The organism is Ideonella sp. A 288 (genome assembly GCF_002198735.1).
In the GTDB taxonomy this organism is placed as follows: domain Bacteria; phylum Pseudomonadota; class Gammaproteobacteria; order Burkholderiales; family Burkholderiaceae_C; genus Pseudaquabacterium.
On the sequence record NZ_MWLO01000094.1, the window covers coordinates 1 to 40,381 of the forward strand.

At 70.9% G+C, this 40,381-nt stretch carries 31 protein-coding genes and 1 riboswitch; of the genes, 22 read left to right on the forward strand and 9 right to left on the reverse strand.

What is annotated here, in order from left to right; genetic code table 11:
* The 5 genes from EOINJALH_RS08640 to EOINJALH_RS08660 form a co-directional block, all read left to right on the forward strand.
* The coding region (locus EOINJALH_RS08640; RefSeq protein ID WP_144289933.1) for a DUF3108 domain-containing protein at positions 1-668 on the forward strand (668 nt) is incomplete at its 5' end.
* A gap of 82 nt (positions 669-750) precedes the next feature.
* A complete protein-coding gene (locus EOINJALH_RS08645; RefSeq protein ID WP_088279951.1) occupies positions 751-1,014 on the forward strand; it encodes a DUF3567 domain-containing protein in 264 nt (87 codons plus the stop codon).
* 94 nt (positions 1,015-1,108) lie between these two features.
* Positions 1,109-3,412, forward strand: a complete 2,304-nt coding sequence (locus EOINJALH_RS08650) for an ATP-binding protein (RefSeq protein ID WP_088279952.1) — start codon at positions 1,109-1,111, stop codon at positions 3,410-3,412.
* Between the two features lie 145 nt (positions 3,413-3,557).
* Positions 3,558-5,060, forward strand: a complete 1,503-nt coding sequence (locus EOINJALH_RS08655; RefSeq protein ID WP_088279953.1) for a bifunctional diguanylate cyclase/phosphodiesterase — start codon at positions 3,558-3,560, stop codon at positions 5,058-5,060.
* A gap of 54 nt (positions 5,061-5,114) precedes the next feature.
* Entirely contained in the window at positions 5,115-6,170 is a 1,056-nt protein-coding gene (locus EOINJALH_RS08660) for a homocysteine S-methyltransferase family protein (protein WP_088279977.1), read from the forward strand.
* Here the strand turns inward: EOINJALH_RS08660 and EOINJALH_RS08665 are convergent.
* The gene (locus EOINJALH_RS08665) at positions 6,148-6,810 is read right to left on the reverse strand and encodes a hypothetical protein (protein ID WP_144289934.1); all 663 of its coding nucleotides are present in this window, start codon (positions 6,808-6,810) and stop codon (positions 6,148-6,150) included. The genes EOINJALH_RS08660 and EOINJALH_RS08665 overlap by 23 nt on opposite strands.
* Positions 6,811-6,914: 104 nt before the next feature.
* A riboswitch (S-adenosyl-L-homocysteine riboswitch) is annotated at positions 6,915-7,012 on the forward strand.
* Positions 7,013-7,127: 115 nt separating this feature from the next.
* Between EOINJALH_RS08665 and metH the strand changes: the two genes are divergently transcribed.
* Both metH and EOINJALH_RS08675 read left to right on the forward strand, forming a co-directional pair.
* Positions 7,128-9,830: a methionine synthase gene (gene metH, locus EOINJALH_RS08670; RefSeq protein ID WP_234413731.1), complete on the forward strand. Its 2,703-nt coding sequence runs from the start codon at positions 7,128-7,130 to the stop codon at positions 9,828-9,830.
* A gap of 79 nt (positions 9,831-9,909) precedes the next feature.
* Positions 9,910-11,112: an MFS transporter gene (locus EOINJALH_RS08675; protein ID WP_088279956.1), complete on the forward strand. Its 1,203-nt coding sequence runs from the start codon at positions 9,910-9,912 to the stop codon at positions 11,110-11,112.
* Positions 11,113-11,170: 58 nt separating this feature from the next.
* Here the strand turns inward: EOINJALH_RS08675 and EOINJALH_RS08680 are convergent, their stop codons facing one another.
* The 5 genes from EOINJALH_RS08680 to EOINJALH_RS08700 all read right to left on the reverse strand — a co-directional run bounded on the left by EOINJALH_RS08680 (position 11,171) and on the right by EOINJALH_RS08700 (position 18,237).
* Positions 11,171-13,468 (reverse strand): S8 family serine peptidase, encoded by a 2,298-nt coding sequence (locus tag EOINJALH_RS08680; protein ID WP_158219697.1) that lies wholly within the window; start codon positions 13,466-13,468, stop codon positions 11,171-11,173.
* A 429-nt stretch (positions 13,469-13,897) separates the two neighbouring features.
* Entirely contained in the window at positions 13,898-15,574 is a 1,677-nt protein-coding gene (locus EOINJALH_RS08685) for a formate--tetrahydrofolate ligase (RefSeq protein WP_088279958.1), read from the reverse strand.
* Between the two features lie 72 nt (positions 15,575-15,646).
* Positions 15,647-16,156, reverse strand: coding sequence for a hypothetical protein (locus EOINJALH_RS08690; RefSeq protein WP_144289935.1), 510 nt, complete (start codon positions 16,154-16,156; stop codon positions 15,647-15,649).
* A gap of 13 nt (positions 16,157-16,169) precedes the next feature.
* Positions 16,170-16,685, reverse strand: coding sequence for a hypothetical protein (locus tag EOINJALH_RS08695; RefSeq protein WP_144289936.1), 516 nt, complete (start codon positions 16,683-16,685; stop codon positions 16,170-16,172).
* 28 nt (positions 16,686-16,713) lie between these two features.
* Positions 16,714-18,237 (reverse strand): YifB family Mg chelatase-like AAA ATPase, encoded by a 1,524-nt coding sequence (locus EOINJALH_RS08700; protein ID WP_088279961.1) that lies wholly within the window; start codon positions 18,235-18,237, stop codon positions 16,714-16,716.
* Positions 18,238-18,499: 262 nt separating this feature from the next.
* Between EOINJALH_RS08700 and EOINJALH_RS08705 the strand changes: the two genes are divergently transcribed.
* The 3 genes from EOINJALH_RS08705 to EOINJALH_RS08715 are packed head-to-tail and all read left to right on the forward strand — an operon-like array spanning position 18,500 to position 21,150.
* Positions 18,500-19,240, forward strand: a complete 741-nt coding sequence (locus EOINJALH_RS08705) for a TorF family putative porin (protein WP_088279962.1) — start codon at positions 18,500-18,502, stop codon at positions 19,238-19,240.
* Positions 19,241-19,253: 13 nt separating this feature from the next.
* Positions 19,254-19,592, forward strand: coding sequence for a P-II family nitrogen regulator (locus EOINJALH_RS08710; RefSeq protein ID WP_088279963.1), 339 nt, complete (start codon positions 19,254-19,256; stop codon positions 19,590-19,592).
* A 34-nt stretch (positions 19,593-19,626) separates the two neighbouring features.
* On the forward strand, positions 19,627-21,150 hold the full coding sequence (locus EOINJALH_RS08715; RefSeq protein WP_088279964.1) for an ammonium transporter: 1,524 nt from the start codon (positions 19,627-19,629) through the stop codon (positions 21,148-21,150).
* A 123-nt stretch (positions 21,151-21,273) separates the two neighbouring features.
* On the opposite strand, the gene EOINJALH_RS08720 is transcribed toward EOINJALH_RS08715, so the two are convergent.
* A complete protein-coding gene (locus EOINJALH_RS08720; RefSeq protein ID WP_088279965.1) occupies positions 21,274-22,179 on the reverse strand; it encodes a LysR family transcriptional regulator in 906 nt (301 codons plus the stop codon).
* Between the two features lie 111 nt (positions 22,180-22,290).
* Here EOINJALH_RS08720 and EOINJALH_RS08725 point away from each other — a divergent pair, with 111 nt between their 5' ends.
* The 8 genes from EOINJALH_RS08725 to EOINJALH_RS08760 all read left to right on the forward strand — a co-directional run bounded on the left by EOINJALH_RS08725 (position 22,291) and on the right by EOINJALH_RS08760 (position 32,896).
* Positions 22,291-23,253, forward strand: coding sequence for a tripartite tricarboxylate transporter substrate binding protein (locus tag EOINJALH_RS08725; protein ID WP_088279966.1), 963 nt, complete (start codon positions 22,291-22,293; stop codon positions 23,251-23,253).
* Positions 23,254-23,321: 68 nt separating this feature from the next.
* Entirely contained in the window at positions 23,322-24,530 is a 1,209-nt protein-coding gene (locus EOINJALH_RS08730) for a thiolase family protein (RefSeq protein WP_088279967.1), read from the forward strand.
* A 2-nt stretch (positions 24,531-24,532) separates the two neighbouring features.
* Positions 24,533-24,985 carry a Zn-ribbon domain-containing OB-fold protein gene (locus EOINJALH_RS08735; RefSeq protein ID WP_088279968.1) on the forward strand — a complete coding sequence of 151 codons (453 nt, stop codon included), beginning with the start codon at positions 24,533-24,535 and terminating at the stop codon, positions 24,983-24,985.
* A 9-nt stretch (positions 24,986-24,994) separates the two neighbouring features.
* Positions 24,995-26,212, forward strand: coding sequence for an acyl-CoA dehydrogenase (locus EOINJALH_RS08740; protein WP_404872746.1), 1,218 nt, complete (start codon positions 24,995-24,997; stop codon positions 26,210-26,212).
* A 9-nt stretch (positions 26,213-26,221) separates the two neighbouring features.
* A complete protein-coding gene (locus tag EOINJALH_RS08745) occupies positions 26,222-28,381 on the forward strand; it encodes an acetate--CoA ligase family protein (RefSeq protein ID WP_088279969.1) in 2,160 nt (719 codons plus the stop codon).
* 50 nt (positions 28,382-28,431) lie between these two features.
* Entirely contained in the window at positions 28,432-29,448 is a 1,017-nt protein-coding gene (locus tag EOINJALH_RS08750; protein WP_088279970.1) for a tripartite tricarboxylate transporter substrate binding protein, read from the forward strand.
* A gap of 156 nt (positions 29,449-29,604) precedes the next feature.
* Positions 29,605-30,882, forward strand: coding sequence for a glutamate--cysteine ligase (gshA, locus tag EOINJALH_RS08755; protein WP_088279971.1), 1,278 nt, complete (start codon positions 29,605-29,607; stop codon positions 30,880-30,882).
* Positions 30,883-31,012: 130 nt separating this feature from the next.
* Positions 31,013-32,896, forward strand: a complete 1,884-nt coding sequence (locus tag EOINJALH_RS08760) for a potassium transporter Kup (RefSeq protein ID WP_088279972.1) — start codon at positions 31,013-31,015, stop codon at positions 32,894-32,896.
* Between the two features lie 30 nt (positions 32,897-32,926).
* Here the strand turns inward: EOINJALH_RS08760 and EOINJALH_RS08765 are convergent, their stop codons facing one another.
* A complete protein-coding gene (locus EOINJALH_RS08765) occupies positions 32,927-33,700 on the reverse strand; it encodes a glycine zipper 2TM domain-containing protein (protein ID WP_234413730.1) in 774 nt (257 codons plus the stop codon).
* Positions 33,701-33,865: 165 nt separating this feature from the next.
* Entirely contained in the window at positions 33,866-35,320 is a 1,455-nt protein-coding gene (locus EOINJALH_RS08770) for a hypothetical protein (protein WP_144289937.1), read from the reverse strand.
* Between the two features lie 181 nt (positions 35,321-35,501).
* Between EOINJALH_RS08770 and EOINJALH_RS08775 the strand changes: the two genes are divergently transcribed.
* From EOINJALH_RS08775 to EOINJALH_RS08790, 4 genes are all read left to right on the forward strand, one after another.
* Positions 35,502-36,674, forward strand: coding sequence for a benzoate/H(+) symporter BenE family transporter (locus EOINJALH_RS08775; RefSeq protein WP_199873229.1), 1,173 nt, complete (start codon positions 35,502-35,504; stop codon positions 36,672-36,674).
* A gap of 102 nt (positions 36,675-36,776) precedes the next feature.
* On the forward strand, positions 36,777-37,724 hold the full coding sequence (gene gshB / locus EOINJALH_RS08780; RefSeq protein ID WP_088279975.1) for a glutathione synthase: 948 nt from the start codon (positions 36,777-36,779) through the stop codon (positions 37,722-37,724).
* Complete coding sequence (locus EOINJALH_RS08785) at positions 37,721-38,677, forward strand: questin oxidase family protein (RefSeq protein ID WP_088279976.1); 957 nt, start codon at positions 37,721-37,723, stop codon at positions 38,675-38,677. The genes gshB and EOINJALH_RS08785 overlap by 4 nt, the downstream gene beginning before the upstream one ends.
* Before the next feature lie 79 nt (positions 38,678-38,756).
* Positions 38,757-40,381, forward strand: a 1,625-nt coding sequence (locus EOINJALH_RS08790; RefSeq protein ID WP_088279980.1) for an ABC-F family ATP-binding cassette domain-containing protein, incomplete at its 3' end; no start/stop codon positions are given.

Sequence of the window (40,381 nt, forward strand, 5' to 3'; positions counted from 1 at the left end):
CCTCGCCCCAGGCCGAGCCGCCGCCGCTGTACGCCACCCGGCCGCCCGCGCCGGCGCGGCTGCGTTACGCCGCCCGCCTGGGTGACCGCAATGGCGAGGCCACGCTCGACTGGCAGCACGACGGCTCGGGCTACCGCCTGGCGCTGGCGGTGCAGGGCGCCGACGGCCCACTGCTGGCGCAGACCAGCCACGGCGGCTTCGACGCCGCCGGACTGGCCCCCGAGCGCTTCGTCGACCAGCGACGGGGCCGTGGCGGGCGCGCCGCCAACTTCGAGCGCGAGACCGGCCGCATCCGTTTCTCGGGCCCGCGCCACGACCACCCGGCCTGGCCCGGCGCGCAGGATCGCCTGGCCTGGGTGGCCCAACTGGCCGCCATCGCTTCCGCGGCCGGTGGCCTGCCGGCCACCGTGTCGATCTTCGTCGTCGACGCGCGGGGCGCCGGCGACCTGTGGACCTTCATCGCCCAGGGCGCCGAGCGCGTCGACACGCCGGCCGGCCCGGTGACCGCCACCCGCGTGCTGCGCGAACCCCGGCACCTGCACGACTGGCGCGTGGAGGCCTGGCTGGACCCGCAGCGCGGCCACTGGCCGGTGCGGCTGCGCATGACGGTGCCACGCGGCAACGCGCTGCTGGACCTGGCGCTGACCGACGGGCCGTCGCCGCCCTGACCGGCGCCAGGGGCCGCTGTTCCCAGGGGGAGCGCTTGAAAGCCGGGCCGATGGCCCCAGTTGCAGGGCAGGAGAAACCCACATGCAGATGCTCTACAACTCGGACCATTTCGTCGTCGTGGCTTTCGAAGTGCCCGCGCCCGAAGGCCAGGCCACGCCGGCCCGCGGCGGGTACGAGATCGTCGACAAGTTCGCGCGCAAGGAGATCTACCTCCAGGGCGCGCTGGCGCAGCGCTTCCAGCAGGGCGTGCAGGCGCTGGTCGAGCAGGGGCCCAACCCCGAGGCCATCGACGAGTTCATCGGCGGTTTCACCGAACTGGCGCAGCAGCCCGTCGTGCTGCACTGACCCACCCCACCCCGGGCATGGGTTGCCCGGGGCGCCGCGCTGCGACAAGATCGGCCCCTGGCGCCTGCGGGCGCGCTGTTGAACAAGGGGCGTGATGCGCAAGTCGCTGGGTTCGGGCTCATGGATCGTGTCGCCGGGGTTGGCCGAGGCGCCGGTGCTCGACCGGCTGTGCTCGCACTTCGTGCTCACGCTCGCGCTGCGGCAGGGCGCGCAGTTCAACCTGCGCCGCGACTGGGGCAGCCTCTTCGCGCTGGTCGGCCGGCACCTGGTGTGGCCGGCGTCGGTGCTGGGCCGCGTGCGCGGCTACCTGGCCAGGCGTTGCGAGGGGCAGGCCGCCTGGCGCGGCCACGAGGCGCTGGCCGACCGCGATTTCATCGAGCGCCACGGCACCTGGCGCGGCCCCTACGACGAGACCAGCCTGTTCTTCTACATCGACGAGTACGTGAAAGACTCGCCGAAGGACCTGTTGGCCGTGCTGTCGTCCACCTGCGACTGGCTGGCGCGCGACCTGAAGCGCCAGTCGACCCTGGTGCAGAAGAACATCGACTCGCTCGCCAACCTGCTGCAGCTCAACCCCGCCGAGCGGGCGCTGCTGCTGTACGGCACCCTGGCGCGTTATCAGCGCGAACTGCGCGGCCTGCTGGTCGAGTTCAAGGTGAGCAATGCCCAGCAGGCCCATGCCGCGCTGGCGGCGGTGGCCGGGGTGGACGAGCGCGAGGTGGCCGACGCGCTGCGCGCCGGCAGCCGGCTCGAGCGCATCGGCATGGTCGAGAACCTGATCTCCGAACACAACATCACCGACCTGGCCGACCTGATGAAGGTCAGCGACCAGATGCCGCCGGTGCTGATGCGCGAGTACCGGGGCCCGGACGAGCTGATGGCGGTGTTCACCCGCCCGGCGTCGCGCTCGGCGCTCGATGCCACCGACTTCGCCTTCGTCGCCGACGACGTGCGGGTGCTCACCCGGCTGTTGCGCGCCGCGGTCGAGGGCCAGGCCGCCGGCGTCAACGTGCTGCTGTACGGCCCGCCGGGCACCGGCAAGACCGAGCTGGCCAAGGTCTGCGCGCAGGACGCCGGGCTGTCGCTGTTCGAAGTGGAGTACGCCGATCGCGACGGCAACTCGCTGTCCGGCCGCGACCGCTACCGCTCGCTGCAGATCAGCCAGGTGTTCCTCAAGGGCAATGCCGGCGTGGCGCTGCTGTTCGACGAGGTGGAGGATGTGTTCCCGCCCCTGTCGCCCGACGCGGCGCAATGGCTGTCGCGCCAGGACTCATCGGGCGAGAGCTCGGCCAGCGTCAGTGGCAAGGCCTGGGTCAACCAGATCCTCGAGACCAACCCGGTGCCGGTGGTGTGGATCACCAACCGCATCGAGCAGATCGACCCGGCCTTCCGCCGCCGCTTCCAGTACCACCTCGAGCTGAAGTCGCCGCCGCCCGGCGCGCGCCAGGCGCTGGTCGAGCGGGCGCTGGATGGCCAGAAAGTGAGCGACGGCTTCGCCGCCAAGCTGGCCGAGCGCAAGGGGCTGACGCCGGCGCAGATCCGCACCGCGCTGCGTTTCGCGCGGCTGGTGGGTGAGGCGCCGGACGAGGTCGAGGCCCTCATCGAGCGCCAGCTCGGCCATGCCGACAAGGCGCTGGGCCAGGCCGGCGCCTCGCACGCCGCGCGGCCGGTGGTCACGCAGTACCAGCTGGGCTTGTTGAACCTCGACAGCCGGTTCGAGATCGAGCGCATCGTCGAATCGCTGCAGCGCCGCGGCCATGGCACGCTGTGCCTGCACGGCGCCCCGGGCACCGGCAAGACGGCGCTGGCCGAGCACATCGCCCAGCGGCTGGGCAGGCCGCTGATGATCCGCCTGGCCAGCGACCTGATGAGCAAGTTCGTCGGCGACACCGAGCAGGCCATGGCCCGCATGTTCGCCGAGGCCGAGGCCGAGCAGGCGGTGCTGCTGCTGGACGAGGCCGACAGCTTCCTGCGCAGCCGCCAGCGCGCCGAGCGCAGCTACGAGGTCACCGAGGTGAACCAGATGCTGGCCGGCATGGAGCGCTTTGCCGGCATCTTCATCTGCACCACCAACCTGTTCGATGCGCTCGACGAGGCGGCGCTGCGCCGCTTCACCTTCAAGATCCGCTTCAAGCCGCTGCGGCCCGAGCAGCGAGAGCAGATGTTCGTTGCCGAGGCGCTGGGCGGCAGTGCCGAAGCGCTGACCGACGAACAGCGCCGCCGCCTGGCCGAGCTCGACGCGCTGACGCCGGGCGACTTTGCCGCGGTGCGCCGGCAGGTCGACGTGCTGGGCGCCGAGTTCGAGCCGGACGAGTTCCTGTCGCAGCTGGAGGGCGAGCACCGCGTCAAGCCCGAGGTGCGCGAGCGCCGGTCGATCGGCTTCGGCCCCGCCGGCTGAGCCGGCGCACCCGCCGCGGCGCGGGCCGGCCGCGGTGCCTTTCCCACGCCCACCTGAACAATGCCGCGTGCCGATTTGGCAGCTCGGCCGGCTTCGTGCGGCGCGGCGCTCAACCGACCCGGCCGGCGGCCGATACTTTTGGGGTATGGATGCCGCCAGTCTCTCTGCGAGCCCGGGCGCTGGTGCGTTTCCCCTGTGGGCCGCAGCGGCGCTGGGCGCCGCCCTGCTCGTCGCCTTCGCCCTGTGGTGGCGGCAGCGGGCCATCGGCCGGCGCCTGCAGGCCTCGGTGGAGTCGCTGACCACGCGCCTGGACGAGGCCGAGGACCACAGCCTGCCCGGCGTGCTGCCGCGCCCGCGCTTCGATGCCCTGCTCGACGAGGCCGTTGCGGCCTGCGACCGCGGCGAGCGGCGGCTGACCCTGGTCTTCGTCAACCTGGACAACCTGCAGTCCGTCAACGAGGCCTTCGGCCACGGCTGCGGCGACGTCGCGCTGCAGCGCGCCGCCGAGGCCATGACCACTTGCGTCGACGACACGGCCGTGGTCACCCGCACCGGCGGAGATGCCTTCGTGATGATGGTCGATGCCGACCTGGCCAAGGCCCGCACCCTGGCCGACGCGCTGATCGCCCGGCTGGGCGGCGCCCACGGCGAGAGCAGCGACCCCGACCTGGTCTGCTCCATCGGCCTGGCCAGCTACCCCCAGCACGGTTCGCGCGCGCGCATCATCGGCCACGCCAGCACGGCGATGCGCCAGGTGCGCCTGGCCGGCGGCGGCGACTACGCGGTGTTCGACCCGGCGATGTCGGTCGACATGAAGGACCAGGCCGAACTGCTGCGCGACCTGCGCCAGGCCGTCTCGCTGAAGCAGCTCGAGCTGGTCTACCAGCCCAAGATCGACGCCAGGAGCCTGCAGATCACCTCCGCCGAGGCGCTGCTGCGCTGGCACCACCCGCAGCGCGGGCTGATCAGCCCGGCCATCTTCATCCCGCTGGCCGAGCGATTCGGGCTGATCGGGCCGATCGGCAACTGGGTCATCGAGGACGCCTGCCGACAGGCCGGACTCTGGCGCCAGAGCGGCCTGCGCATGCGCGTGGCCATCAACATCTCGGCCTACCAGATGCGGCAGGACGACCTGGTCGACCGCCTCACCGCGGCGCTGGCCGCCAACGGCCTGAGCGCGAACCGCTTCACCTGCGAGATCACCGAATCGGTGGCGATGGAGGACACGCGGGTCACCCACCGCACCTTCGACCGCATGCGCAAGGCTGGCCTGCACGTCTCGATCGACGACTTCGGCGTCGGCCAGGCCAGCCTGTCCTACCTGCGTCGGCTGCCGGCGGCCGAGCTGAAGATCGACGCCTCCTTCGTGCAGGACCTGGCCACCAGCGCCGATGCCCGCGCCATCGTCGACGCGGTGGTCAAGGTGGCCCATGCGCTGCACCTGCGCGTGGTGGCCGAAGGCGTCGAGACCGAGCGCCAGCGCGACCTGCTGGTGCAACTGGACTGCGACGAGCTGCAGGGCTACCTGTTCGCGCGGCCGATGTCGGCCAAGGCGCTGTCGCTGTGGGCCGCCGAGGACGACCGGCCCGACCAGCCGACGGGCTTCCGCCCGTCGCTGTTCCGTGACACGCTGCCCGTGGACCTCTGACGGCGCATGGCCCTGCCGCCGGGCACATGCCGGGGCGGCTCCTACAATTTGGCCATGCCTGCCCAACCCATCGCCTACACCCGTGGCCAAGCCCTGCCCGCACTGCTGCGCGAGCGCATCGTCGTCATCGACGGTGCCATGGGCACGATGATCCAGCGCCACCGCCTCGGCGAGGCGGATTTCCGCGGCCCGCGCTTCGCCGCGCACCCGAAGGACCTGAAGGGCAATAACGACCTGCTGCCACTGACGCGTCCCGACGTCATCCGCCAGATCCACGAGCAGTACCTGCGCGCCGGTGCCGACATCATCGAGACCAACACCTTCGGCGCCACCTCGATCGCGCAGGAAGACTACGGCCTGGCCGACATCGCACGCGAGCTCAACGTCGCCGCTGCCCGCATCGCCCGCGAGGCCGCCGATGCGGTGGCCACGCCCGATCACCCGCGCTTCGTCGCCGGCGCGCTGGGCCCCACGCCGCGCACCGCCAGCATCAGCCCCGACGTCAACGACGCCGGCGCCCGCAACGTCAGCTTCGACCAGCTGCGCGCCGCGTACCTTGAACAGGCCGAGGGCCTGCTCGACGGCGGGGTCGACCTGTTCCTGGTCGAGACCATCTTCGACACGCTCAATGCCAAGGCCGCGATCTTCGCGCTCGACGAGTTGATGGAGCGCACCGGCGAGCGCCTGCCGGTGATCATCTCCGGCACGGTCACCGACGCCTCGGGCCGCATCCTGTCGGGGCAGACGGTGTCGGCCTTCTGGCACTCGGTGCGCCACGCCCGGCCGATCGCGGTGGGGCTGAACTGTGCCCTCGGCGCGGCGCTGATGCGGCCCTACATCGATGAGCTGGCCAAGGTGGCCGGCGACACCTTCATCAGCTGCTACCCCAACGCCGGCCTGCCCAACCCGATGAGCGACACCGGCTTCGACGAGACGCCCGAGGTCACCGGCGGCATGCTGGCCGAGTTCGCCGCCAGAGGCTTCGTCAACATCGTCGGCGGCTGCTGCGGCACCACGCCCGAGCACATCGCCGAGATCGCCCGGCGCACCCGCACGTACCGGCCGCGATCGCTGCGCGACCCGCTGTTCAGCGCCTTGCTGGCGGCGTGAGCGTGGCCGCCGGCGCCGCCGGCAGGTCGCTGTCGCGCAGGCGCACGATGGCGCCGGGCGCCGAGGCCATGCGCAGCTTCACCGCGTCGCCGGGTGCCGTGCCCGGCGTGGCCGACACCCGGTGCGGCGCCAGCCCCTGGGCCAGCATCTGCTCGCGCATCGCCCGCTCGCGGTCGGCACCGCCCGGCTCGGGCGCGCTCAGCGTCAGCCGCGCAGTGGGGTGGCGCGACAGGCTCAGCCCCAGCCGCTGCAGCACGGCCTGAAGCGCCGGCCGAGGTTGGCTCCCGCCCGCGTCGAAGGCATGGCGCACCGGCACGTCGACCCGCACCGCGCCGTCGACCTCGCCCACCACCAGCACCGGCGTGCCGGCGAACAGGTCCCACAGCCAGCGGTGCTCGGCCGCCAGCGGGCCGCGCACCGGGGCGAATGCCGGGGCCGGTGCGGACGCCGCCGCAGCCGGCGGCGGCGCGGACGCAGCGTGGGGCGCCGCGCGCGGCCGGGTGGGCGCCGACGCGGCCGCGCCCTCGGCCGGCGAGCGGCCGGTGGGCTTCGATGGTCGGGCCGGGGTCGGCTGTGGCGCGGGCGGTGTCGAACCACAGCCCGCCAGGACCAGCGCCAGAAGGATCATCCAGAGTTGCATGGCCCGCATTGCAATCCGGCCGGGCGTTGAAGCCGTCACGCAAGGTGTAAGCACGGTGAACGGACGTGACCGACCCCTGGGTTGGGGGTCGATAGAATCCGCGTTTTCCCGAGGAGCGTTGCGACGGCGGTGGTACCGCCGCCAGGCTCGGGAAGCCGTGCCCGGCCTGCGGAGCACGGTGTGGCAACGGCGCTCACCCTCGCACAACGCCCCGGGTGACACGCGCCATGACCGACCCCCAACGCCCGACCGCCGCCGTCGCCCAGACGACCGCCGTGCCCGCCGAGTCCCCCACCGCCCCGACGGCTGTGCCGCCCATGCGCCTGGCCGGCCTCGAGCCGGTGACCATCGGCGAAGGCCACCTGTTCGTCAACATCGGCGAGCGCACCAACGTCACCGGCTCCAAGGCTTTCGCCCGCATGGTGCTCGAGGGCCGCTTCGAAGATGCGCTGTCGGTGGCCCGCCAGCAGGTGGAAAACGGCGCGCAGGTCATCGACATCAACATGGACGAGGCCATGCTCGACAGCCAGGCGGCGATGGTGCGCTTCCTGAACCTGATCGCCGGCGAGCCCGAGATCGCCCGCGTGCCGATCATGATCGACTCGTCCAAGTGGAGCGTCATCGAAGCCGGGCTGAAGTGCCTGCAGGGCAAGGGCATCGTCAACTCGATCTCGCTGAAGGAGGGCGAGGCCGAGTTCAGGCGCCAGGCTGCGTTGGTCCGGCGTTATGGCGCCGCGGCCGTGGTGATGGCCTTCGACGAGCAGGGCCAGGCCGACACCTTTGCGCGCAAGACGCAGATCTGCGAGCGCGCCTACCGGCTGCTGGTCGACGAGGTCGGCTTCCCGCCCGAGGACATCGTCTTCGACCCCAACATCTTCGCCATCGCCACCGGCATCGACGAGCACGCCAACTACGCGGTGGACTTCATCGAGGCCACGCGCTGGATCAAGCAACACCTGCCCGGCGCCAAGGTGTCGGGCGGCGTGAGCAACGTGAGCTTCAGCTTCCGCGGCAACGACCCGGTGCGCGAGGCCATCCACACCGTGTTCCTGTACCACGCCATCCGCGCCGGGCTGGACATGGGCATCGTCAACGCCGGCATGGTGGGCGTGTACGACGACATCCCGGCCGAGTTGCGCGAGCGGGTGGAAGACGTGGTGCTGAACCGCCGCCCCGACGCCACCGAGCGGCTGCTCGAAGTGGCCGAGAACGTCAAGGGCGCGGCCAAGGACGACAGCGCCCGCCTGGCCTGGCGCGCGGGCGACGTGAACGAGCGGCTGTCGCACGCGCTGGTGCACGGCATCACCGACTTCATCGTCGCCGACACCGAAGAGTGCTGGCAGCAGATCCAGGCCCGGGGGGGCCGACCGCTGCACGTCATCGAAGGCCCGCTGATGAGCGGCATGAACACCGTGGGCGACCTGTTCGGCGCCGGCAAGATGTTCCTGCCGCAGGTGGTGAAGAGCGCGCGCGTGATGAAGAGCGCCGTGGCCCACCTGCTGCCTTACATCGAGGCCGAGAAGAAGGCCCTGGTCGACGCCGGCGGCGAGGCCAAGCCCAAGGGCAAGATCGTCATCGCCACGGTGAAGGGCGACGTGCACGACATCGGCAAGAACATCGTCACCGTCGTGCTCCAGTGCAACAACTTCGAGGTGGTGAACATGGGCGTGATGGTGCCCTGCCAGGACATCCTGGCCAAGGCACGCATCGAGGGCGCCGACATCGTCGGCCTGTCGGGCCTGATCACGCCCAGCCTCGAGGAGATGCAGCATGTGGCGGCCGAGATGCAGCGCGACGAGTGGTTCCGCTCGCGCCGGATCCCGCTGCTCATCGGCGGCGCCACCTGCAGCCGGGTGCACACCGCGGTGAAGATCGCGCCGCACTATGAGGGCCCGGTGGTCTACGTGCCCGATGCCTCGCGCAGCGTGGGCGTGTGCGCCGACCTGCTGTCCGACGAGCGCGCCACCGCCTTCGTCGCCGAACTGAACGCCGACTACGACCGCGTGCGCACGCTGCACGCCGGCAAGAAGGCCGCGCCGCTGGTGCCGCTGGCCGCCGCGCGGGCCAACAAGACGCCGATCGACTGGTCGGCCGGCGTGGCGCCGGCGCCCAAGTTCATCGGCCGCCGCGTCTTCCGCAACTACGACCTGGCCGAGCTGGCCGCCAGCATCGACTGGGGCCCGTTCTTCCAGACCTGGGACCTGGCCGGCCGCTACCCCGACATCCTGCGCGACGAGGTGGTGGGCGCCGAGGCCACCAAGGTGTTCGACGACGCGAAGCGCCTGCTGCAGCGGGTGATCGAGGGCCGCTGGCTGCAGGCCAATGGCGTCATCGCGCTGCTGCCGGCCAACACGGTGGACGACGACACCATCGAGATCTACGCCGACGAATCGCGCACCGAGGTGCTGATGCACTGGCGCCCGCTGCGCCTGCAGACCGAGCGGCCGGTGATCGACGGGGTGCGCCGCGCCAACCGCAGCCTGGCCGACTTCATCGCGCCGCGCGGCGTGGCGGCCGACCACATCGGCCTGTTCGCGGTGACCGCCGGCCTGGGCATCGACAAGCGGGTGCAGCAGTTCGAGGCCGCGCACGACGACTACTCGGCCATCATGCTCAAGGCCCTGGCCGACCGGCTGGCCGAGGCCTTTGCCGAGCGGCTGCACCAGCGCGTGCGCACCGACCTGTGGGGCTACGCCGCCGGCGAGTCGCTGACGCACGAGCAGCTGATCGCCGAGCAGTACCGCGGCATCCGCCCCGCGCCGGGCTACCCGGCCTGCCCCGACCACAGCGTCAAGCGGGCGATGTTCCGCGTGCTCGACGCCGGCGACATCGGCATGGGCCTGACCGAGAGCCTGGCCATGACGCCCGCGGCCAGCGTCAGCGGCTTCTACCTGGCGCACCCCGAGGCGCGCTACTTCAACGTGGGCCACATCGGCGACGACCAGCTGATCGACTGGGCGGCGCGCGAAGGCCTCGACGCCCCGATGGCCCGGCGGCTGCTGGCGCCCGTGCTGGGCTGAGCCAGAGACGCGACCCGTCGCCGCGGCCCGCCATGGGCCCGCGCTGGCAGCCCCCCCGGCGCGCGCCGACAATCGCGCGATGCACCCCCCGTCGCGCGCCGTCGCCCTGCTGTTGAACCTGGCCCATGCAGTCGACCACCTGTTCTTGTTGATCTTCGCCACCGCCGTGGTGGCCATCGCGGCGGACTTCGGCTTCTCGCGCTGGGAAGACCTGATGCCTTACGGCGCCGGCGCCTTCCTGATGTTCGGCCTGGGCTCGCTGCCCGCCGGCCGCCTGGGCGACCTGTGGGGTCGTCGGCAGATGATGCTGGTGTTCTTCGTCGGCATGGGCCTGTCGGCCCTGTTGGCCGCCGCCACGCAGAGCGCCTGGCAACTGGCCGCGGCGCTGACGTTGCTGGGCTGCTTCTCGGCCATCTACCACCCGGTGGGCATCCCGATGCTGGTGCAGGGGGCCAGCCGGCCGGGGGCCACCATCGGCGTCAACGGCCTCAGCGGCAACCTGGGCATCGCCACGGCGGCGCTGGTCACCGGCGTGCTGGTGAAGGCCTTCGGCTGGCGCATGGCCTTTGCGATTCCCGGCATCGCCTGCCTGGCGATGGGCTGGCTGTTCGCGCGCGTGGTGCCGCACGAGGCCGAGCCACCGTCGAAGCGCGTGCGCAAGGCCGCGGTGGTGCTGGCGCCGGCGCAGCTGGCGCGGGTGCTGGTGGTGATGACGGTGGCCTCGGCCTGCGGCGGCCTGCTGTTCAACCTGACCACCAACGGCAACGGCCGCCTGCTCGACGAGCGCCTGCGCGGCGTCATCGAAGACCCGGCCACGCTGGGCCTGCTGCTGGCCGCCGTGTACGCGGTGGCCTCGCTGGCGCAGGTGGTGGTGGGGCGCCTGATCGACCGCTTTCCGCTCAAGCCGCTGCAACTGGGCATCGTGCTGGCGCAGGTGCCGCTGCTGCTGCTGGCCTCGCAGGCCCAGGGCTGGGCGCTGTATGCGGCGCTGATGGCGTCGATGGTGCTGATCTTCGGCGGCATCCCGTTCACGGACGCCACCATCGTGCGTTATGTCGACGACCGCATGCGCTCGCGCGTGGCCGGCGTGCGGCTGGCGCTGTCGGCCGGTGTCAGCTCGCTGGCGGTGTGGGGGTTGGGCCCGGCGGTCAAGTCGGCCGGCTTCGACACGCTGCTGATGGCCATGGCCGGCATCGCGCTGTTCACCGCCGCGGTGGTGCTGTGGCTGCCCGGCGAGCCGGGGGCGGTGGCGCAGCCCGCGGCCGACCCGGCGCGGCCGTAGCGGCCGGCACCCGGGCGCCCCGGCCAGCGCCGCGGGTGCCGGGGCCGACCGCCTGGGCTCACCTCACGGCGATGGTGTTGCCGGCCCGGGCGTTGTTGGCCTCGTTGGTCTCGGCCACCACATTGCCCACGTCGGCGATGGCGCCGAGGGTGTAGGTGCGGGCCACCAGCCCAGCGGGGATGACGGCGGTGGCCGTGAAGGCCTGCGAGGCGCCGGCCGCCAGCGCACCGATCGGCACGTTCACCAGGGTGGTGTCGGCGGTGGTGATGCTGGCGTCGGTCGACAGGACGAGCCGCAGCGTGGAGGCGCCCGCGGCGGCAGTGCCCAGGTTCTTCACCGTGCCCTTGAGCGTGATGGCTTGGCCGCGCGTGCCGCGCAGCGGGCCCGAGACCGCGGACACCGTCAGGTCGACCGGCGCCGCCGTCACGGCGATCGCGCGCGCCGGGCCGACGTTGTTGTCCTCGTTGGACTCGGCCACCACATTGCCCGCGTCGGCCACCGCGAACAGGCGGTAGGTGGCCGCCGGCATGCTGGCCGGGATCGTCAGGCCGATGCTCACCGGCTGCTGCGTGCCGGCGGCAATCGCCGGCACTGCCACGCTGCCGATCAGCGTGTCGGTGGTGCTGAACACGGCGTCGGTGGACAGGTAGACCGACAGCGACGAGGCCGCTGCCGCGGCCGCACCCAGGTTGGCCACGGTGGCCACCACCGTGAACGGCTGGCCGCGTGGCACGCTGGCCGGGCCGGTGAAGGTGGGCACGGCCAGGTCCGGGAAGGCGACGCGCTCGGTGCCGGCGGCGGAGGTGTAGTCGATGAAGGTCACCCCCGCGGTGGGCGTCCAGGTGCCCGCGAAGACGCCGTCGCCGGCCGCCTGGTCGGGCGCGATGCCGTCGTCGCGCAGCGCGACCGTGACGCCGTTGGACGTGGCCACCGTGACCGGGCCCACGCTGGCGCCGCAGTTGATGCTCAAGGCCGACAGCGTGACCGGCGTGCCGGCCGCGAAGTTGCTGGGCACCTTGACGGCCGACAGCAGCGGCCGGTTGCTGCAGTTGACCGCGTTGGCGGCGTCGAGGCGACGGCCGGAGATCGTCTTGCCGGTCAGGCTGGTGACCGGGCTGGCGCCCGACAGGATCAGGTTCTTGATGGCCCGCCAATCGCGCGTGGGGTCTTGCGCCTTGAGCAGCGCGGCCACGCCGGTGACATAGGCCGCCGACGACGAGGTGCCCGTGGCGCTGATGTACTGCGCGCCTGGGAACGTGCTGAGCACGTCCACGCCGGGGGCGCCGAGGTGCACCGAGCGGCGGCCATAGCTGCTGAAGGCCGGCAGGGCATCGTTGCGGTCGGTGGCCGCCACGGCGATGACATTGGGCAGGTCGTAGCTGGCGGGGTAGAAGGCGTTGGTGTCGTTGTTCAGCGCCAGGTTGCCGGCCGAGGCGATGAACAGGATGTCCTGCTGAGCGGAGATGGCGTCGCGCAGGCCTTGCGAGAAGCCCCCTGGCCCCCCCCAGCTCATGTTGGCGGCGACCACGTTGACGCCGGCGTTCTTCAGGGCGCGGGTGTACTCGAGGCAGGCGATGGCGCCGGCGACCGAGCTTTCGCCCAGCGCGTTCAGCGTCTTGCATGCGGCCAGGCGCACGGTCCAGTTCACACCCACGACCCCGAGGTTGTTGTTGCCGACGGCGCCGATGACGCCGGCGACGTGGGTGCCGTGGCCGTTGTCGTCCATCGGGTCGCCATCGCCATTGCTCACGTCGATGCCATGCACGTCGTCGACGAAGCCATTGCCGTCGTCGTCGATGCCTGCCACACCGTTGGCTTCGGCGGCGTTGACCCAGGCGTTGGCGGCCAGGTCGGGGTGCGTGTGGTCGAAGCCGCTGTCGATCATCATGACGACCACGCCGGCGCTGCCGGTGGTGGTGTTCCAGGCCAGCGGAGCCTTGATGTCGGCACCCGGCGTGCCGAAGGCCTGGCCGGTGTTGTTCAGGCCCCAGAGCTGCGGAAACCCGGGATCGAGCGGCGTGGCCTGCGCGCGCAGCACGAAGTTGGGCTCGGCGAACTCGACGTCCGGGTTCGCCCGGTATCGCTGCAAGGCCGCGTCCATGCTCTCGCCCGCGGCCAGCGCCACGTGGTCGATGCCGACGTTCCTGAACTCGCGCAGTCGGCGGTGGCCGTCGCGCGCATGCCGTGACGCGCGCTCGGCCGCCGGCACCCTGGACTTGAACTTGACCAGCAACTCGCCCTGGACGAACTCGCGCGCCTGCACCGGGCGGGCCTCGGCGGCAGACAGCGTGCCCAACGGCAGCAGCGCCAGCGTGGCGGCCGCTGCGACGAGGCTGAGGTGGTGGATCGTTTTCATGGCGGTTGTCCTTCGTAGTGGGTTGGGTGCGGTCGCGCCCATGGCGGATGGCTCCGCACTGCGGGTCGGCGAGGGGGTCGACGGGAAGCCACCATTCGATCTGTCCCGACCACGAGGACCCTCTCACGAGGGACTGCCCTGTGTGGCCGCTGTCGAATCCGGCACGGCGGCGTGGTGCTGTCCACGCACTGCGTTGGTGCTAGCGGCCGAAGTGTAGGAACGGGATCCCGCGAACACGATGCGACGCGTTGTCGCAGGCGGGCGCCGCGTTCAGCTTGGGTTCAGCGCGTCGATCGGACGCTGTGATCACGCGCCATGCACGCGGCCACCACGGCGTCCTGTCGCGGGTCGCGCGAAGACGCTCGGCGCGGCCACGTGCCTCGATTCACCAGGGGGACGGGCGCCGCGAGGGCGCGTCCGCCGGGGGCCTCAGAACAGGCCCGTCACCCGCCCGTCGTCGGTCAGGTCGATCGATTCGGCGGCGGGCCGCGTGGGCAGGCCCGGCATCGTCATGATGTCGCCGCACACCATCACCACGAAGCCGGCGCCGGCGGCCAGGCGCACCTCGCGCACGTGCACCACGTGGCCGGTGGCGGCGCCGCGCGCGGCCGGGTCGGTGCTGAAGCTGTAGGGCGTCTTGGCGATGCACACCGGCAGGTGGCCGAAGCCTTCGCGCTGCAGCCGGTCGATCTGCGCGCGCACCGCGGGCGAGGCGCTCACGTCGGCCGCGCGGTACACCCGTGTGGCCACCTGGCGCAGTTTCTCCCACAGCGGGTCGGCGTCGTCGTAGGCAAAGCGCAGCGGCGCGGGCGCCTCGCACAGCCTCAACACTTCGTGCGCCAGGTCTTCCGCGCCCGCGCCGCCCTCGGCCCAGTGGCGCGCCGACACCAGCGGCACCTGCCGCTCGGTGGCCCAGTCGCGCAGCACGGCGAACTCGTCGGCACGGTCGTCCGCGCGGTGGTTCACCGCCACCACGCAGCGCAGGCCGAAGACGCGCTGCAGGTTGTCGACGTGCCGGTCCAGGTTGGCCAGGCCCTGGCGCAGCGCGGGCAGGTTCGGTTCGTTGAGGTGCTGCAGTTCCACGCCGCCATGGAACTTGAGTGCGCGCACGGTGGCCACCACCACCGCGGCGGCGGGTGCCAGGCCGGTGGCGCGGCACTTGATGTCGATGAACTTCTCGGCGCCCAGGTCGGCCCCGAAGCCGGCCTCGGTGACCACGCAGTCGGCCAGCTTCAGCGCCGTGCGCGTGGCCAGCACCGAGTTGCAGCCGTGCGCGATGTTGGCGAAGGGCCCACCGTGCAGGATGGCCGGGGTGCCTTCGAGCGTCTGCACGAGGTTGGGCGCCAGCGCATCCTTCAGCAGCACCGCCATCGCGCCGTGCACCTTCAGGTCGCTGGCGCGCACCAGGCGGTGGTCGCGCGTGCTGGCGACCACGATCTGGCCGAGCCGGGCCTTCAGGTCACGCAATGACGTGGCCAGGCACAGGATGGCCATCACCTCGGACGCCACGACGATGTCGAAGCCGTCCTGCCGCGGGTAGCCGTTGGCCGGCCCGCCCAGGCCCACTGTGATGTCGCGCAGCGCGCGGTCGTTCATGTCCATCACGCGCTTCCACGTGATGCGGCGCACGTCGATGCCCAGCGCGTTGCCGTGGTGCACGTGGTTGTCGATGGTCGCGGCCAGCAGGTTGTTGGCCAGCGCCACCGCGTTGAAGTCGCCGGTGAAGTGCAGGTTGATGTCTTCCATAGGCACCACCTGCGCATGGCCGCCGCCTGCCGCACCGCCCTTCATGCCGAACACCGGCCCCAGCGAGGGCTCGCGCAGCGCGATGATGGTCTTCTGGCCGATGCGGTTGAGCGCGTCGCCCAGGCCGACCACGGTGGTGGTCTTGCCCTCGCCGGCCGGCGTGGGGCTGATGGCGGTGACGAGGATCAGCTTGCCGTCGGGCCGACCGGCCAGCGAGTCGATGAAGGGCAGCGAGATCTTGGCCTTGTAGTGGCCGTAGGGCACCAGGTGCTCGTCGGCGATGCCCAGCCGCTCGCGCGCCAGGTCGGCGATGCGCCGCGGCCGCGCGCGCTGCGCGATCTCGATGTCGGTCTCGGTCAAGTCCGGTCTCCTGGGGTCTTGGGGTGGACGGGATGGTGGCACGGCGAGGTGGCGCCCGCGCCGGCGCACTGTTCAACGGTGTGGAGCCGTTGGCGGAGTGGCTGGGTGGATCTGGGTGACCTTCTCGTACTGGTACTTTCGCGGACCAATGGCCCGCCAGTCGGCTGGGCGAGGCACGGGGTCGATCAGGTACACGAAGAGCGTTCTGTCCTGGGCCACGAAATGAATGCGCTGGCGCTCCATCTCGCGCGGCAGGACGGCCTTCAGATCGACGGTCTCCTCGAACTGCTGGCCGGTGGCCTTGAGGCGCCACTTGACATAGAGCGTGTCGCCGAGCCGCATGGGGCCGTTGATGCCGGTGTACTGCGGTGGCAGCCCGTACTGCGCCGTGACCTCCCCGTGCGTGGCCAGGTAGTCGCCGGCGCCGTATCGAAAGGCGAGGATCTCGACACCCGGGCTGTCGTTCCTCGCGTCGAACTCGAACGCGTGGTCCACCATGCGTGGGCCCAGCGCGCACCCTGACATTGCCAGCGCGCCTGCAAGCCACAGAACCATCCAGGGTCTTCGGACGAGTGACTTCACGTTGTTGCTCTGTTCAGCGGTGTGGAGTGGTTGGCGGGGTGGCAGGGTGGATCTGACGGGTGACGTAAGACTGAACCCTGAACGGACCCACGATGGGCGCTGAATCAGGTCTCGGCTTGGTCAGATCCGTCAGGTACACGAAGAGGTGGTCTGCCTGCACCACGAAGTACACCCGTTGGCGCTCCATCTCGCGCGGCAGGACGGACTTCAGATCGACGGTCTCCTCGAAGGTCTGGCCGGTGGCCTTGAGGCGCCACTTGACGTAGAGCGTGTCGCCGAGCGGGATTGGGCCATTGATGTTGGTGGCCTGCATGCTCTTTCCGAACTGACGAATGGCGGTGTCGGCAGAGACGAAAGCGGCATTGGTGCTGCCATAGCGGTAGTGCAAGATTTCGACTTGCGGGCTGTCAGCGAGCGCATCGAACCCGAACGCGTGGTCCACCATGCGGGGGCCCAGCGCGCAGCCCGGCATCGCCAGCGCGGCTGCGATCCACAGGACCAGCCAGGGTCTCGGGGTGAATGAGGTCACGCCGCTGCTCCGCTGAACGCCCTGCCGCTCACTGCTGCGGCAAGGCCCGCCGGTACTGCATCGCCTCGGCCAGGTGCACCACGCCGATGGATTCGGCGCCGGCCAGGTCGGCGATGGTGCGGGCCACCTTCATCACCCGGTGCACTGAGCGGCCCGACCAGCCCAGCCGGCCGGCGGCCTGTTGCACGAAGCGCGAGGCGGCGTCGTCCAAGGCGCAGACGGTGTCCAGCGCAGCGCTGTCGAGCGCGCCGTTGGCGCAGCCCTGTCGGGCGATCTGGCGTGCGCGGGCCGTGGCCACGCGCGCCGCCACCACGGCCGTCGGCTCGCCTTCGGGCTGGGCCAGCAACTCGGCCGGGGCGACGGCGGCCACCTCCACCTGCAGGTCGACGCGGTCGATCAGCGGCCCCGACAGCTTGCCCTGGTAGCGCGCCACCTGGTCGGGCGTGCAGCGGCACTGCCGGCTGGCCACCTGGGCGCCGAGCCAGCCGCAGGGGCAGGGGTTCATCGCCGCCACCAGCTGGAAGTCGGCCGGGAAGGTGGCCTGCCGCGCTGCGCGCGAGATGGTGATGCGGCCGGTTTCCAGCGGCTCGCGCAGGGCTTCGAGCGCGGCGCGGGGAAACTCAGGCAACTCGTCCAGGAACAGCACGCCGCCGTGGGCCAGCGAGATCTCGCCCGGCCGCGGCGGCGAGCCGCCGCCCACCAGTGCCACTGCGCTGGCCGAGTGGTGCGGGCTGCGCACCGGCCGGCAGCGCCAGCGCGTGGTGTCGAAGCCGCCCGGCGACAGGCCGGCCAGCGCGGCGCTGGACAGCGCCTCGTCGTCGGTCATCGGCGGCAGCAGGCCGGGCAGGCGCTGCGCCAGCATCGACTTGCCGCTGCCGGGCGGGCCCACCATCAACAGGCTGTGGCCGCCGGCCGCGGCCACTTCCATGGCCCGCTTGGCCGCCGCTTGGCCTCGCACGTCGCGCAAGTCTGCGCTCACGTTGGTGGTGCAGGCGTCGTCGGGCCGGGCGGGCGACAAGGGCTCCATGGCCTCGCCGGGCAGCAGCGCGCGCACCACGTCCAGCAGGTGCGCGGCGGCCAGCACGGTGACGCCGCTGGCGCGCGCCGCCTCGCGCGCGCTGGCGCTGGGCAGCACCAGTGCGCGCGGAGCGGCCGCTTGCGACAGCGCCAGGGCCAGTGCCAGCGCGCCGCGCACCGGCCGCAGCTCGCCGGCCAGCGACAGCTCGCCCGCGAACTCGCAGGCGGCCAGCCGCGCCGCATCAAGTTGCCCGTCGGACGCCAGGATGCCCAGCGCGATCGGCAGGTCGAAGCGGCCCGACTCCTTGGGCAGGTCGGCCGGCGCCAGGTTGACGGTGATGCGCTTGTTGTGCGGGAAGGCGAAGCCCGAATTGGTCAGCGCGGCGCGCACGCGCTCGCGCGACTCGCGCACTTCGGTGTCGGCCAGGCCCACCAGGGTGAAGCTGGGCAGGCCGTTGGCCAGGTGCACCTCCACCTGCACTTCGGGTGCGTCCAGCCCATCCAGCGCGCGGCTGGCGACGACGGCCAATGACATGCGTTCCTCCCCTGCGGGGCATTCTGCGGCCCCGCGCGGGGCCGATTGTGCGCGAGCGCGTGGCCCCTGGCGGGCACGGCGAACCATCACCGCACGCGCATGGTGCACCCTACCAGTGCGCCCCGAATCGGTGCGCTATTGCGGTGCCGGCTGGCCCGATCACACCGACCTGGGGCGTTTGTGACAGCACACACATGGCATGGAAGCTGCAAAAAGGTTCCCCGACAACCACTTCCATTCATCCACACCCGGAGCCTCGCCCATGAAGAACTCGCTGATCGCCCTCTCGTTCGTCGCCGCCGCCGCGGCCCTGCCCACCGCGTCGTACGCCGACCTCGCCTTCAACGTTGGCGCCGTGTCCGACTACCGCTACCGCGGCATCTCGCAGACGCGCCTGAAGCCTGCGCTGCAGGGCGGCATCGACTTCACCAGCGGCGGCCTGTACATCGGCGCCTGGGCCTCGACGATCAAGTGGATCGACGACGCCCGCGGCGACGCCAAGATCGAGGTCGACCTCTATGCCGGCTACAAGGGCGAGATCGTCAAGGACGTCGGCTACGACGTCGGCATCCTGAACTACTGGTACCCCAGCGCCGTGACCAGCGGCTGGTCGGCCACGCCCTACACCAACCCCAACACCACCGAGCTCTACGGCGCCGTCACCTACGGCCCGGTCACCGCCAAGTACTCGCATGGCCTGACCTCGCTGTTCGGCAACCCCGACAGCAAGAACAGCTACTACCTCGACCTGTCGGCCACCTTCGACGTGGCCGGCTTCTCGGTGGTGCCGCACGTCGGCTACCAGAAGGTCAAGAACACGGCGAACGCGTCCTATACGGACTATTCCATCACCGTGTCGAAGGACTTCAACGGCATCGTCCCCAGCCTGGCCATCGTCGGCACCGACGCCGACAAGGGCTTCTACGTCCCGGGCGTCAACGCCAACAGCACCAAGTTCCTCGGCAAGGCTGCCCTGGTCCTCGGCGTCAAGTACAACTTCTGATCAGGAGATCGTCATGAAGATGGTCACCGCCATCGTCAAGCCTTTCAAGCTCGACGAAGTGCGTGAAGCCCTCAGCGCCATCGGCGTGCAGGGCATCACGGTCACCGAAGTGAAGGGTTTCGGCCGCCAGAAGGGCCACACCGAGCTGTACCGCGGTGCGGAGTACGTCGTCGACTTCCTGCCCAAGGTGAAGATCGAAGCGGCCGTCGACGACGCGATCGTCGACCGCGTCATCGAGGCCATCGAGTCCTCGGCCCGCACCGGCAAGATCGGCGACGGGAAGATCTTCGTCTCCACGCTCGAGCAGGTCGTGCGCATCCGCACCGGCGAGACCGGCAAGGACGCGCTGTAAAGCGCCGTCCACCATCGTTGGAAAGAACAATCCCATGAGAAAACTCATCGCTTCACTCGCCCTGGGCCTGGCGGTCCTCGGCTTTGCCGGCATCGCGTCGGCGCAGGACGCAGCGGCGTCGGCCCCGATGGCCGCCTCTGCGGCCTCCGCCGCAGAGGCGCCGGCCGCGGCCCCAGCGCCTGCCGCGGCGGCTTCGGCTGCTGCGGCGCCTGCCTCGGCCGCCCCGGCGCCCGTGGCCAACAAGGGCGACAACGCCTGGATGCTGGTGGCCACCCTGCTCGTCATCATGATGACGGTGCCCGGCCTGGCCCTGTTCTACGGCGGCCTGGTGCGCAGCAAGAACATGCTGTCGGTGCTGATGCAGGTGATGGTCACCTTCTCGCTGATCGTCGTGCTGTGGGCCCTGTACGGCTACAGCCTGGCCTTCACCGAAGGCAATGCCTACATCGGCGGCTTCGACCGGCTGTTCCTGAAGGGCATCTTCGATCCCGCCACCGGCACCTTCGCCATGGCCGCCACCTTCAGCAAGGGGGTCTACATCCCCGAGCTGCTGTTCGCCGCCTTCCAGGCCACCTTCGCCGGCATCACCTGCTGCCTGATCGTCGGTGCGTTCGCCGAGCGCATCAAGTTCTCGGCCGTGCTGCTGTTCTCGGTGCTGTGGTTCACCTTCAGCTACACGCCGATCGCTCACATGGTGTGGTACTGGATGGGCCCGGACGCCTACACCGGCAAGGAAGTCGTCGACGCGATGAACGCCAAGGCCGGCATGCTGTGGCAGTGGGGCGCGCTGGACTTCGCCGGCGGCACCGTGGTGCACATCAATGCCGCCGTGGCGGGCCTGGTGGGTGCCTTCATGATCGGCAAGCGCGTGGGTTACGGCAAGGAAGCCATGGCCCCGCACAGCCTGCCGCTGACGATGGTCGGTGCCTCGATGCTGTGGGTGGGCTGGTTCGGCTTCAACGCCGGCTCGGCGCTCGAAGCGGGCAACTCGGCCGTGCTGGCCTTCATGAACACCTTCACCGCCACCGCCGCTGCGGTGCTGGCCTGGTGTCTGGGTGAAGCGCTGATGCGCGGCAAGGCCTCGATGCTGGGTGCGGCGTCGGGTGCGGTGGCGGGCCTGGTGGCCATTACCCCGGCGGCCGGCAACGTCGGCCTCATGGGGGCGATCGTCATCGGCTTCGTCGCCGGCTTCGCCTGCCTGTGGGGTGTCAACGGCCTGAAGCGCATGCTCGGCGCCGACGACTCGCTGGACGTGTTCGGCGTGCACGGTGTCGGCGGCATCGTCGGCGCGTTGCTGACGGGCGTGTTCAACACGCAGGACCTCGGCGGCCCGGGCCTGGTGACCGATTGGGTCACCGCCACCGTCGGCTCCAACCCCATCGGCACGCAGGTCTGGATCCAGTTGAAGGCCGTGCTGCTGACCGTCGTCTGGTCGGGCGTGGTGGCCGCGGTGTCGTTCAAGATCGTCGACCTCGTCGTCGGTCTGCGCGTGACCGAAGAGGAAGAGCGCGAAGGCCTCGACATCTCGTCGCACGGCGAGACGGCCTACAGCAAGTGATCCCTGTGTTCTGAGCGGTTCATTTCGAGCGAGCTTGGGGCGGCCTTCGGGCCGCCCCTTTTTTTTGGCCGCCAGATCGAGAGGACACAGCCGCCATGCATCGGCAAGGCAGCAGGTGTCCGCTCAAAGCCGCTGGCAGAACTCCATCAAATGGTTGCGGAACCACTGGTGGCCGGCGTCCGATTCCACCGCCTCGTGCCAGATCAGGTACACCGGGAACTGCGGCAGGTGCAGCGGCACCGCGTGTGAGCGCAGGCGGAAGTTGTCGGCGTACAGCTGCGCCATGCGGCGCGGCAGCGTGCAGATCATGTCGGTGTGCTGCACCATCACCGGCATCGCGATGAAGTGCGGCACCATCACCGCGATGCGGCGCTGCAGGCCGCGCTTGGCCAGGGCCAGGTCGATCATCGGCCGGGCGTTCGACGGCCCGCCCAGCACCACGTGGCGCAGCGCCAGGTACAACTCCAGCGTCATGCGCTCGCCCAGCAGCGGGTGGTCGCGCCGCGACAGGCTCATCAGCGTCTCGGTCAACACGCACTTGTTGCGGTAGCCGGCGTCCGCAAGCGCGAAGTAGTCCAGCGCCAGATCCACCGTGCCCTCGCGCAGTTCGGCCTTCAACTGCGCGGCCGAGGCGGCACGGATGCGGATGCGCACCTGCGGCGCGGCCTCGGCCAGCCAGCGGATGAAGCCCGGCAGGATCACCGCCTCGCCGTAGTCCTCGACGCCGATCACGAACTCGCGGTCGGTGTGCGCGTAGTCGAAGGTGTCGTCGCTGCGCAGGCCGCGCTCCAGCGTGGTCAGCGCCTGGCGGATCGGCTCGGCCAGCCGCTTGGCCTTGGGCGTGGGCAGCATGCCCTGGGCGTTGCGCTCGAACAGCGGGTCCTGCAGCCGGTCGCGCAGCCGGGCCAGCGCGTTGCTCACCGTCGGCTGCGACAGGTGCAGCTTGGCGGCTGCCTTGGAAATGCTGCGCTCGCCGTAGATGGCGTCGAAGACCAGCAGCAGGTTCAGGTCCAGCGAACGCAGGTTCACGGGGGGTGCCGATATTCGGAATATGAATTCTGCATATTTGACATCAGAAGTTGATGCATGTTGGCGCCGCTTCGATACTGCGCCGGCACCGCCCCCCCACCGGAGATCCACATGCGATCCATTTCCAGATTCGCCGCCGTCGCGTTGCTGGCCGTGGGGGCGGCGGCCTTTGCCCAGGGCTATCCCAACAAGCCGATCAAGGTGGTCGTGCCCTATGCCCCTGGCGGCAACATGGAGCACTGGCGGCCCACGCTGGCCAAGGTGAGCCAGATCCTGGGCCAGCCGCTGCTGATGGAGAACCGGCCCGGCGCCGGCGGCAACATCGGCAGCGACACGGTGGCCAAGTCGCCGGGCGACGGCTACACCCTGCTGATCGGCACCATCGGCACCCACGCCATCAACCCCAGCGCCTACGCGCGCATGCCCTACGACGCGATCAAGGACTTCACCCCGATCGTGTCGCTGGCCACGATGACCAACGTGGCCATCGTGCACCCGGCGATGCCGGTGAAGACCATCCAGGAGTTCATCGCCCACGCCAAGGCCAGCCCCGGCAAGCTCAACTTCGGCTCGCCGGGCAATGGCTCGTCGGCGCACCTGACCGGCGAGCTGTTCAACCAGGTGGCCGGCGTCAGCATGCAGCACGTGCCCTACAAGGGCAGCGCGCCGGCCATGCTCGACCTGATGGCTGGACGCCTGGACATCATGTTCGACAACATCCCGCTGCCGCTGCAGCACATCAAGGCCGGCAAGCTGCGCGGCCTGGCGGTGACGGCGGCGCAGCGCTCGGCGGTGCTGCCCGAGTTGCCGACGCTGGGCGAAGCGGGCGTGCAGGGCTTCGATGTCAGCTCCTGGTACGGCATCTACGCCCCGGCCGGGCTGCCGAAGGAGCTGGTGGCCCGCGTCAACGCGGCCTTCAACGAGGCCCTGCGCGTGCCCGAGATCCGCGAGCAGCTCACCGCCCAGGGCTGGACGGTCACCGGCGGCACGCCCGAGCAGTTCGGCGCCTTCACCCAGGCCGAGCTCGACCGCTGGGCCAAGGTGGTGAAGGCCGCCAACGTCCGCGTCGAATGACCAGCCCGGCCCACTGATCGGGCCCGGGCCGGGCCCGCCCCGTGACCGACCCCCAAGGAAAGCACCTGATGCGATCAGAAGTTGCCATCGTCGGCTGCGGCCGCACCCCCTACAGCCGGGCCAAGGCCGGCGAGCCCGTGCGCACCGTCGACGACTACATCGCCTGGGCCGCCGACCTGGCGCTGCAGCAGGCCGGCATGTCGAAGACCGATTTCGACGGCCAGGGCCTGGGCGTGGCCCATGCCGAGGTGGCGCACACCGTCAACTGGTCGGCCGCGGTGGCCGAGAACCTGGGCATCAGCCCGCAGGTGCTGATCCGCGCCGACCAGGGCGGCGCCTCGGCCTCGGCGATGCTGATCCGCGCCGCGGCGATGATCCACGCCGGCATCGTCGACCGCGTGCTGGTGGTGGGCGCCGACACGCCGCTGAACATGCCGTCGATCGCGCCCGGCCTGCCGCTGTCGCCCGAGCGCACGCGCGGCGTGTACTGGGACTTCCAGGGCCCGTTCGGCGTGATGGGCGCCAGCGCCCAGTTCGCGCTGGTGCTGCAGCGCTACCAGCACGAACACAAGCTCACCTCCGAGCAGATGGGCAAGGTCGCCGTCAATGCGCGTTATCACGCCTCGATGCACGAGGGCGCCATCTACCGCAAGCCGTTCACGCTGCAGGAGTACCTCGACTCGCGCCTGCTCACCGACCCGATCCGCCTGCTCGACTGCGTGCCCATCGTCAACGGCGGCCTGGCCTACATCGTCACCTCGGCCAAGACCGCGCGCACGCTGACCGACAAGCCGGTGTACCTGCGCGGCTTCGGCGAGGTCAACAACTACTACCGCGGCCCGCGCGCGCTGCCCGACATCACCTACACCGGCTTCACGCAGGCCGCGCCCCAGGCCATGGCCATGGCCGGCGTGAAGCACAGGGACATCCAGTTCCTGCAGCCCTACGACGACTATCCCTTCATCGCCATCATGACGATCGAGGACCACGGCTTCTGCCAGAAGGGCGAGGGCGGCCGCTTCGTCGACGAGCACGACCTGCACTTCGACGGTGACTTTCCGATGTCCACCGACGGCGGCCAGCTCTCGGGCGGCCAGCCCGGCGGGGCCATCGGCGGCTTCATGCCGCTGGTCGAATCGGTGTCGCAGCTGCGCGGCGAGGCCGGCGCGCGCCAGGTGCGCGATGCCGGGCTGGGCATCTCCTGCGGCTTCGGCGGCATCCCCTACGGCCGCCCGGGCCGCAGCTGCATTTCACTGGTCCTCGGAAGGGAGCCCTGAGCATGGCCGACACCACACCGAACGAGCCGTCGAACACGCCATCGAACAAGCCGCTGCCCGTCATCACCGACCTGACGCGCCCCTTCTGGACGGCCGCCAAGGAAGGGCTGCTGGTGCTGCAGAAATGCCAGCGCTGCGGCACCTTCAACTTCCACCCCAAGGCCTGGTGCATCGACTGCGGCAGCCGCGAGCTGGTGTGGACCCCGGCCCAGCCCTTCGGCACGGTGTACTCCTTCACCATCTCGCGCTCGGTGGCGATGAACTACCCGGGCTGGCAGGCCGAGCTGCCGGTGCTGATGTGCCTGATCGACCTCGACGACGGCGCCCGCATGTACGCGCAGGTGACGCACTGCGCGCCCGAGGCGCTGCACATCGGCATGCGCGTGCAGGTGCATTTCGAATCGATCAGCGACGAGGCCGGCATCCCCAAGTTCCGGCCGTTGCTGGCCGCCTGAGCACGGGCGATGGAGCCGACGCCCGACGATCTCGAACTGCGCAGGGCCGGCATGCACGACGTGCCCTTCGACTGGCAGGATGCGCTGCGCCTGGACGACCTGTTGACGCCCGAAGAGGTGATGATCCGCGACAGCGCGCGCAAGTACGCGCAAGAGCGGCTGATGCCGCGCATCCTGCAGGCGCACCGCCACGAGACCTTCGACGTGGAGGTGATGCGCGAGATGGGCGAGCTGGGCTTCCTGGGCGCCACGATCCAGGGCTTCGGCTGCGCCGGCATCAGCTATGTCGGCTACGGCCTGATCGCCCGCGAGTTCGAGCGCGTCGACACCGCCTTCCGCTCGGCGCTGGGCGTGCAGAGCACGCTGTCGATGATGCCGATCTACCTGTTCGGCAGCCAGGAGCAGCGCGAGCGCTACCTGCCGGCCATGGCCCGCGGCCGCACGCTCGGCTGCTTCGGCCTGACCGAGCCCGACCACGGCTCCGACCCCGGCTCGATGGCCAGCCGCGCGCGCGCGGTCGACGGCGGCTGGCGCCTCAGTGGCACCAAGACCTGGATCACCCACGCCCCCATCGCCGACCTGATGGTGGTGTGGGCCAAGGACGAGGGCGGCCGCGTCAACGGCTTCGTGCTCGAGCGCGGCATGCCGGGCCTGTCCACCGCCAAGATCGAGGGCAAGTTCTCGGTGCGGGCCTCGCCCACCGGCGAGATCCACATGGACGACGTGTTCGTGCCCGAGTCGCAGCGCCTGCCCGGTGCCAAGGGCCTGGCCGCTCCGTTTGCGTGCTTGAACAACGCGCGCTTCGGCATCTGCTGGGGCGCGATGGGCGCGGCCGAGTTCTGCTGGCATGCCGCGCGGCAGTATGTGCTCGACCGCAAGCAGTTCGGCCGGCCGCTGGCCGCCAACCAGCTGGTGCAGAAGAAGCTGGCCGACATGCAGACCGAGGTCACCCTCGGCACGCTGGCCTGCCTGCACCTGAGCCGCCTGCGCGATCAGGGCCGGGCCAGCCCCGAGATGGTGTCGCTGCTCAAGCGCAACTGCGCCGGCAAGGCGCTGGACATCGCCCGGACGGCCCGCGACATGCACGGCGGCAACGGCATCTCCGACACCTACCACGTCATTCGCCACCTGATGAACCTCGAGACGGTGAACACGCTCGAAGGCACGCACGACATCCACGCGCTGGTGCTGGGCCGTGCGCAGACCGGCATTTCCGCCTTCAACTAGAGGCTGCCGATGGCCCATGCCCCCACCGCCCGCGCCGAAGCCATCGAGCGGCTGATCCACCCGCGCTCGATCGCCATCGTCGGCGCGTCGGCCGACCTATCGAAGATCAACGGCCGGCCGCTGAAGCACCTGCTCGACAAGGGCTACGCCGGCCGCATCCTGCCGGTGAACCCGAAGTACCCGCAGATCGCCGGGCTGGCCTGCGTGCCCGACATCGCCAGCCTGCCCGAGGCGGCCGACCTGGCCATCGTGGCGGTGCCGGCCAGCGAGGTGCTGGCCAGCCTCGACGCGCTGGGCCGGCGCGGTGTGCGCGCAGCCGTGGTCTTCAGCTCGGGCTTCGGCGAGACCGGCGCCGACGGCCTGGCGCTGGAGCAGGCGCTGGCCGCCTGCGCCGCGCGCCACGGCATGGTGCTGTGCGGCCCCAACTGCCTGGGCTTCGTCAACGCCTTCGACAAGGTCTACGCCACCTTCAGCCAGTACGCCGATGGCCCCACCGGGCCCGGGCCGATCGCCTTCGTCACCCAGTCGGGCGCCTTCGGCACCGCCATCGCCGCGCTGGCGCGGCAGCGCGGGCTGGGCCTGGGCTACTTCATCAACACCGGCAACCAGGCCGACCTGGATTTCAGCGAACTGATGGGCAGCGTGGTCGGCGATCCGCGCATCCGCGTCGCCGCCGGCTACCTCGAAGGGCTGGAGGACGGCCCGGCGCTGATCCGCCTGGCGCGGCGCTGCCACCAGCTGGGCAAGCCGCTGGTGCTGACCAAGGTGGGCCGCATGGCGTCGGGCCAGCGCGCGGCGGCTTCGCACACCGGTGCGCTGGCGGTGGCCGATGCGGTGTTCGACGCAGTGATCCGCCAGCACGGCGTGCTGCGCGCACGCAACGAAGAGCAGATGCTCGACATGCTGCAGGCCCTGTCGCAGGAGCGCCGCCCCGCGGGCTTTGGCCTGGGCATCGCCACGCAGTCGGGCGGTGCCGGCGTGATGATGGCCGACCGCGCCGAGGAGGTGGGCCTGGACGTGCCCGAGCTGGCGCCCGCCACCCAGGCCCGCCTGGCCGGGGTGATGCCCGCCTTCGGCTCGGCCGGCAATCCGGTCGACGTGACCGGTCAGTTCGTGGCGCGGCCCGAACTGCTGCGCGAATCGGTGGTGGCGCTGCTGGACGACCCGGGCATCCACCTGGGCATCGTCTGGCTGCAGCTGATGACCGCGCACGTGGACACGCTGGTGCGCATCTTCTGCGAGATCCGCGACCGCACCACCAAGCCCTTCTTCGTCTGCTGGGTGGCCGCACCGGCGGCGGCCCTGGCCCAGCTGCAGGCCGAGGGCATCGTCGTCTTCAGCGCCGGCGAGCGGGCGGTGGAGGCAGCGGCGGCGCTGGCGCGCCATGCCGCCTTCGCGCGGGCCCAGGCCCGGCGCGGGCCTCTGGTGCCGCGGCAGCTGGCGCTGCCGGCGCTGCGGGGCCGCGTGCACGACGGCGTGCAGCCCAGCGTGCCGGCCACCGAGTGGCTGCGCGCCGCGGGCGTGCCGGTGGCCTCGGTGGCGCTGGCCCGCGACGCCGACCAGGCGGTGGCGCTGTGGCGCGCCGCCGGGGCGCCGGTGGCGTTGAAGATCGAATCGGCCGACATCACCCACAAGACCGAGGTCGGCGGCGTGATCCTGAACCTCGACGACGAAGCGGCCGTGCGCGCTGCCTACGACCTGCTGTGGCAGCGGGCCCGCCAGGCCCGACCCCAGGCGGTGCTGGACGGCGTGCTGGTGCAGGCCATGGCCTCGGGCGACGTCGAACTCGTGGTCGGCGCGCAGCGCGACCCGGTGTTCGGCATGGTCGTGATGGTCGGCCTGGGCGGCGTGCTGGTCGAGGTGCTGAAGGACGTGGCCTTCCGCCATGCGCCCTTCGACGTCGACGAGGCCCACGCCATGCTGCGCGAGCTGCGCCTGGGCGCGCTGCTCGACGGCGTGCGCGGCCGGCCCGGCGTGGACCGGGGCGCCCTCGCCCGCCTGCTGTCCGACCTGTCGCATTGGGTGGCCGCGATGCAGCCCTGGCTGGCCGAGCTCGACCTCAACCCGGTGCTGGTCGGCGCCAACGGGCCGCTGGCCGTTGACTGCGTGATGGTGTTCCGGCACCAGCCCGCGGGTCTGCCCGCGCCGGACCGACCCCGCCCGACCTGATTTCTCGCCCCGCGCCACCCCAAAACGACCACCCCAGGAGACACAGACCCATGGCACACCCTTCGCGCACCATCCTGTCGCGACTGCTCGCCGCGTCGGCGCTTGCGGCCGCCGTCCTGGCCGGGCCCGCGGCACTGGCCCAGGGGGCCTATCCCAACCGCGCCATCACCGTCGTGGCGCCCTACAGCGCCGGTGGCGATGCCGACCTGGCCGCGCGCAACTTCGCCGCCGCCGCGCAGCGCGTGCTGGGCCAGACGGTGCTGGTGGTCAACAAGACCGGCGCCAGCGGGGTGATCGGTTCGGCGCAGGTGGTGGCCGCGCCGCCCGACGGCTACACCCTGCTGCTGGCGCGCACCGGCTCGCAGGCCATCCTGCCGGCGATCCAGCCCACGTCCACCAAGTACAAGTGGGACGACTACACCTTCATCGGCATGCTCGAGCTCAACCCGTACGGCTGCGCGGTGAACGCCAAGTCGACGTACCGCACGCTCGACGACCTGGTCAAGGCCATCCGCAGCAAGGGCAAGTCGATGAACTTCGGCACCGCCGGGCAGCTGACCACCAACGACATGGGCCCGCGCGAGCTGTTCCGCCTGCTCAAGCTGACCCCTGACCAGGCGCCGACGATGATCCCGTACAAGGGCACGGGCGATGCGGTGCAGTCGCTGCTGGCCGGCGAGACCGACTTCTCCTGCGGCAGCATGGGCCCCTTCCTGGCCCACATCAAGGCGGGCACGCTGCGCACGGTGATGGTCACCACGGCCGAGCGCCTGGCCTCGCTGCCCGACGTGCCCACCGCGCGCGAGCTGGGCTATGCCGAGATGGAGCGCATCGTCGGCTGGAGCGCGGTGTTCGGCCCGGCCAAGCTGCCGGCCGACGTGCGCGACAAGCTGACCGCCACGCTTAAGGCCCTGGCCACCGATCCGGCCTGGCTGGCCGGCACCGCCCAGACCGGCTCGGTGCCCTACGTCAAGTCGCCCGACGAGACCCGCGATTTCGTGCAGGGCCAGTACCAGCTGTACCGCACCCTGGGCGAGCAACTGGGCATCATCGACGGCAAGCCGTAAGGGGCGCCCAGGCGCGAGGTTCCCGACGGCACCGGCGGCCACGGCGGTCGCCGGCGTGCCGGGTTGCGCACCCGGCGCAACCTTGCGCACTTGCAAGCGGGCGCGGCAGCCCCATCTGCCAGAATCGTCCACCGCCCGCCGCCGCTCCCTGCCGCCATGGTTCCCCACCTCATCACCGCGCTCACCGGCCCCATCAACGAGTTGGAGGCGCGCATCCTCGACTCGATGCCCGCCATCGAGCGCTGGTTCCGGCTCGAGTGGATGGAGCACACGCCGCCGTTCTACTGCTCGGTGGACGTGCGCAATGCCGGCTTCAAGCTGGCCCCGGTGGACACAGACCTGTTCCCCGGCGGCTTCAACAACCTCACGCCCGAGATGCTGCCGCTGGCGGTGCAGGCGGCGATGGCGGCCATCGAGAAGATCTGCCCCGAGGCCAAGAACCTGCTGCTGATCCCCGAAAAGCACAGCCGCGACAGCTTCTACCTGATGAACGTGCAGCGGCTGATGCGCATCTTCACGCAGGCCGGGCTGAACGTGCGCCTGGGCTCGCTGGACAGCGAGATCACGGCGCCCACCCCCGTGGCCCTGCCCGACGGCACCGAGCTCGTGCTCGAGCCGCTGAAGCGCACGCGCGGCCGGCTGGGCCTGAAGGACTTCGACCCCTGCACCATCCTGCTCAACAACGACCTGTCGGAAGGCGTGCCCAAGTCGCTGCAGCACCTGCACGAGCAGTACCTGCTGCCGCCGCTGCACGCCGGCTGGGGCGTGCGCCGCAAGTCGAACCACTTCAAAAGCTATGAAGAGGTGGCCAAGAAGTTCGCCAAGCTGCTGGGCATGGACCCCTGGCTCATCCACCCGATGTTCGCCGCCGGCGGCACCCTCGACCCGGCCACCGGCGCGGGCCTCGAGGCGCTGCGCGACCATGTCGATGCGCTGCTCACCAAGGTGCGCCGCAAGTACAAGGAATACGGCATCGGCGAAAAGCCCTTCGTCGTCGTCAAGGCCGACAACGGCACCGACGGCCGCGGCCTGATGACGGTGCGCGATGCCCGCGAGGTGGCCGACCTGGCCGCCCGCCTGCGCGAGCAGGGCGAGGGCGTCACCGAGCTCATCGTGCAGGAAGGCGTGCCGACCAACGAGCGCGTCAATGCCGCCGTGGCCGAGCCGGTGGTCTACATGATCGACCGCTACGTGGTGGGCGGCTTCTACCGCGTGCACGCCGAGCGCGGCGCCGATGAGACCCTCAATGCCCCGGGCGCCAGCTACGTGCCGCTGGCCTTCGCCGAGAGCCACCAGCTGCCGCGCCGCGGCGAGAAGCCCGGCGCCAGTGCGCCGAACCGCTTCTACATGTACGGCGTGATCGGCCGGCTGGCCATGCTGGCCGCCAGCTACGAGCTGGAAGCCTCCGACCCCGACGCCGAGGTCTACGACTGAGCTTGCCCCAGGGCTGTCAAGCCCCGGTGTGGTGGGCGCGCCAACGCCGGTGCTTGACGCACTGCACAACCCGAGGCGCACAATCCCTGCTTTGGCCAGAGGCACCGGCTCGTCCCGGCGCCCCGATGTCTTGAGCTCGGCTTCCGCCTCGAAGAACCCCGCCGCCCTCGCGGCGTTGACGCTCGGCGCCCTGGGTGTCGTCTATGGCGACATCGGCACCAGCCCGCTGTATGCGCTGAAGGAAGTCTTCCACGGCGGCCACGTCGTGCCCTCGGCCGACAACATCCTGGGTGTGCTGTCGCTGATCTTCTGGACGATGACCATCATCGTCTCGGTCAAGTACGTGCTGCTCATCCTGCGCGCCGACAACAACGGCGAGGGCGGCCTGATCGCGATGCTGGCGCTGGCCACCATGGCGGTGAAGGACCGGCCGGCGCTGCGCAGCACGCTGATGACGGTGGGCCTGTTCGGCACGGCGGTGTTCTATGGCGACGGTGTCATCACGCCCGCGATTTCCGTGCTGTCGGCGGTCGAGGGGCTGGAGGTGGCCGCGCCGCAGCTGCACGCCTGGGTGATCCCGCTGACGCTGGTGGTGCTGACCGGCCTGTTTTCGGTGCAGCGCTTCGGCACCGGCGGCATCGGCAAGGCCTTCGGGCCGATCACGCTGGTGTGGTTCGCCACGCTGGTGGCGCTGGGGCTGCCGCACGTGCTGGCCAACCCGGCGGTGCTGGTGGCGCTGAACCCGGCCTATGCCATCGGCTTCTTCATCCACAACCCGCTGGTGGCCTTCATCGGCCTGGGGGCGGTGGTGCTGTGCGTCACCGGGGGCGAGGCGCTGTATGCCGACATGGGCCACTTCGGCAAGCGGCCGATCCGCATCGCCTGGTACGGCGTGGTGATGCCGGCGCTGGTGGTCAACTACTTCGGCCAGGGCGCGATGCTGCTGGCGCACCCCGAGAACATCGACAACCCGTTCTTCATGATGGCGCCGGCCTGGGCCCGGCTGCCGCTGGTGTTCCTGGCCACGGCGGCCACGGTGATCGCCTCGCAGGCGCTGATCTCGGCGGCGTTCTCCGTCACCAAGCAGGCCATCCAGCTGGGCATCCTGCCGCGCATGGCCATCAAGCACACCTCGGTGCGCGACACCGGCCAGATCTACGTGCCGCTGGTCAACTGGGGCCTGTTCGTGTTCATCGTGCTGGCGGTGGCGCTGTTCAAGACCTCGTCCAGCCTGGCCTCGGCCTACGGCATCGCGGTGACGCTGGACATGACCATCACCACCGTGATGACCTTCTTCGTCATCCGCTACGGATGGAAGTACCCGCTGTGGATCTGCCTGGGCGCCACCGGCTTCTTCTTCGTCATCGACGTCACCTTCTTCCTGTCGAACATGCTCAAGCTGGTGGCCGGTGGCTGGTTTCCGCTGGTGCTGGGTGTCGGCATGTTCCTGTTGATGATCACCTGGGTGCAGGGCCGCAAGCTGATGCACGACCGCCTGCATGCCGAGGCCATCGACCTGCGCGGCTTCCTCGAGGCGGTGTTCTACAGCCCGCCCACCCGGGTGCCCGGCACGGCGGTGTTCCTGTCGGCCGACACCGGGCTGACGCCCAATGCGCTGATGCACAACCTCAAGCACAACAAGGTGCTGCACGAGTACAACCTGTTCGTGGCGGTGCGCCACCACGAGGTGCCGTGGATCGGCTTCGACAAGCGCGTCGAGATGGAGGCGCTGGGCCACGACTGCTGGCAGGTGCAACTGCACTTCGGCTTCAAGAACGACCCCGACGTGCCCGAGGCGCTGCGGCTGCTCGAGGGCCGCGGCATCCCGCTGCCCGAGATGGACACCAGCTACTTCCTCAGCCGCGACATCGTCATCCCCACCTTCGGCGAGGGCATGCCGCTGTGGCGCGAGAAGCTGTTCGCCAGCATGCACCGCAACGCAGCGGCGGCGGCCGATTTCCTGTACCTGCCGTCCAACCGCATCGTCGAACTGGGCGCCAAGGTCGAGATCTGACCCCGGCGCCGGTGTCGGGCGCGCCGCCGGTCAGCTCTGCTGGCCGCCGGTCTGCATCGTGCGCGGCGCGTCGGCCGCGCTGTCCCTGCGCACGTGCAGCCCGTTGCCGTCCACCGTGACGCGCGTGCCCGAGGCGATGGGCTCGCTGCGGTTGACCGTGCGCATCGAGCCGTCGTCCATGCGCACCTTGACGCGGTAGCTGGTGGTGCTGCGCTGGCGCTTCTCGATCTCGTGGCCGGCCAGGCCGCCGCCCACCGCGCCGATCACCGTCATCGCCTTGCGGCCGTTGCCGCCGCCGATCTGGTGGCCCAGCACGCCGCCGAGCACGCCGCCGGCCACGGCACCGACGCCCGAGCCTTCGCCCTTCTGCACCACCGCGGCCACCGATTCGACGACGCCGCATTCTGCGCAGGCCACCGGGCCCATCGCCGCCGGCTGGGTGTCCAGCGGCGTGGCGGGGCTGCGTGCCGTGCCGGCCGGGCGCGCGGCGGGGTTTGTGGTGGGGTTTGTGGTGTTGTAGCCGGCGCGGTGCGCGGACGACTGCACCGGCCCCGGCTTGTCCGAGCGCGGCGGGCCGGTCGGCGCCGCCGTGGCGGTCGACGGGGGCATGGCCGCCAGCGACTGCGGCGCCGCCGCGGCCTGGGCGACGGACGGGCCGGCGGGCTCGGGCGCCAAGGTCGGCTTCATCATCAGTGCGCCGGCCAGGGCGCCGACGGCCACCAGCGCCGCGGCCCCGCCGCCGAGGACGGCGGCGCGGGGCAGGGTGATGGTGGCGCCAGGGGCGGGGGCGGTGGGAGAGGTCATGGGATTCATCGTCTGGAAAGGTCACCCGTGGCGCCGCAGGCTGCGGCACGTCGCGGGGTGGGTGCCTTTCTAACGCGCCACCGGCGGCCCCGTCGACGACGGCGTGCATCCAAGTGCGTCCATTGGTGTCGGGCGGCGGGGCCCTGCCGGGGCCACGCCGGTCTGTCAGCCGGGTGCAGGCAGTGCGAATTCGAGGCCTGTGGTGGCCAGCCCGAGCAGGTCGGGGCTGTTGACGTTCAGCGGCAACTGGCAGGCCAGCAGCCCAAGCGAGGCCTGCGTGAAGCTGCCCGCGTCGAGCAGGCCGGTGTAGTCGGCCAGTTCCTTGGCGGACGGTGCGGTGCCCACCACGTTGCGGTAGACGAACTTGACGAAGTCGAGGTTGGAGTGCGAACCGGCGAGGCTGGCGAACGCGGGCGTGCCCACCGCCAGCGCCACGGCATCAGCGTAGCTGCTGCCCGCATCCAGCAGATCCAGTCCGATGGCGACGAAGGCCTCGTTGGCCAGCGACGAGGGGCCGAACAGCGCCCGCAGGATCTGCGCGACCTGACCCGCCCGGCCGCCGCCGACGTCCAGCGCCACACCGATGTCGCCAAACTCGATCCGCTCGACCCGGTCCAGCGTGTCGACGCCATCGAGCAGCAGTCGGTCCGTAACCCGCCAGGTGATGAAAAGGTCGCGCGTGACGCTCAGGTCATAGTCGGACCGCGGGCCGCCATAGCGCGCCACATCCAGGTCTGGGCCACCCAGCAACCGGTCGTCACCGGCACCGCCGACGAACGTGTCGTCCCCGTAGGCGCCATCGATCTGGTCCGCGCCACTGCCGCCGTAGATCCGGTTGTCCTGGTAGTTGCCCGTCAATTCGTCGTCGTACGCCGAAGCCGTGATGTGCTCGATCTCTTTGATCGCGTCGGTGCCCGAGGCCCCGTAGGCCCAGCCGAAGTCGAGCTGCCTGAACTCAGGCTTGACCGAAGGGCCCAGAACCACGACGACCGGCCCGGGAGAATCGGCGTAGTCGACCCAGTCGTCGCCACCGGTGCCGTTCAGGTCGTCGTTGCCCAGGCCACCGTGCAGCCAGTCGTCGCCGGTGTTCCCGATCATGTCGTCGTCCCCAGGGCTGCCGTTGAACAGGTCGTCGCCGGGCGTGCCGAAATAGTTGAACCCTGATGGGGGCGTCGACAGCCGGCTCAGGCTGACGGCATAGCTGCCGCCGCCGGAAATCGCCAGGAAATACTCGTTTGTCGTGGCACGGCCCTTGTAGCTGAACGAGAGCGTCCCGTCGGCGCCGCCCCACGCGGCGGTCCAGTTGATCCCGGCATCGAAGATCCCGGTGCTGTTGGTGACGTCCACGCGCGCATACCGGTCCGACAGCAACCAGGGAACGCCCGGGTCCGGCTGGTTCGCGACATCCTGGGACACGGTGATCTGGTAGTCGCCCGGGCCCGGCAGCCGCAGTTGGTACATGTCCTTGTGGTCGGAGAGATTGCCGTCGATGCCCTGGAAGCTTCCGTACGCCACCTCGCCGACGTTCACCTGGAAGGCGTCGGTGCGGTTGGTTGAACTGCTGTCGCGTCCCGCGGTTCGTTCATCGAACGCCGCTGCGCGACCGGCAAGTCGGGCCATGGTGCATCCCCCTAGAAAGCCGTGTCTCGCTGCACGGCCTGCGTGGATGTTAGCGCGGGCCGATGCTCGCTCAGGCCGCGAACGGCGGCCATGCCGATGCCGGTTGCCCGGCCAAGTGTGGCGCCGCGCCGGTATCCTCGCCGGCTGACCAGAACACGGGGAACGGTGGATGCGTGGAGCGATGAGCAGGGCCTGGGCCGACCTGTCGGTGTCGGCCGTGGTGGCCGGTTTCGTCGCTGTGCTGGTGGGCTACACCAGCTCGGTGGCCATCGTCTTCCAGGCTGCGCAGGCGCTGGGCGCCACGCCGGCGCAGACAGCCTCGTGGATGTGGGCACTGGGCCTGGCCATGGGCGTCACCTGCATTGGCCTGTCGCTGCGCTGGCGCCTGCCGGTGCTCACCGCCTGGAGCACGCCCGGCGCGGCGCTGCTGGCGGCCACGCAGGGCGTGTCGCTGGCCGAGGCCACCGGCGCCTTCGTCGTGTGCGCCGTGCTGATCACGCTGGCCGGCGCCACCCGCGCCTTCGAGCGGCTGATGGACCGCGTGCCGGTGGCCGTGGCCGCGGCGCTGCTGGCCGGCGTGCTCACGCGCTTCGGACTCGATGCCGTGGGCTCGGTGCGCACCGCGCCGGGCCTGGTGCTGGCGATGGCCGCGGCCTTCCTGGCCGGCCGGCGCTGGTGGCCGCGTTATGCGGTGCCGGGCGTGCTGGCCGCCGGCGTTGCAGTGGCCGCGCTGCAGGGCCGGCTGGCGCTGCAGTCGGTGACCTGGGACTGGGCGGTGCCGGTGTGGACGACGCCGGCCTTCAGCCTGACCTCGATCGTCGGCGTGGCGCTGCCGCTGTTCATCGTCACCATGGCCTCGCAGAACCTGCCGGGCGTGGCCGCACAGCGCGCCGCCGGCTACCGCACGCCGGTGTCGCCGGTGATCACCACCACCGGCGTCGTGTCGCTGCTGCTCGCTCCGTTTGGGGCTTATGCCATCAACCTGGCGGCCATTACGGCGGCCATCTGCATGGGCCGCGAAGCACACGAAGACCCGTCGCGCCGCTACATGGCCGCGGTGATGGCCGGCGTGTTCTACACCGCGCTGGGCCTGGCCGGCGGCGCGGTGGTGGGGCTGCTGGCGGCCTTCCCGCGCGAGCTGGTGGCGGCGGTGGCCGGGCTGGCGCTGCTGGGCACCATCGCCGGCGGCCTGGCCGCCGCGCTGGCCGACGAGCGCCACCGCGACGCCGCGGGCCTGACCTTCCTCGTCACGCTGTCGGGCCTCAGCGTGGCCGGCATCGGCTCGGCCTTCTGGGGCGTGGTGGCCGGCGCCGTGGCGATGGCTGTGCAACACTGGCGCCCCGCCCGCCGCTGAAGGCCCAGCCAGGCCGCCCACTGCCATGAAACGACCCCAAGCTCACTGCGTTCGCTGCCCCCAAGGGGCGTCAGTCCCTTCGGACGGCCGGGCGATACTGACATGACGCTGCTCTTCGTTGCCGACCCGCTGGAGTCGTTCAAGACCCACAAGGACACCACCTTCGCGATGATGCGCGAGGCGGCCTCGCGCGGCCATCACGTGTGGGCCTGCGAACCGGCCGACCTGGTGTGGGTGCGCGGCGCGCGCGTGGTGGCCAGGCGTGCCCGCGCGATCACGCTCACCGGGCAAGCCGAGCGCTGGTTCGAGGTGGCCGCCGAGGGCGAACTGGCACTGGCCGACACCCGCGCGGTGATCATGCGCAAGGACCCGCCTTTCGACAGCGAGTACTTCTACGCCACGCACCTGCTGGGCCAGGCCGAGCGCGAGGGTGCGCGCGTCTTCAACAAGCCGGCGGCGCTGCGCGACCACCCCGAGAAGCTGGCGATCCTGGAGTTCCCGCAGTTCATCGGGCCCACGCTCGTCACCCGCAGTGCCGAGGCCGTGCGGGCCTTCCACGCCGAGCACCAGGACATCATCCTGAAGCCGCTTGACGGCATGGGCGGCATGGGCATCTTCCGCGTCGGCCCCGACGGCCTGAACCTGGGCTCGATCGTCGAGACGCTGAACCAGGATGGCGCGCAGTCGCTCATGGTGCAGAAGTACCTGCCCGAGATCGTCCACGGCGACAAGCGCGTGCTGGTCATCGACGGCGAGCCGGTGCCGTTCTGCCTGGCGCGCATCCCGCAGGGCAGCGAGATCCGCGGCAACCTGGCCGCCGGCGGCAAGGGCGTGGCCCAGCCGCTGAGCCCGCGCGACCGCGAGATCGCCACCGCGCTGGGGCCTATCCTGGCCGCGCGCGGCCTGCTGCTGGTGGGGCTGGACGTGATCGGCGACAGCCTCACCGAGATCAACGTCACCAGCCCGACCTGCTTCCAGGAGATCACGCAGCAGACCGGCTTCGACGTGGCGAAGAGGTTCATCGATGCGCTGGAGGCCCGGCTGAAGTGAGCCTGAACGCCCTGCTCAGCGACGGCGCCCGCTTCGCGCCCGAATACCACGGCGGCCTCAGCAACCACCTGCCGATGGCCCTGGTGGCGCTGCAGCGGCTGGGCGCCGACGAGGCGCGGCTCGAGGCCTTTGCCGTTGGGTATGCCGAGCGGCTGGCCCCGGCCCCCGCGGTGCAGGCCTGGTCCGCGGGCGACGCCTGGCGCGGCCGCTTCGGCGAGCCCGAGGCCTGGCCGGCCTACCGGTCGCTGATGGCCGAGTGGATCGCCCAGGAAGGCGCCGGCGCGGTGCTGGCGCAGGCCCTGCCGGCGCTGATGCCGGGCTGCGGTGCCGGGGCCTTCCACGGCCCCATCCGCGTGGCCTATGCGGTGGCCTCGGGCCACGAGCCCGAACTGGCCGACGCGCTGGCCTACTGGGCCTGCCGGCACCTGCCGCTGGGGCCGCTGCCGCAGGCCCCCGGCCGCGTCGCCGACCCCGAGGCGCTGTTGCGCCGCCTGCAAGCTGGCCGCTCGCGCCAGCCGCTGATCGCCCAGCGCATGCGCGACGCCGCGGCCAGCCCCGCGCTGCACGCCGAGATCGCCCGCCTGGCCATCGACGCCGGCACGCTCGAGCGCCTGGCCCGCCTGTCGGCCAAGGCCTACACCGCCAGCGGCAACTTCACCGCGCTGCACCTGCTCACCGCCTGCCATGCCATGCGCGTGCTGCAGGGCTTGCTCGACGACCCGCTGGAGGCGCTGCGCTGGTTCTGGCAGGCCTGGGCCACCGCCGTGGTGGCGGCGGGCCTGACGCAGAAGCCGCCGCGGCCGGTGCTGGACTGGGACCGCATCGTGCCGCGGGCGCTGGCGTCCGACGACGAGCACGTGGTCAAGCTGATCGACAGCTGCCGCGAGGAAGAACGCGCCTACGGTGGCGACGACTGGCGCCGGGCGGCGTCGCGCGCGGTGGCCGTGGGCTGAGCGCCTCGGCCCTCCGGGCGCGGTGGCCGGGCAGGGCCCACCGCCCGGCGAGCGCGGTGCGGGCGGCGACAATGCCGCCATGGCCCTGCTCTCGCTCTCGAACGCCCACCTCGCCTACGGCCATGTGGCCCTGCTCGATTCCACCGGTTTTTCCATCGAGGTCGGCGAACGCCTGGGCCTGATCGGGCGCAACGGCGCCGGCAAATCCTCCATGCTGAAGGTCATCGCCGGGCTCGAGAAGCTCGACGACGGCCTGCTGCAGATGACGCAGGGGCTGCGCATCTGCTACGTGCCGCAGGAGCCGGTGTTCGAATCCGGCCACACCGTGTTCGAGGCGGTGAGCGAAGGCGTGGCCGAGGCGCGCGCGGTGCGCCAGGCCTACGAGGAGCATGCCGAGGGGGTGGACCTCGACGCGCTGCAGACGCGCATCGAGGCGCTGGACGCCTGGAACTGGGAGCAGCGCGTGGACACCACGCTGGCGCAGCTGCACCTGGACGGCAGCCGCGAGATCGGGCAGTTGTCGGGCGGCATGAAGAAGCGCGTGGCGCTGGCGCAGGCGCTGGTGGCGGTGCCCGATGTGCTGCTGCTCGACGAGCCCACCAACCACCTCGACCTCGATTCGATCGACTGGCTGCAGGAGCTGCTGTGCAGCTTCAAGGGCAGCGTCATGCTGATCACCCACGACCGTGCCTTCCTCGACGGCGTGACCACCCGCATCCTCGAACTAGACCGCGGCATCCTGCGCAGCTACCCCGGCAATTTCAGCGCCTACGAGCGCATGAAGGAGGAGCAACTGGCCGCCGACGCGCTGGCCAGCGCCCGCGCCGACAAACTGCTGGCGCAGGAGGAGGTGTGGATCCGCAAGGGCGTGGAGGCGCGCCGCACCCGCAGCGTGGCCCGCATCCAGCGGCTGGAGGTGCTGCGCGCGCAGCGCCAGGCACGGCGCGATTCGCTGGGGCAGGTGCGGCTGGAGGTCGATTCCGGCGCGCCCAGCGGCAAGATCGTGGCCGAGCTCACCGACGTGGGCATGCGGTTCGGCGACAAGGTCATCGTCGACGGCTTCACCGCCACCATCCTGCGCGGCGACAAGGTGGGGCTGGTCGGGCCCAACGGCGCGGGCAAGACCACGCTGCTCAAGCTGATCCTCGGCGAGCTGCAGCCCACCGCCGGCAAGATCCGCCAGGGCACCAAGCTCGAAGTGGCCTACTTCGACCAGATGCGCGCGGGGCTCGACCTCGATGCCACGCTGGCCGACACCATCAGCCCCGGCAGCGAGTGGATCGAGTTCAATGGCCAGCGCAAGCACGTCATGAGCTACCTGAACGATTTCCTGTTCTCGCCCGAGCGGGCCAACAGCCCCGTGCGCACGCTGTCCGGCGGCGAGCGCAACCGCGTGCTGCTGGCGCGGTTGTTCGCGCTGCCGGCCAATGTGTTGGTGCTCGACGAGCCCACCAACGACCTCGACATCGACACGCTCGAACTGCTGGAGGAACTGCTGCAGAACTACGCCGGCACAGTGTTCCTGGTCAGCCACGACCGGCGTTTCCTGGACAACGTGGTCACCAGCCTGATCGCCTGGGAGGGCGACCTGACGCCCGGCCTGTGGCGCGAGTACGAAGGCGGCATCGAGGACTGGCGCCAGCAGCGCGCGCGCATGCAGGCCGCCGCCGTGGCCGCGCAGCGCGAGGATCCAGAGCACCGGGC

Excerpts from the sequence above, each read along its gene's own strand:
- EOINJALH_RS08770 (WP_144289937.1), bottom strand. The coding sequence starts at position 35,320 with ATGGCCCGACTTGCCGGTCGCGCAGCGGCGTTCGATGAACGAACCGCG.
- EOINJALH_RS08775 (WP_199873229.1), top strand. The coding sequence starts at position 35,502 with ATGAGCAGGGCCTGGGCCGACCTGTCGGTGTCGGCCGTGGTGGCCGGT.
- EOINJALH_RS08680 (WP_158219697.1), bottom strand. The coding sequence starts at position 13,468 with ATGAAAACGATCCACCACCTCAGCCTCGTCGCAGCGGCCGCCACGCTG.
- EOINJALH_RS08645 (WP_088279951.1), top strand. The coding sequence starts at position 751 with ATGCAGATGCTCTACAACTCGGACCATTTCGTCGTCGTGGCTTTCGAA.
- EOINJALH_RS08655 (WP_088279953.1), top strand. The coding sequence starts at position 3,558 with ATGGATGCCGCCAGTCTCTCTGCGAGCCCGGGCGCTGGTGCGTTTCCC.
- EOINJALH_RS08750 (WP_088279970.1), top strand. The coding sequence starts at position 28,432 with ATGGCACACCCTTCGCGCACCATCCTGTCGCGACTGCTCGCCGCGTCG.
- EOINJALH_RS08710 (WP_088279963.1), top strand. The coding sequence starts at position 19,254 with ATGAAGATGGTCACCGCCATCGTCAAGCCTTTCAAGCTCGACGAAGTG.
- EOINJALH_RS08735 (WP_088279968.1), top strand. The coding sequence starts at position 24,533 with ATGGCCGACACCACACCGAACGAGCCGTCGAACACGCCATCGAACAAG.
- EOINJALH_RS08730 (WP_088279967.1), top strand. The coding sequence starts at position 23,322 with ATGCGATCAGAAGTTGCCATCGTCGGCTGCGGCCGCACCCCCTACAGC.
- EOINJALH_RS08725 (WP_088279966.1), top strand. The coding sequence starts at position 22,291 with ATGCGATCCATTTCCAGATTCGCCGCCGTCGCGTTGCTGGCCGTGGGG.
- EOINJALH_RS08675 (WP_088279956.1), top strand. The coding sequence starts at position 9,910 with ATGCACCCCCCGTCGCGCGCCGTCGCCCTGCTGTTGAACCTGGCCCAT.
- EOINJALH_RS08765 (WP_234413730.1), bottom strand. The coding sequence starts at position 33,700 with ATGACCTCTCCCACCGCCCCCGCCCCTGGCGCCACCATCACCCTGCCC.
- gshA (WP_088279971.1), top strand. The coding sequence starts at position 29,605 with ATGGTTCCCCACCTCATCACCGCGCTCACCGGCCCCATCAACGAGTTG.
- EOINJALH_RS08665 (WP_144289934.1), bottom strand. The coding sequence starts at position 6,810 with ATGCAACTCTGGATGATCCTTCTGGCGCTGGTCCTGGCGGGCTGTGGT.
- EOINJALH_RS08660 (WP_088279977.1), top strand. The coding sequence starts at position 5,115 with ATGCCTGCCCAACCCATCGCCTACACCCGTGGCCAAGCCCTGCCCGCA.
- EOINJALH_RS08650 (WP_088279952.1), top strand. The coding sequence starts at position 1,109 with ATGCGCAAGTCGCTGGGTTCGGGCTCATGGATCGTGTCGCCGGGGTTG.
- EOINJALH_RS08715 (WP_088279964.1), top strand. The coding sequence starts at position 19,627 with ATGAGAAAACTCATCGCTTCACTCGCCCTGGGCCTGGCGGTCCTCGGC.
- EOINJALH_RS08740 (WP_404872746.1), top strand. The coding sequence starts at position 24,995 with ATGGAGCCGACGCCCGACGATCTCGAACTGCGCAGGGCCGGCATGCAC.
- gshB (WP_088279975.1), top strand. The coding sequence starts at position 36,777 with ATGACGCTGCTCTTCGTTGCCGACCCGCTGGAGTCGTTCAAGACCCAC.
- metH (WP_234413731.1), top strand. The coding sequence starts at position 7,128 with ATGCGCCTGGCCGGCCTCGAGCCGGTGACCATCGGCGAAGGCCACCTG.
- EOINJALH_RS08745 (WP_088279969.1), top strand. The coding sequence starts at position 26,222 with ATGGCCCATGCCCCCACCGCCCGCGCCGAAGCCATCGAGCGGCTGATC.
- EOINJALH_RS08705 (WP_088279962.1), top strand. The coding sequence starts at position 18,500 with ATGAAGAACTCGCTGATCGCCCTCTCGTTCGTCGCCGCCGCCGCGGCC.
- EOINJALH_RS08700 (WP_088279961.1), bottom strand. The coding sequence starts at position 18,237 with ATGTCATTGGCCGTCGTCGCCAGCCGCGCGCTGGATGGGCTGGACGCA.